Source organism: Acinetobacter sp. UNC436CL71CviS28 (assembly GCF_000620525.1).
Lineage (GTDB): Bacteria > Pseudomonadota > Gammaproteobacteria > Pseudomonadales > Moraxellaceae > Acinetobacter > Acinetobacter radioresistens.
On record NZ_JIBB01000007.1, the window covers coordinates 1 to 57,671 of the forward strand.

Annotated in this window: 51 protein-coding genes and 1 rRNA gene (1 of these 52 running past the window's edge); 32 read left to right on the plus strand and 20 right to left on the minus strand. The window is 43.8% G+C overall.

Annotated elements, in window-relative coordinates:
• Positions 1–49 precede the first annotated feature (49 nt).
• From rrf to N518_RS0104615, 6 genes are all read left to right on the plus strand, one after another.
• Positions 50–164 (plus strand): 5S ribosomal RNA (gene rrf / locus N518_RS0104590).
• A 356-nt stretch (positions 165–520) separates the two neighbouring features.
• A complete protein-coding gene (locus N518_RS0104595; RefSeq protein WP_005022885.1) occupies positions 521–1,885 on the plus strand; it encodes an MFS transporter in 1,365 nt (454 codons plus the stop codon).
• A 429-nt stretch (positions 1,886–2,314) separates the two neighbouring features.
• Positions 2,315–3,565, plus strand: a complete 1,251-nt coding sequence (locus tag N518_RS0104600) for an esterase-like activity of phytase family protein (RefSeq protein ID WP_005022887.1) — start codon at positions 2,315–2,317, stop codon at positions 3,563–3,565.
• Between the two features lie 94 nt (positions 3,566–3,659).
• Positions 3,660–4,856 carry an MFS transporter gene (locus N518_RS0104605; protein WP_017400637.1) on the plus strand — a complete coding sequence of 399 codons (1,197 nt, stop codon included), beginning with the start codon at positions 3,660–3,662 and terminating at the stop codon, positions 4,854–4,856.
• A 211-nt stretch (positions 4,857–5,067) separates the two neighbouring features.
• The gene (locus tag N518_RS0104610) at positions 5,068–7,461 is read left to right on the plus strand and encodes a YgiQ family radical SAM protein (RefSeq protein ID WP_017400638.1); all 2,394 of its coding nucleotides are present in this window, start codon (positions 5,068–5,070) and stop codon (positions 7,459–7,461) included.
• 264 nt (positions 7,462–7,725) lie between these two features.
• On the plus strand, positions 7,726–8,250 hold the full coding sequence (locus N518_RS0104615) for a DUF2726 domain-containing protein (RefSeq protein ID WP_005022895.1): 525 nt from the start codon (positions 7,726–7,728) through the stop codon (positions 8,248–8,250).
• A gap of 89 nt (positions 8,251–8,339) precedes the next feature.
• Here N518_RS0104615 and N518_RS0104620 read toward each other — a convergent pair whose 3' ends face one another.
• The 4 genes from N518_RS0104620 to mdtD all read right to left on the minus strand — a co-directional run bounded on the left by N518_RS0104620 (position 8,340) and on the right by mdtD (position 12,339).
• Positions 8,340–8,693, minus strand: a complete 354-nt coding sequence (locus N518_RS0104620; RefSeq protein WP_005022898.1) for a RidA family protein — start codon at positions 8,691–8,693, stop codon at positions 8,340–8,342.
• A gap of 366 nt (positions 8,694–9,059) precedes the next feature.
• A complete protein-coding gene (dinB, locus tag N518_RS0104625) occupies positions 9,060–10,115 on the minus strand; it encodes a DNA polymerase IV (RefSeq protein WP_005022900.1) in 1,056 nt (351 codons plus the stop codon).
• Positions 10,115–10,867, minus strand: coding sequence for a GH25 family lysozyme (locus tag N518_RS0104630; protein ID WP_005017227.1), 753 nt, complete (start codon positions 10,865–10,867; stop codon positions 10,115–10,117). The genes dinB and N518_RS0104630 overlap by 1 nt, the downstream gene beginning before the upstream one ends.
• A 65-nt stretch (positions 10,868–10,932) precedes the next feature.
• Positions 10,933–12,339: a multidrug transporter subunit MdtD gene (mdtD, locus tag N518_RS0104635; RefSeq protein WP_005022903.1), complete on the minus strand. Its 1,407-nt coding sequence runs from the start codon at positions 12,337–12,339 to the stop codon at positions 10,933–10,935.
• A 260-nt stretch (positions 12,340–12,599) separates the two neighbouring features.
• On the opposite strand from mdtD, the gene N518_RS0104640 reads away from it, so the two are divergent.
• Positions 12,600–13,568: a hypothetical protein gene (locus tag N518_RS0104640; protein WP_005022905.1), complete on the plus strand. Its 969-nt coding sequence runs from the start codon at positions 12,600–12,602 to the stop codon at positions 13,566–13,568.
• Between the two features lie 43 nt (positions 13,569–13,611).
• Here the strand turns inward: N518_RS0104640 and N518_RS0104645 are convergent, their stop codons facing one another.
• Complete coding sequence (locus N518_RS0104645; RefSeq protein ID WP_005017221.1) at positions 13,612–14,235, minus strand: TIGR00730 family Rossman fold protein; 624 nt, start codon at positions 14,233–14,235, stop codon at positions 13,612–13,614.
• Positions 14,236–14,564: 329 nt separating this feature from the next.
• On the opposite strand from N518_RS0104645, the gene N518_RS0104655 reads away from it, so the two are divergent.
• The 6 genes from N518_RS0104655 to N518_RS0104680 all read left to right on the plus strand — a co-directional run bounded on the left by N518_RS0104655 (position 14,565) and on the right by N518_RS0104680 (position 22,964).
• Entirely contained in the window at positions 14,565–16,166 is a 1,602-nt protein-coding gene (locus N518_RS0104655) for a TerC family protein (RefSeq protein WP_026444020.1), read from the plus strand.
• 64 nt (positions 16,167–16,230) lie between these two features.
• Complete coding sequence (locus N518_RS0104660; RefSeq protein ID WP_005022913.1) at positions 16,231–16,710, plus strand: YchJ family protein; 480 nt, start codon at positions 16,231–16,233, stop codon at positions 16,708–16,710.
• Between the two features lie 37 nt (positions 16,711–16,747).
• Positions 16,748–17,392 (plus strand): trimeric intracellular cation channel family protein, encoded by a 645-nt coding sequence (locus N518_RS0104665; RefSeq protein WP_005017209.1) that lies wholly within the window; start codon positions 16,748–16,750, stop codon positions 17,390–17,392.
• 37 nt (positions 17,393–17,429) lie between these two features.
• A complete protein-coding gene (locus N518_RS0104670; protein WP_005022916.1) occupies positions 17,430–18,749 on the plus strand; it encodes an MFS transporter in 1,320 nt (439 codons plus the stop codon).
• Positions 18,750–18,920: 171 nt separating this feature from the next.
• Entirely contained in the window at positions 18,921–21,140 is a 2,220-nt protein-coding gene (parC, locus tag N518_RS0104675) for a DNA topoisomerase IV subunit A (RefSeq protein ID WP_026444021.1), read from the plus strand.
• A 144-nt stretch (positions 21,141–21,284) separates the two neighbouring features.
• A complete protein-coding gene (locus tag N518_RS0104680; RefSeq protein WP_005017202.1) occupies positions 21,285–22,964 on the plus strand; it encodes a long-chain-fatty-acid--CoA ligase in 1,680 nt (559 codons plus the stop codon).
• 39 nt (positions 22,965–23,003) lie between these two features.
• Here the strand turns inward: N518_RS0104680 and N518_RS0104685 are convergent, their stop codons facing one another.
• Positions 23,004–23,384, minus strand: coding sequence for a membrane protein (locus N518_RS0104685; protein ID WP_005022921.1), 381 nt, complete (start codon positions 23,382–23,384; stop codon positions 23,004–23,006).
• Positions 23,385–23,492: 108 nt separating this feature from the next.
• Here N518_RS0104685 and N518_RS0104690 point away from each other — a divergent pair, with 108 nt between their 5' ends.
• Together N518_RS0104690 and ppa are read left to right on the plus strand one after the other, a co-directional pair.
• Positions 23,493–23,891 carry an MAPEG family protein gene (locus N518_RS0104690; RefSeq protein WP_005022923.1) on the plus strand — a complete coding sequence of 133 codons (399 nt, stop codon included), beginning with the start codon at positions 23,493–23,495 and terminating at the stop codon, positions 23,889–23,891.
• Positions 23,892–24,009: 118 nt separating this feature from the next.
• The gene (ppa, locus tag N518_RS0104695; RefSeq protein ID WP_026444022.1) at positions 24,010–24,546 is read left to right on the plus strand and encodes an inorganic diphosphatase; all 537 of its coding nucleotides are present in this window, start codon (positions 24,010–24,012) and stop codon (positions 24,544–24,546) included.
• Positions 24,547–24,643: 97 nt separating this feature from the next.
• Here the strand turns inward: ppa and N518_RS0104700 are convergent, their stop codons facing one another.
• Positions 24,644–25,912, minus strand: a complete 1,269-nt coding sequence (locus N518_RS0104700) for an OprD family outer membrane porin (RefSeq protein ID WP_026444023.1) — start codon at positions 25,910–25,912, stop codon at positions 24,644–24,646.
• Positions 25,913–26,477: 565 nt separating this feature from the next.
• On the opposite strand from N518_RS0104700, the gene N518_RS0104705 reads away from it, so the two are divergent.
• Positions 26,478–27,245 (plus strand): TorF family putative porin, encoded by a 768-nt coding sequence (locus tag N518_RS0104705; RefSeq protein ID WP_005405856.1) that lies wholly within the window; start codon positions 26,478–26,480, stop codon positions 27,243–27,245.
• A 54-nt stretch (positions 27,246–27,299) separates the two neighbouring features.
• Here N518_RS0104705 and N518_RS0104710 read toward each other — a convergent pair whose 3' ends face one another.
• Together N518_RS0104710 and N518_RS0104715 are read right to left on the minus strand one after the other, a co-directional pair.
• Positions 27,300–28,784 (minus strand): YifB family Mg chelatase-like AAA ATPase, encoded by a 1,485-nt coding sequence (locus N518_RS0104710; RefSeq protein WP_026444024.1) that lies wholly within the window; start codon positions 28,782–28,784, stop codon positions 27,300–27,302.
• Between the two features lie 63 nt (positions 28,785–28,847).
• Positions 28,848–29,075: an accessory factor UbiK family protein gene (locus N518_RS0104715; RefSeq protein WP_005017183.1), complete on the minus strand. Its 228-nt coding sequence runs from the start codon at positions 29,073–29,075 to the stop codon at positions 28,848–28,850.
• A 269-nt stretch (positions 29,076–29,344) separates the two neighbouring features.
• Between N518_RS0104715 and glnK the strand changes: the two genes are divergently transcribed.
• The 6 genes from glnK (at position 29,345) to N518_RS0104745 (ending at position 34,775) form a co-directional block, all read left to right on the plus strand.
• A complete protein-coding gene (gene glnK / locus N518_RS0104720; RefSeq protein ID WP_005017180.1) occupies positions 29,345–29,683 on the plus strand; it encodes a P-II family nitrogen regulator in 339 nt (112 codons plus the stop codon).
• 58 nt (positions 29,684–29,741) lie between these two features.
• Positions 29,742–31,124, plus strand: a complete 1,383-nt coding sequence (locus N518_RS0104725; protein WP_026444025.1) for an ammonium transporter — start codon at positions 29,742–29,744, stop codon at positions 31,122–31,124.
• Between the two features lie 121 nt (positions 31,125–31,245).
• Complete coding sequence (nrdR, locus tag N518_RS0104730; protein ID WP_005017176.1) at positions 31,246–31,698, plus strand: transcriptional regulator NrdR; 453 nt, start codon at positions 31,246–31,248, stop codon at positions 31,696–31,698.
• Positions 31,699–31,716: 18 nt separating this feature from the next.
• On the plus strand, positions 31,717–32,805 hold the full coding sequence (gene ribD, locus N518_RS0104735; protein ID WP_005022938.1) for a bifunctional diaminohydroxyphosphoribosylaminopyrimidine deaminase/5-amino-6-(5-phosphoribosylamino)uracil reductase RibD: 1,089 nt from the start codon (positions 31,717–31,719) through the stop codon (positions 32,803–32,805).
• Positions 32,802–34,094 (plus strand): DNA adenine methylase, encoded by a 1,293-nt coding sequence (locus tag N518_RS0104740; protein WP_005017173.1) that lies wholly within the window; start codon positions 32,802–32,804, stop codon positions 34,092–34,094. Before ribD ends, N518_RS0104740 begins: the two co-directional genes overlap by 4 nt.
• 21 nt (positions 34,095–34,115) lie before the next feature.
• A complete protein-coding gene (locus N518_RS0104745) occupies positions 34,116–34,775 on the plus strand; it encodes a riboflavin synthase (protein ID WP_026444026.1) in 660 nt (219 codons plus the stop codon).
• A gap of 117 nt (positions 34,776–34,892) precedes the next feature.
• Here the strand turns inward: N518_RS0104745 and N518_RS17200 are convergent, their stop codons facing one another.
• From N518_RS17200 to N518_RS0104765, 4 genes are all read right to left on the minus strand, one after another.
• A complete protein-coding gene (locus N518_RS17200) occupies positions 34,893–35,066 on the minus strand; it encodes a hypothetical protein (protein WP_017400643.1) in 174 nt (57 codons plus the stop codon).
• Positions 35,067–35,198: 132 nt separating this feature from the next.
• Positions 35,199–35,831 carry a hypothetical protein gene (locus N518_RS0104755; RefSeq protein ID WP_005022947.1) on the minus strand — a complete coding sequence of 211 codons (633 nt, stop codon included), beginning with the start codon at positions 35,829–35,831 and terminating at the stop codon, positions 35,199–35,201.
• Positions 35,832–35,876: 45 nt separating this feature from the next.
• Positions 35,877–36,284 carry a DNA polymerase III subunit chi gene (locus tag N518_RS0104760; protein ID WP_005022950.1) on the minus strand — a complete coding sequence of 136 codons (408 nt, stop codon included), beginning with the start codon at positions 36,282–36,284 and terminating at the stop codon, positions 35,877–35,879.
• Positions 36,277–37,725: a leucyl aminopeptidase gene (locus N518_RS0104765; protein WP_005022952.1), complete on the minus strand. Its 1,449-nt coding sequence runs from the start codon at positions 37,723–37,725 to the stop codon at positions 36,277–36,279. The genes N518_RS0104760 and N518_RS0104765 overlap by 8 nt, the downstream gene beginning before the upstream one ends.
• 154 nt (positions 37,726–37,879) lie before the next feature.
• On the opposite strand from N518_RS0104765, the gene lptF reads away from it, so the two are divergent.
• From lptF to N518_RS0104785, 4 genes are all read left to right on the plus strand, one after another.
• Entirely contained in the window at positions 37,880–38,980 is a 1,101-nt protein-coding gene (gene lptF, locus N518_RS0104770) for an LPS export ABC transporter permease LptF (RefSeq protein WP_005022954.1), read from the plus strand.
• Positions 38,980–40,050: an LPS export ABC transporter permease LptG gene (gene lptG, locus N518_RS0104775; protein WP_005022957.1), complete on the plus strand. Its 1,071-nt coding sequence runs from the start codon at positions 38,980–38,982 to the stop codon at positions 40,048–40,050. Before lptF ends, lptG begins: the two co-directional genes overlap by 1 nt.
• 118 nt (positions 40,051–40,168) lie before the next feature.
• Positions 40,169–41,719, plus strand: coding sequence for a 2,3-bisphosphoglycerate-independent phosphoglycerate mutase (gene gpmI, locus N518_RS0104780; RefSeq protein WP_005022960.1), 1,551 nt, complete (start codon positions 40,169–40,171; stop codon positions 41,717–41,719).
• Positions 41,720–41,738: 19 nt separating this feature from the next.
• Positions 41,739–42,926 carry a S41 family peptidase gene (locus N518_RS0104785; protein ID WP_005022963.1) on the plus strand — a complete coding sequence of 396 codons (1,188 nt, stop codon included), beginning with the start codon at positions 41,739–41,741 and terminating at the stop codon, positions 42,924–42,926.
• On the opposite strand, the gene N518_RS0104790 is transcribed toward N518_RS0104785, so the two are convergent.
• The 3 genes from N518_RS0104790 to N518_RS0104800 are packed head-to-tail and all read right to left on the minus strand — an operon-like array spanning position 42,927 to position 46,582.
• The gene (locus tag N518_RS0104790) at positions 42,927–44,342 is read right to left on the minus strand and encodes a sigma-54-dependent transcriptional regulator (RefSeq protein ID WP_005022966.1); all 1,416 of its coding nucleotides are present in this window, start codon (positions 44,340–44,342) and stop codon (positions 42,927–42,929) included.
• Between the two features lie 24 nt (positions 44,343–44,366).
• Positions 44,367–45,932, minus strand: coding sequence for a sensor histidine kinase (locus tag N518_RS0104795; RefSeq protein WP_005022968.1), 1,566 nt, complete (start codon positions 45,930–45,932; stop codon positions 44,367–44,369).
• Between the two features lie 14 nt (positions 45,933–45,946).
• On the minus strand, positions 45,947–46,582 hold the full coding sequence (locus tag N518_RS0104800; protein ID WP_005017150.1) for a response regulator: 636 nt from the start codon (positions 46,580–46,582) through the stop codon (positions 45,947–45,949).
• Between the two features lie 218 nt (positions 46,583–46,800).
• On the opposite strand from N518_RS0104800, the gene pbpG reads away from it, so the two are divergent.
• A complete protein-coding gene (pbpG, locus tag N518_RS0104805) occupies positions 46,801–47,832 on the plus strand; it encodes a D-alanyl-D-alanine endopeptidase PBP7/8 (protein WP_005017149.1) in 1,032 nt (343 codons plus the stop codon).
• A gap of 87 nt (positions 47,833–47,919) precedes the next feature.
• Here the strand turns inward: pbpG and thrC are convergent, their stop codons facing one another.
• From thrC to xerD, 4 genes are all read right to left on the minus strand, one after another.
• Positions 47,920–49,065 (minus strand): threonine synthase, encoded by a 1,146-nt coding sequence (thrC, locus tag N518_RS0104810; RefSeq protein ID WP_005017146.1) that lies wholly within the window; start codon positions 49,063–49,065, stop codon positions 47,920–47,922.
• Between the two features lie 57 nt (positions 49,066–49,122).
• A complete protein-coding gene (locus N518_RS0104815; protein ID WP_005022971.1) occupies positions 49,123–50,427 on the minus strand; it encodes a homoserine dehydrogenase in 1,305 nt (434 codons plus the stop codon).
• Positions 50,428–50,550: 123 nt separating this feature from the next.
• Positions 50,551–51,366: a DsbC family protein gene (locus tag N518_RS0104820; RefSeq protein ID WP_005022973.1), complete on the minus strand. Its 816-nt coding sequence runs from the start codon at positions 51,364–51,366 to the stop codon at positions 50,551–50,553.
• A gap of 102 nt (positions 51,367–51,468) precedes the next feature.
• A complete protein-coding gene (xerD, locus tag N518_RS0104825) occupies positions 51,469–52,389 on the minus strand; it encodes a site-specific tyrosine recombinase XerD (RefSeq protein ID WP_005022976.1) in 921 nt (306 codons plus the stop codon).
• Positions 52,390–52,553: 164 nt separating this feature from the next.
• Here xerD and N518_RS0104830 point away from each other — a divergent pair, with 164 nt between their 5' ends.
• From N518_RS0104830 to ftsW, 5 genes are all read left to right on the plus strand, one after another.
• Entirely contained in the window at positions 52,554–52,817 is a 264-nt protein-coding gene (locus tag N518_RS0104830; protein WP_005017133.1) for a FeoA family protein, read from the plus strand.
• On the plus strand, positions 52,814–54,667 hold the full coding sequence (gene feoB / locus N518_RS0104835; protein ID WP_005022978.1) for a ferrous iron transport protein B: 1,854 nt from the start codon (positions 52,814–52,816) through the stop codon (positions 54,665–54,667). Before N518_RS0104830 ends, feoB begins: the two co-directional genes overlap by 4 nt.
• 19 nt (positions 54,668–54,686) lie before the next feature.
• The gene (locus tag N518_RS0104840) at positions 54,687–54,944 is read left to right on the plus strand and encodes a DUF6587 family protein (RefSeq protein ID WP_026444027.1); all 258 of its coding nucleotides are present in this window, start codon (positions 54,687–54,689) and stop codon (positions 54,942–54,944) included.
• A 166-nt stretch (positions 54,945–55,110) separates the two neighbouring features.
• Positions 55,111–56,457, plus strand: a complete 1,347-nt coding sequence (murD, locus tag N518_RS0104845) for a UDP-N-acetylmuramoyl-L-alanine--D-glutamate ligase (protein ID WP_005017127.1) — start codon at positions 55,111–55,113, stop codon at positions 56,455–56,457.
• Positions 56,458–56,481: 24 nt separating this feature from the next.
• Positions 56,482–57,671, plus strand: the 5' portion of a protein-coding gene (ftsW, locus tag N518_RS0104850) for a putative lipid II flippase FtsW (RefSeq protein ID WP_005017125.1). Its footprint extends 7 nt past the window's final position; the window shows 1,190 of its 1,197 coding nt (coding positions 1–1,190); the start codon lies at positions 56,482–56,484; its stop codon lies beyond the right edge, outside the window.

Consider the following 57,671-nt stretch of genomic DNA (forward strand, 5'->3'; position numbering starts at 1 on the left):
ATACTGCACCGCAGTTAAATCAGACCCGAACAAGTCCATCAACAGTTGTGCTGGCGACCATAGCAAGAGTGAACCACCTGATCCCTTCCCGAACTCAGAAGTGAAACCTCTTAGCGCTGATGGTAGTGTGGGGTTACCCATGTGAGAGTAAGTCATCGCCAGCTCATTATTCCAAAAAAGCCCCCTCATCGAGGGGGCTTTTTTTATACTTAGAGGGTTTATATAAAATAATAGTTAATTTGAGATATCATTTTTCAGTTCAATATCTCTTTAGTCTTATAAATTTGGCTTATATCCTTAAGTAACTGTTAAAATTCATAAATTTAAATATAGACTGGGTAGTTTTTTAAATTTTTTGATTTAAATGTTGATTTTTTATTCAAGTCAAGCTGACATTTTATATCATATCTTCGTTTTAATGCCTTTAGGGTATGTATTTATACCTTTAGGGTTTTAGACAAAAAGTGAATCATAATTCATTTTAGTTGAAATTATAAACTCACAGTGGAGGTGAGAACTAATGTCAACTAACATAATAAATGTCAATACGGTTATTGATCATGCCAAATTTAAGCCCTTTCATATGACTATAGTATTGTGGTGCTTATTTATTGTCATTTTTGATGGTTATGATCTGGCAATTAATGGTGTTGCTCTACCTTTATTAATGCAAGAGTGGAATATGACTGCTGTACAGGCAGGCATGCTGGCCAGTACTGCTTTAGCGGGGATGATGTTTGGTGCAATGCTGTTTGGAATGCTAGCCGATAAGATTGGCCGAAAAAAAGTTATTTTGATCTGTGTCACTTTATTTAGCGGATTTACTTTTTTAGGTGGTTTTGCTTCAAACCCGACTGAATTTGGTATTTTACGTTTTATTGCCGGGCTGGGTATAGGCGGAGTACTACCCAACTTGGTTGCGCTTACATCAGAATATGCGCCTCAAAAATTAAGAAGTACTCTGGTTACTACCATGTTCAGTGGCTATGCCATGGGCGGCATTATGGCGGCATTATTGGGGGCTCAGTTTACGCCGACCTTTGGTTGGGAGATCATGTTCTATATTGCAGGTATTCCTTTACTGATTTTACCAATCATATGGAAGTTTTTGCCTGAATCTTTAACTTTTCTGGTTAAAAAACAACAGCAGGATAAAGCCCGTAAGATTGTTCAAAAGATTATGCCTCAGGAAAGTATGACCTTACAGACCCAGCTGGTCTTAAATGAAGTTAAAGTTCCAGATGCCTCAGTTGCAGCTTTATTTAGACAGGGACGTGGTATGAGTACACTACTGTTCTGGAGCTGTTTTTTCATGTGCCTGCTTATGGTATATGCATTAGGTAGCTGGTTACCGAAACTAATGATGGCTGCTGGTTACTCTCTGGGAAGCAGTTTAATATTTCTGATGTCTATGAACATTGGGGCAGTAATTGGTACGATTGGCGGGGGAATTCTGGCAGATAAATTCCATCTGAAACCGGTGATCATCGGAATGTTCTTGATGGGGGCACTGGCTTTGGTTGGATTAGGATTTAATTCACCACCAGCCGTAATTTATTTACTGGTAGCATTAGCGGGCGCTTCAGCAATTGGCAGCAGTATTCTTCTCTATAGTTATGTTGCTCAGTACTATCCGTTAGCAGTACGTTCGACTGGAATCGGCTGGGCTTCAGCAGTTGGGCGGATTGGTGCAATTGTTGGTCCGATTTTGATTGGTTTCCTATTGGGTATGGAATTACCACATAAAATGAATTTTCTTGCAGTTGCTATACCGGCAGTCATTGGAGCAATAGCAGTGGCTTTAATTAAAGTTGTACCGATGAGTGATGAGGTAACGGAGCCTGTTATTCCGGTTAAAAAACCGCGTCGCATTGTAGAGCTCTAAAACTGTGATTAAAAAGTCTCAACTGAGGCTTTTTATTTTTATTAAATATTTAGAATAAAATAGAGCGGCCCGATCATCCTGACCGGGCCGCTCTACCTATCTGTTTAGATAGTCTCATTCGGTACAACCGGAAAAGTTTCCTGTCTATTACTTTATAACTGTTGTTTTATACATTAGAGATATTCTGTCTCTATATATTTTTATATCAGTTTAAAGCTGATAAAGACTATAGCGGTAGAAAGCCTTATTCCCTCTAAGCCAGAGACGACAGAAATTTATTATTTTAAAGATACTCAAGTTTTTATGTGACTGGAGATAATTTTCTCTATTTCATTTTCTGTAATAAGATCGTCATTAACTTTTCATCTTATTGTCGTTAGATTTTCATAATTGATTGCTTTAATTGAATAAAAATTTTTATAAGTACATATGATGAATAAGAAACTTCTATCTCTGCTTTGTTTTACAGCTCTCAGTTTAAGCGCCTGTAATGATGATGATCATGATCAGTTCTCTTCACCAGAAACCCTTACAGTACCTACCCTGATTTCATTTGCCAAACTTCCAGTTTCAACTTATGCAGAAGGCCCCGACTCAGGCGCTGCCGTATCGGGGGCTAATGGAATTTATCCGCCCTTTAAAGGGCAGCCTGTACAGGGTTTCTCAGCTGCAGTTAAAAATAATGATGGCAGTTATATGGCCATGTCAGATAATGGTTTTGGGACTCAAAACAATTCAGCTGACTATTTGCTAAGAATTTATAAAATTAAGCCTGATTTTAAAACCAAGACCAAGGGAACAGGGCAGGTGTCTGTTCAGGATTTTATCCAGCTACGTGATCCGAATAAGTTGGTTCCTTTTGAAATTGTAAATAATAATACACCAGATCGTCTTTTAACTGGGGCGGATTTTGATCCGGAATCAATGCAGCGAGTAGCCGATGGGACTTACTGGATTGGTGATGAGTTCGGACCTTATTTACTGCATTTTTCTGCAGAAGGCGTACTGCTTGATGCCCCTATTCCTCTTCCGCATCCTTTAGTTAAAGGACAGGAGCTACGATCACCACAGAATCAGCTCAACAAGGCAGGAATTAACTATATCGAACCATTGATTCAGCAAAGTGGCGGATTTGAAGGCATGGCACTTTCTAAGGATGGCCAATATCTTTATCCATTACTGGAAAAACCATTAAAAGGTGATGCCAGCGGCCAATTGATTATTTCCCAGTTTGATCTAAAGACTAAATCCTATACCGGAAAATATTATCTGTTCACGCTGGATAGCAAGGCTTCAGCGATTGGAGACTTTCAGCTCTTTAATAATCAGGAAGGCATCATTATTGAGCGCGATGCTAGCCAGAATAATCTCGGTGGCTATAAGAAGCTGATCAGGATCAAGCTGGGTGAGTCCGGCAAGGTAATTGAGCGTGAAGAACTGCTGGACTTAATTAAGATTGCAAACCCGAACCAGCTTTATACTTCGGTACGTGATGGAGACATTGGTACAGGCACACAGTTTGCTTTTCCATTTGAGACTATAGAAGATGTCGTTATTGAAGATGGCCGTACCCTGACCGTATTAAATGATAACAATTTTCCGGGGTCGAGCGGTCGTAATGCTAAACTTGCTGATGATAATGAAATTATCCAGATCCAGTTGCCGAAAGCTTTATATTAGTCTGGAAAAAATATGTAAAGCTCGTCTATGTGAAAATCAAGTCACTTTAAACTGATTTAAACAGGCGTATACTCATCAGGCATAAGGAGCTTTTATGTCTGAATCTGTAGAGTCGCAGTCTTATATCGAGTATGGGACGCGACCTTTTTTTGCTATTCTACTTTCATTATTTCTGGCAGGCTTTGCCATATTTTCATCATTGTACTGTGTACAGCCAATGATGCCTTTCCTTGCCAAGTTCTTTGCTATCAGCCCGACCCATAGCAGTTTCCCGCTCTCATTCTCCACTATTGCACTGGCACTTGGCCTGTTGTTTGCCGGACTGATTTCAGACCGTTATGGTCGTAAGCAGGTTATGGCAATTTCCCTATTTTCGACCTCAATATTGTTGCTGGTCAGTTCTTTTCTGCCTTACTGGGAAGTTTTTTTAAGTACCCGAATGTTAATTGGCCTGGCTGTAAGTGGTGTTGCTTCAGTAGCCATGACTTATATCGGTGAAGAAATTGCACAAAAAGATGTCGGCTTTGCCATGGGGCTATATATTTCAGGGACAGCAATTGGTGGCATGAGTGGTCGTCTCATTGCAGGTGTACTGCTAGATTTTATTTCTTGGCAAACTGCCACAATGATCATTGGTGTGCTTAACCTTATCATTGCTATTGTATTTTATATTGCCTTGCCCGCTTCACGGCACTTCAAGCCTTATCCGATCAATTTTTCGAGGTTTAAGCAGTCATTCACCAAAAATTTGTCAGACTCAAGACTTAGGCTCCTGTTTGCAGAAGGCTTTTTATTGATGGGCTGTTTTGTAACGGTCTTTAATTATATTAGCTATCATTTACTGGAAAAACCGTTTGAACTCTCTCAGGCCTGGATTGGCCTGATTTCAATTGCCTATCTTTCAGGCATCTATAGTTCACCGCGGGCCGCAGGTTGGGGTCGTAGATATGGTCGGGGTAAAGTTTTACCAGCCATGTTTATCTGTATGATCTTGGGGTTATGGATTATGCTGATTCCCTCAATCTGGTGCATATTGCTGGGTCTGCTGATTTTTACCTTTTCTTTCTTTGCAGCACATTCTACAGCCAGTAGCTGGGTATCTGTACAGGCTTTACAGTATCGAGCAGTCGGCTCTTCACTTTACCTGTTCTGCTACTATTTGGGTTCAAGCGTATTAGGCAGTAGTGGCGGGCTGGTTTGGGAGAACTGGGGCTGGGGTGGTTTAACGGTGATAATTACCCTGTTTCTCGGTCTCGGTCTCATCATCTCATTACGTTTAAACCGTAGCTGACCCTCTTTTATTATTCTTGTCAAAACTGCGGGTATGAGTATTTTAATTTCAAAAAATCGTTTTTGTACAAAGATTAGCCGATCTAAATTGTATCTCCTTGTTTATACAATTCTTATAGTCAAGAAAGATGAACAGGTTTCATGTTAAAATGATCGGCTTTCATCTTTGATCTTTTTTTGATCTTCCATCTGCCAGCCGAGAATTGCTAGCCATGTCTACTGCTTATACCGCTCAGACTGCGCCAAAAGCGTTGTTTGATTACGACAAATATTGGGCGTCATGTTTTGAACCTGCGCCATTTTTGCCGATGTCACGCGAGGAAATGGATCAACTCGGCTGGGATAGCTGCGATTTTATTTTAGTCTGTGGCGATGCCTATATTGATCATCCTTCATTTGTGTCCGGAATTATCGGACGCGTATTAGAGGCACAAGGTTTTCGGGTTGGTATTATTGCGCAGCCAGACTGGACCAATGTCGATGCCTTCCGCGCGTTGGGTAAACCGAATGTTGCCTGGGGTGTAACAGCAGGTAATATGGATTCCATGATCAACCGCTATACGGCTGACCGTAAAATCCGTTCAGATGACGCCTATTCTCCAAACAATGTACCTAACAAACGTCCAGACCGTGCAGCAACTGTTTATTGCCAGCGCTGCCGTGAAGCTTTTCCAGATGTTCCGGTCCTGTTAGGCGGAATTGAGGGGTCACTACGCCGCATTGCACATTATGATTACTGGTCAGATAAAGTCCGTCGCTCTATCTTAATGGATTCGAAAGCTGACCTGCTCATGTACGGCAATGGTGAGCGTTCAATTATCGAAGTAGTGCATCGTCTAGCCAAAGGCGAAAAGATTCACGAGATTACTGATGTTCGTGGTACAGCATTTATTATTAATAAACATAATCGTGCCTCCAAGGCCCAGTTTATCGAAATTGCCTCGAATGACGTAGATACGGTGGGTCGTGTTGATCCTATCATTAACCCGTATGTAATGACTGAAGATATTGATGGCTGTGAAATTGAAAAAGATAAGGGGAATTCACTAACCCAATATCAGAATTTCCAGAAAGAAATTGTTCATAATCCGATCGTGCGTGAAGGGGACCAGCTTGAACCGGATACACAAATTGTGCAATTGCAGCCAGCATCCAAAGCCATTAAACACAAGTTACCTCCACGTGAGCTGGCAGTAATTCGCTTGCCTTCATTTGAACAAGTTGCAAATGATCAGGTGCTGTATGCCCATGCTAACCGGATTCTGCACTTGGAAACTAATCCTGGCAATGCGCGTGCACTAGTGCAGCGGCATGGTGAGCGTGACGTATGGCTAAATCCGCCGCCGATTCCATTGACTACTGAAGAAATGGATTATGTATTTGACCTGCCATATGCACGTCTGCCACATCCATCCTATGCCGATGCACGCTTCCCGGCTTTTGATATGATCAAGTTTTCGGTAAACATCATGCGTGGCTGTTTTGGAGGTTGTACGTTCTGCTCAATTACAGAGCATGAAGGACGGATTATTCAAAACCGTTCGGAAGAATCAATTCTGCGTGAGGTTGAAAAGATTCGGGATACCGCGCCGGGCTTCACAGGTATTATTTCAGATTTAGGTGGCCCTACTGCAAATATGTACCGTTTGCACTGTAAAGACCCTGAAATTGAGAAAAACTGCCGTAAACCTTCATGTGTCTATCCGGGCGTTTGTCAGAATCTGCATACTGACCATGCTCCATTGACTCAGCTTTACCGCAAAGCACGGGCGATTAAAGGAATTAAAAAAATTCTTATCGGTTCGGGACTGCGCTATGACCTTGCCGTACTCAATCCCGAATATGTGAAAGAGCTGGTACAGCACCATGTGGGCGGCTATCTGAAAATCGCACCAGAGCATACTGAGAGAGGTCCATTATCGAAGATGATGAAACCTGGTATTGGTACTTATGACCGCTTTAAACAGATGTTTGACCGCTTTAGTAAAGAGGCAGGTAAAGAACAGTACCTGATACCTTACTTTATCGCTGCGCATCCGGGTACAACTGACTATGACATGATGAACCTGGCGGTCTGGCTGAAAAAGAATGGTTTCCGTGCCGATCAGGTCCAGACTTTCTATCCGTCACCTATGGCGACGGCAACGACCATGTATCACACCAGTAAGAATCCACTGGCAAAAGTGGCACGTTATACTGAAGATGTTGATATTGTAAAAGGTGAAAAGCGTCGCCGCTTACACAAGGCTTTCTTGCGTTATCATGATCCAAATAACTGGCCAATGCTTCGTGAAGCTTTAAAAGAAATGGGGCGTCAGGATCTGATTGGTAATTCCAAACAGCATCTGATTCCAACCTATCAGCCGCAAGGGATTGAGGGCGAATATAAATCGGCGCGCAAAAAGAACTCGACAGTAGCTGGAGATTCACAAAAACGTGTTACCGGTGTGAGAGGACAAGGACAAAATCAGGGGCAGAACCAGCGGCCGAAAAAAGGGCAGATGCTGACCCAGCATACAGGTTTACCGCCACGTGAAACAGGTGAGAAGCGCCCTTTTGAATTGACCAAGAATAAGCGTAAAGGTAAATTCAAAACTCCCCATTAATTGATCAAGGCACTTCGGTGCCTTTATTTTTACACTCGATAATTCCGATACGGATAACATTCGGTAAAGAAAAAACTGTATAAATAGATTGCCTACTGTTTATATGTATTTAAGATAAAACAGATAGGCAGGAATATGACCAACTGACTTGCTCTTACTGCCAAAATCATTTAAGTTGGACCGGTGAGTTTTAAATTTTTAACTAGAATAAAGCGGTTATAAACCGAGCTGATTATAAAAATAGATTAAAGGATTAATATTATTATGTTTTACCTGATTATAGCAGGCCTTATTGCACTGTGTGTTGTAGCAGTCATGCTCTTTAACAGACTCAAGCCCCGTGACAAATATGATAGTGCGCTCAAACGCCGTGCAATTTTCAGTCCTGCCCAACAGTTGACTTTTAACCGCCTGCAACAGGTATTACCAGACTACTATATTCTGGCTCAAGTTTCTTTCGATACATTACTCACCACTAAATATAATCATACCCGTATAAAATATCAGCATATGATTGCTGACTTTGTGATTTTAGATCGAGAAAGCCAAATTTTTGCAATTATTGAAATTGATGATGCATTGAGTTTAAAAAAATTAAAATATCAGCATTATCAGTGTAGTTTACTTGAAACGGCAGGTTATAAAGTGGTGCGTTATAAAGGTGTACCTGAATATGAGCAGCTTCGTTCTGATTTTTTGGGAAAGCTGCCGCTAGCAGGAGTAGCTTCCTCCCGCTCTCCCCAGTTTGAAAATATTATGCACTACCGAGACTGTGTAAGACAGTATTAGTAAAATTAAGCTGTTATTTTTAATAAATTCTATAAAACTGTATTAAGACACCCGACAGACGTCAGGTGCCTGTTCTGCTGATCATGAGGTTAGGGTAAAACTGCCGTAACAGTCATTTCAACCAATACATCTGGAGCATAAAGTTTAGCTTCAACACAGGTTCGTGGTGGAGCGGCACCCTCTGGTACCCAAGCATCCCATACCTCATTCATGGCAGCATAATCCTGCTCAATATCTTTGAGAAATATAAGTACTGACATAATATGAGATTTGTCTGTACCTGCCTCAGCCAGTAGCTTGTCAATCAGCTCTAGTGTTTGGCGTGTTTGTCCCTGTATATCTAGACGGGTATCTTCAGCCAGCTGACCGGCCAAATGTACCAGTTGGCCACTAATAGTCACCTCACTAAAGCGTGGAGTGGTATGCAGACGTTGTACAGGCATGTTTTACTCGACATTTAATTCATGAATGATGAGTTACCATAACATGCAGCTATTTCTCAGTAAAATTGGAAATGAAAAGTAAACTAAAATCGAATTATTAAAAACAAAAAATGAATGAGAGGAATTATAAGAAAATATTGTGCAGTTTTATATGTTATACCCTGACTGTCGAGTTGCCCTGTAACATTCGGATTTGATCGTCACGCCAATCACAGGACAGCATGCTAAAAGTAAAGGTGATTTCTAGCATCTCAAAGTACATGGATAAATGTACTGCACTGTCTAGAGTACCTTAATCTATAGAAAAAGCGAGCACAAGTTGCTGGATTTTTCTCCGGTTGATGAAAGAGTAACCAGAAATGGACCTCACCATAAACTCAATTGGTTTTCCTGTTGTGCTTGTTGCAGCTGGTATACGCCTACACCAACCAGACGGAACAGTGAATTTTCACCAATATGCATTTCTTGTAGCAGCAGCTCTACGGCTTGGGCAAACTCTAGTACAGAGCGTAGTGGCAGGCGGAAGCTTTTACTGTGTTGCAGGGTCTGAAAGTTTTTAAGTCGCAGTTTTAAACTGATCCCGCAGGCAACCAGATTCTTATTGATGAGGGATTGCCAGACTTTTTCAACCAGTATTGGCCAGTAAGAATTACATTCCTGCAAACTTAAGTCTCGATCAAAGGTAATTTCCTTGGAAATCTGTTGGCGCTGTCGATTGGCCTCTACCGGACGATGGTCAATCCCTTGGCCATAGAGATAAAGCTGCCGGCCATATTTACCAAAATGTTGAATAAGAAGACTTTCTTCAACCTGCTGTAAGTCTCCCAAGGTATCTAGCTTTAACTGCTGCAGTTTTTGCTGCATGACTTTACCAACGCCCGGGATTTTCTTTAGGGGCAGGTCTTGAATAAAAGCCTGAACCTGATGAGGTTTAATTACACAAATGCCATTAGGCTTGTGCCAGTCGGAAGCAATTTTAGCCAGAAATTTGTTAGGAGCGACGCCAGCTGAAGCAGTCAGATGAAGTGTTTTAAAAATATCTTCACGAATCTGCATTGCTACAGCCGTAGCACTAGGCAGGTTTTTCAGATTTTCAGTGACATCCAGATAAGCTTCATCTAGTGAAACCGGTTCAATTACCGTAGTGTATTGCTGAAAAATGTGATGTATCTGGGCTGAAATAGCCCGATATTTAGCAAAGTCCGGCTCAATCACATACACATCAGGACATAATTTTCTTGCTTGAGTCATCGACATGGCTGAACGCAGACCAAAACTGCGGGCTGGATAAGAAGCGGCCGCCACTACAGCACGAGGGTGGTGGGAGGCAATGACCACAGGCAAATGTACTAGTTCCGGCCGCTCCCGCAGCTCAACTGACGCATAGAATGCATCCATATCGATATGAATAATCTTGCGCATCAGAGTTCAGGACTCAGACCGATATTTTTCAGATAACGCTGCCATTCTGCGGGACTGCCCCGGTAGGCATTCAAATCTACCGGTTTGGGAATTCCCTTAATTTTCCCCTGACGGCTGTACTGCCAAAAGCTCCAGGCACGTTTATCCTTCAGCTCGGGCATTCCATCATAATCACGAATCCAGAGTGGGGTATGTGGAAAACTGTCGGTTAGTACCAGATGATAAAAGTTTTTGGATACATAAAATATGGGCGGCTTGCCATAGTGAGTTTTCAGGCGGTCATGCATCAGCTGGATTTCTTTAAGTAACTGCTCCTTGGTATAGGTATTAATACAGTTACTATCGTATTCAAGATCAATTACCGGAGCAAGCGCGTCTGCTTTATGCGGTACAGTCTGTATAAAATTATCGGCCTGTACTGCGCCATTACGGCATAGGCGGTAAAAATGATAGGCGCCTACGCGTAAGCCTTGTTCGCGTGCAGCCAGCCAGTTGTGCTGGAATTTACGGTCCTGAAAATCTCCTCCTTCTGTCGCCTTTAAATAGACAAACTGATAGCGCTTGGGAGAAATTTGCTTCCAGTCAATATCACCCTGATGATGCGAAACATCAAAACCCTGAACAGGGAATTCTTCTCCCGCCTGTGGCCGGTTGCTAAATACACTCAGCAGTACTAAACCCAGTAGCAGCAGGCTTCCAACAACGGCCAGCATCCATGACCAGGCAATTTTTGGCGAAATAGTCTGAGGCATAACTTAGCAGGTAATAGGCAGAAGGCTTAAGCATAAACTGCTTCTACTAAAAGTTCGAGTCAAATTCAGGACTCCGGCTGTATCTGCTTTTCATCTGGAACACGCCAAAAGATCAGCACTGCCAAGATATTGATCAGACCCAGGCAGATCAAGGCAGAATGAAAGGCCTTGCTAACATCAACTGGACCATAGTAATTACTAAAAATATTAATCAGTGTACCAGCCAGCGCTACCCCGATACTCATGGAGACCATCTGAATCATGGAAAGAAAGCTATTACCTTTACTGGCATCCTGCTGGGGCAAATCTTTTAGGGTCAGAGTATTCATTGATACAAACTGCAGGGAGTTAAGCAGACCCATTACCAGAAAATGTAAAGTTCTTAACCAGATGGGTGTATCGGCAGTAGTCAAGGCAAAACTGGCAATAGTTAAACCGACCAGACAAGTATTGGCAATAAGAAAACGGCGATAACCAAATCTTGAAATCAGCGGCCTGATCAGTGGTTTAGAAATCAGGGAACCCAAAACCAGTGGAATCATCATCAGACCGGTCTGTAGCGGACTGATATCAAATGCAACCTGTAACATTAACGGCAATACAAAGGGAATTGAATTTCCACCGAGCCGTGCAAAAAAGTTACCTAATATTCCAATTGAAAATACAGGATTTTTTCGGAACAGGCTGCTACGGAACAGGGCATTCTGATGCCAGTGTGCATGCGTAGCATATGCCATCATAGCGATGGCTCCTACAGCAAATAATATCCAGCCTAAGGTATTGGAGTAGTTTTCATTAGAAATCACTTCAATAGACAGTGATATACCGACCATACTCAGCACAAGCAGAATAAAACCACTAAAGTCAAATGAACTGACATTGGCTTCGGTGACATTCGGCATGGCTTTAAAGGTCATGATACAGCCGAGCAGACCAATCGGAACATTAATCAGAAAAATCCAGTGCCATGAAAATGCTTCAACAAACCAGCCACCGAGAGTAGGGCCCATCAATGGCCCAAGCAGCCCTGCCAAGCTCATCAGGCTCATGGCTGAGAGGAATTGTGTACGCGGAATAATTTTCAGCATAGATAGCCGGCCGATGGGCAAAAGTAAAGCAGCACCAGCGCCCTGAATTACCCGGAAAAACAACAGCTGGTTCAAGTTTTCAGACAGACCACAGCCCAGTGAAGCTAGGGTAAAAATTACAATGGCTGAAAGATAAGTATTGCGCACACCAAAACGGTCAGCCAACCAGCCACTTAGTGGAATACAGGCTGCTGAGGCCAGTACATAGGCCACCACTACACTATGCATCTTGAGCGGGTCTTCATTCAGCTGCTCGGCCATTGACGCAATTGCCGTATTGACAATGGTGGTGTCCAGACCTTGCATGAAGAAGCCGATCGATACCAAAAAAACTAAAAGACGGTATTCAGCTTGTACAGGTTGATGCTCAGCGGTAACAGCCATAATATTATAAATAATGATATTTTTTGATAGTTTATCGAATCTAGAATAAAAGTCCTGTAGTGCTCTGTACTTTCTCAGTAATGATTAATTTGCAAATAAGCCTCACATTAAAATATTTTATTTATTCTTTAAAGGTAAATTTCTCAAAAAATTCTCGTCATCAGAATGTCATGAAGCTGCAATAAAAATGTCATAATCTTGTCACAGCCGACCGCTTGGGGCAGTCGTGATACTTATTCTTCAAGAGAATCCTGACCTCTATGACAATCGAAATTTTTATGATTGTAGGCTTCTGTCTAGCAGCTTATTCAATTGTCGGAAATGATGTGCCACAAACCTTAGGTACGTTTATTTCATCCAATGCCCATCGTCCCTGGTGGGTACTATGGCTATATACCAGCAGTATTCTAGCGGTAGTGCTGATGTATGGCTGGTGGACTTCGGGTATCGGCGATGCTTCCTATGGACGTCTGGAAACTATTCCTTTTCCTGAAGAAGGAATTACCTGGTTATATATAGTTCCTCCCATATTACTGATTCTGCTTACGCGCTACGGTATTCCGGTCAGTACTACTTTTCTGGTTCTTACTATTTTCTCACCAAGCAGTCTGGGTTCAATGCTGACCAAATCAATGATGGGTTATGCAGTGGCTTTTATTGTGGCAATTTTGGTTTATCGTTTTGTTATTAAAAGAATCTCTGTTTATTTTAGCCAGACCCGGCATCATCCTACTCCCAAATTCTGGATTGGTCTGCAATGGGTCTCGACTGCATTTTTATGGAGCCAATGGCTGATTCAGGATCTGGCCAATATTTTTGTCTATGTTCCCCGTGTGGTTCCTCTTGGTTTTATGATATTTGCCATTTCGGTCTTTATTATTTTGCTAGGCGTCATTTTTTACCAGCGCGGCGGGAAAATCCAGAATATTATTGATACCAAAACAGGTGTAGCAGATATTCGCTCAGCCACCATTATTGATTTTATCTATGCCTTTATTCTGCTGGTGTTCAAGGAATGGAGCAATATTCCGATGAGTACCACTTGGGTCTTTTTGGGTCTCCTGGCCGGGCGTGAGTTTGCCATGTCAATGCACCTGGTTGAAGTAAACCGGCACCGGACTTCACGCAATGTCAGTAAAGATGCTATGAAGTTGCTCTTCGGACTGGCTGTAAGCGTACTTTTGGCAACCACCTTACCTTGGCTCTATCAGCTGATTTCGGGGACATAATATTAAAAAAACGGGCCTAAGCCCGTTTTTTACAGTTAGTTGACTAAATTGCAAAGCGGCTTGGACTGTTCAGGTTCTTCATTGCATTAAAGATGGCTTTACTGTGTTCACACACTACAATTTTGGCGCGATGCTGAGCAGGCAGAAAACCTTCTTGTACTGCATGATCCAGCTGGTTGATCAGTGCATTATAAAAACCATTTACATTATATAAAATCATCGGCTTCTGGTGCTGATTCAGCTGCCCCCAAGTGGCAATTTCCAGAATCTCTTCAAAGGTACCCAAACCACCCGGCAGGGCAACAAAAGCACTGGCTCGTTCTGCCATGAGTGCTTTACGTTCATGCATGCTTGCAACAATATGCAGCTCTGTCAGCTGGTTATGGGCAATTTCATAATCCAGCATAAATTCTGGAATTACCCCTACGACTTCACCGCCAGCTTCCAATACGCTGTCAGCCACTTGACCCATCAGGCCGATACTGGCACCGCCATAAACGATGCCAAACCCATGTTGTGCCAGTCCTTGGGAAAGTTCAATTGCTTTTTCACGGTAAATTGGATTGTTGCCCGGACGCGAACCACAATATAAAGCTACCAAATGCTGAGTTGTTCTTGGTTCAGGATTAACTGGGGCATTTCTCATTTCTAGTACACTATTCATCATTATATTTTTACCTTAGCATGTTCTTTTTTCTCGCTCTAGCTCTAGCTTAAGTAAAAAATATGACATCTTCAGTAGAAGGCTATAATGGTTTTAGATAGGGTTTGTATCAAGTTGGTGAAGAGCACAAGATTGAAAAACAAAAAAGATGAATTTCTAAAAAATCTTGCCTATACTGAAAATCTGTTAAACAACATATTGATCAACATGGGCAGTGGTTGTAGTCGCTCCGAATATCCTGACTTTTATAAAGAAAAAATAGTGACCCGAATCCGGGACTTCAGTAACAGTTCTCCAAGAGAAAGTGTAAGTCGCCAGCAGGAGCATGTTCAATGATTTTTGAATGGATGTCTGATCCTTCTGCTTGGGTAGGCCTGGTTACTCTGGTCGTTCTGGAAATTGTACTGGGTATTGATAACTTGGTATTTATTGCCATTCTGGCTGAAAAACTGCCGCCACATCAGCGAAATACCGCACGTATTTTGGGTCTGATCCTGGCTCTGGGGATGCGGCTGGTCCTGCTTGCTTCTATTGCCTGGGTGGTCACCTTAACTGATCCTCTCTTCCATATTTTTGATCATCCGTTTTCCGGCCGTGACCTGATCCTGCTGTTCGGTGGGGTATTCTTGCTCTTTAAGGGGACAATGGAACTGCATGAGCGGATTGAAAGTAATCATGCACATAAAGAAGAAAATCCGGTACATGCGGCCTTCTGGATGGTTATTGTCCAGATTGTTGTGCTTGATGCGGTATTCTCGCTTGACAGCGTGATCACGGCAGTAGGCATGGTGAAAGAACTTTCGGTCATGATGATTGCAGTCATTATTGCTGTGGGAATCATGTTGTGGGCATCTAAACCACTCATGGAGTTTGTCAATCGCCACCCGACCGTAGTGATCCTGTGTCTAGGCTTTTTGATGATGATCGGCTTCTCGCTGGTGGTTGAAGGCTTTGGCTTCCATATTCCAAAAGGCTACCTGTATGCTGCAATTGGCTTCTCGGTGCTGGTAGAAATGGTCAACCAGACCATGCGTCGTAACCAGGAAAAGCTGGTAACCACCACCGATTTACGTTATCGCACTGCCTCAGCAGTGATGCGGATGCTCGGCGGTAAAAATACCAGCAATAGTAATGAGTCACCATCAAACGAGCCGGAAGATGTGCTGGCAACACGCGCTTTTGCCGATGAAGTTTTTGATGAAAAAAATGGTGTATACCACAGTGTAATGGTGCAGGGCGTACTTGGACTTGCCGAAAGACCGGTCAAATCCGTGATGACTCCACGTCCAGAGCTTGAATGGATTGATCTGGATGAAGATACTGAAGTCATTAAAGAGCGTCTCTTAAGCATGACGCATTCCCGCCTGATTGTGGCGCATGGAGAGCTTGATAATATTGCCGGTATTGCATTGACCCATAAAGTCCTGAATGAATACATTGAGACCGGGACTCTAAATTTCGAAAAACATCTGCGTGAACCGGTGATTGTGCATGAAAATGCTCAGGTTCTGATGGTAATGGAACAGTTACGTCAGGCACCCTTACAGATGGCAATTGTTTTAAATGAATATGGTTCTATTGAAGGTATCGCTACACCGATTGATGTACTTGAAGCCATCGCCGGTGAATTTCCGGATGAAGATGAGCTGGAAGCGGCTGCAGAGAGCCTCGAGGATGGTTCACTGATGCTGGAAGGCTCAACCGATATTCGACATGTTTCCTTATTGCTGGGCCGTAATTTGGTTGACGAAAGTGAGCAGTATTCAACGTTATCGGGTTATATGCTGTATCACTTGGGCCACTTACCTGTAAATGGTGAAAAGCTACAGGCAGATGGGCATATCTTTGAAGTGGTCACCATGGACGGTCATAAAATTGAGAAAATCCATATTATGACCAGTGACCAGCCGGCATCTGATGAAGAATATCGTTAGAAGCTGTATTAGAAAATTCGCTACAATAGCCCTTTCATAAGGGCTATTTTTTTGGATTCAGCTTATGTCAGGCGCATCATGTCCATGTGGTAAAGGCTTATATAAAGATTGCTGTGAACCTCTCCATAGTGGCAAAACCCGAGCGGTACATGCTGAACAGCTGATGCGTTCGCGCTACAGTGCTTTTGCTTTACAGCAAATTGGCTATATCGTAAAAACTACAGCATCTGGCCAACAGCCTTATCTCGAAGTACCTGCTATACAGCAGTGGAGTGAGACAAATCGCTGGTTAGGACTTGAAGTAATCAACTTTAAAGAAAAGCTGACCAAACATCATGCTGAAGTCGAATTTAGAGCTCATTATTATGATGGCGAGCAGCCACAACTTCATCATGAAATATCGTATTTTGTGCAGCAGGCTGGACAATGGTTTTTTCTGGACCCGACGGTTGATATGCCGGTTACCATGAAACAGCCATGTATTTGTGGTTCAGGTAAAAAATTTAAGCAATGCTGTGCCCCTTTTCTGGCAACTTTAACTTAAAATAGCGCTATTTTTAGCCTGGACGGAACACAGGGCAATGCTTCTCACTATAATTTATATTATTGCAATTACAGCCGAAGCCATGACTGGCGCTTTATCTGCCGGGCGACGCAGCATGGACTGGTTTGGTGTAGTGCTGATTGCCTGCGTGACTGCATTAGGAGGAGGTTCGGTCCGGGATGTGCTATTGGGTCATTATCCTCTCACTTGGGTGAAACATCCTGAATATTTGGTGCTGACCTGTGCAGCAGCTTTTTTTACTATTTTGATTGCTAAATGGATGCGTCATTTACGGAATATCTTTCTGGTTCTGGATGCCTTGGGCCTTATTGGTTTTACTATTATTGGCTGTCAGATTGCCCTGCAAATGGGACATGGTTTCGTGGTTTCGGCAGTTGCAGGAGTGCTTACCGGGGTCTCTGGTGGTATTTTGCGAGATATTCTATGTAACGACGTGCCTCTAGTATTCCGCCGTGAACTGTATGCCAGTATCTCTTTTGTGGCAGTGATCTGCTACTGGAGCTGTCTGAATCTGGGTTTATCGCTTGAATTGACAGTGATTGCAACTCTGGTATTTGGCTTTACCTTGCGGTTGATTGCTATTTATTTTGGTCTGGAAATGCCAAAATTTATTTATAAAGATGAAGATGATAGTTCAGCATCCTCTAAAGATTTGTCCTGACCATCAATCAAAACTTGAATTACCAGAGTACTGCAGCATGGATTTAGTCTCACGAGTACAGCGCCTGCCGATTGGCAGATTTCATTATACCCTGTTATGGGTAGTGGGTCTGGGCTGGATGTTTGATGCCATGGATACCGGAATTATTGCTTTTATCATGGCAACTCTGGTCAAGGACTGGGCACTGACACCGGTACAGAGTGGCTGGATTGTCAGTATCGGCTTTGTAGGAATGGCTATTGGTGCTGTTTTTTCAGGAGGGCTGGCTGACCGTTTCGGACGACGTACAGTATTTGCGACTACGCTGGGAGTTTATAGCGTAGCTACCGCACTTTGTGCTGTAGCACCGAATCTTACCTGGTTGCTGATTTTTCGTTTTATTGTGGGCTTGGGGCTGGGAGGGCAGTTACCGGTTGCAGTAACACTGGTCAGTGAATATGTACCGGCACATGTGCGTGGCCGTTTTATTGTACTGCTGGAAAGCTTTTGGGGTTTAGGTTGGCTGGTAGCAGCTCTGATATCCTATTTTATTATTCCCAGCTTTGGCTGGCATGTGGCTTTCTTAATTGGTGGACTGCCTGCTTTATATATTTTTATTATTCTTAAAAAAGTACCGGAGTCTGTCCCTTATCTGATTAACCGTGGCCGGATTAATGAGGCGCATATATTAGTACAGCAACTGGAACGCCAGTGTGGTGTAGAGGTAATAGAAACACTAGAGGTTCAACCGGTTGCTAGCCAGAAAAGTGTTTCGTTCAAACAGCTCTGGTCAGGGCAGTTTGCGCGTCGCAGTCTGATGTTATGGCTAATCTGGTTTGGGATCGTCTACTCTTATTATGGAATTTTTACCTGGTTACCTAGCCTGCTGGTTAAACAGGGTTATAGTATTGTCCAGTCCTTTGAATATGTCCTGATTATGATTTTGGCCCAGCTTCCAGGTTATATTGTGGCAGCCTGGCTGGTCGAGAAATTAGGCCGTAAAATCACTCTGGCGGGTTTTATTGGGTTTTGTGCAGTCTCGGCCTATTTCTTCGGTCAGGCTTCTAGTGTCAGTATGATCATGTTCTGGGGCTGTCTGATGTCTTTCTTCAACCTCGGCGCATGGGGCGTACTCTATACATATACCCCGGAACAGTATCCGGCCAATATCCGGGCTTTTGGTTCAGGCTGGGCTTCAGCCGTTGGCCGCATGGGCGGCATACTGGCGCCACTGGTAGTGACACAAATGATGGTAGCAGACCATGGCTTTAGCCATGTGTTCCTGATGTTTACATTGGTCCTGGTTACTGTAGCGCTGGTGATCATTATTCTGGGTGAAGAAACCAAGGGTAAAACACTGGAGTCAATTGGCCTGTAAAGTTGGGCTATCTCATGGTTTTCCGGTTGCCTAAAAATTCTAAAACGTTTAGTTTCACATTATAAGACATAAATTGTCGCACTGTATTCCGGCATACTCTTGTGTATCTGGCAGGTGCGGCATAGCATAAGAACCCAGATAAAAACGATTGATTTAGGATTATAGGTTGTTATGACAAGCCTTGCGCATCATGCGACAGAAAACCGCTCAGTAGCAGAATTTACCGAACAGGCTTACCTGAACTATGCCATGTATGTAATCATGGATCGTGCCTTGCCGCATATTAGTGATGGCCTTAAACCTGTTCAACGCCGTATCGTTTATGCTATGAGTGAACTTGGTCTGAAACACAGTGGCAAGCCAAAAAAATCCGCGCGTACAGTGGGTGATGTGCTGGGTAAATATCATCCGCATGGTGACTCGGCCTGTTATGAAGCTATGGTATTGATGGCACAGCCGTTCAGCTACCGTTATCCGTTTATTGAAGGCCAAGGTAACTGGGGTTCACCGGATGATCCAAAATCATTTGCAGCCATGCGTTATACCGAAGCGAAGCTGTCCCAGTATAGTGAAGTATTATTATCTGAACTTGGGCAGGGCACAGTAGAATGGCAGGATAACTTTGATGGCTCGCTTAAAGAACCGGTAACCTTGCCTGCCCGCGTACCTAATATTCTTATGAATGGTACTACAGGCATCGCGGTTGGTATGGCAACAGATATTCCGCCGCATAACCTGCGTGAAGTCATTAAGGGAACTATTGCATTAATCCGTAATCCGAATACCAGCGAGGCCAAACTGGCCGAGTATATTCCAGGACCTGACCTGCCGACTAAAGCTGAAATTATCACCTCAAAAGATGAACTGCTAAAAATCCAGTCTACCGGGCGTGGCAGTTATCGTATGCGTGCAGTGTATACGGTCGAAAAAAATGAAATTATTATTACCGAGCTGCCTTATCAGGTCTCAGGCTCCAAAATTATTACCCAGATTGCTGACCAGATGCAGGGCAAAAAGCTGCCATTAGTTAGTGATCTTCGGGATGAGTCTGATCATGTCAATCCGACCCGCCTGGTCATTGTCCTGCGCTCTAACCGGGTAGATGCCGATACCGTGATGAGCCATCTGTTTGCTACTACGGATTTGGAAAGTAGTTACCGCGTCAATCTGAACATGATTGGTGCCGATGGGCGTCCACAGGTTAAATCTATCCGGAAAATCCTGCTGGAATGGATTGAAATCCGTAAAGAGACAGTTACCCGCCGACTGCAGTATCATCTCAACAAGATTGAAAAACGTCTGCATATATTGGCCGGACTTTTAATTGCTTATCTGGATATTGATACTGTAATCCACATTATTCGTGAAGAAGATCATCCCAAGGCCGTACTGATTCAGACCTTTAAAATTGATGAAACCCAGGCTGAGGCAATTCTTGAATTAAAACTGCGGCACTTGGCCAAGCTTCAGGAAATGGAAATCCGTCAGGAACAGGATGAGCTTTCGGCACGTGCTGCTCTTATTCGTGAACAGCTGGCTAATCCTGAGTCTTTAAAGAATCTGATTATTGGTGAATTAAAAGAAGACGCCAAAAAATTTGGGGATGAGCGCCGTTCTCCTATTGTGGAGCGTGAAGGTGCGGTTCAGATGCGTGAACAGGACCTGATTCCGGCAGAACCAGTCACTGTAATTCTATCAGAAGCAGGCTGGATTCGCTCTGCTAAAGGTGCAGATGTCGATGCAGAAAAACTTAACTATCGTGCTGGAGATCAGTATTTAAGTCATGCTTCTGGTAAAAGTAACCAGCGTGTTTATATTCTGGATGAAACCGGCCGGAGTTATGCACTGGCTATCAACAGCCTGCCTTCTGCAAGAGGTCTGGGAGAACCGCTCAGTTCTAAACTTTCTCCAGCGAATGGTGTTTCCTTTATTCAGATACTGGTTGAAGAAGATGATCAGGAAATTATCGCGATTAGTTCTAAGGGTTATGGCTTTAAAACCCAGGCAAAACAGCTGGATACTAATGCCAAAGCCGGTAAGGCATTTCTCAGTATTCCTGAAGGTGGCAAAGCTTTACCGTTACTGGTAAATCCAGATTGCTCTCATCTGGCCTTATTAACTGATACAGGCCGCTTGCTGGTCTTACCCGTGTCAGAATTGCCAAGTCTCAACAAGGGTAAAGGAAACAAGTTGATACAACTTGAGCAGGACGAGCAGCTATTATCTATGACAACTTTGAATTTAAATGAAATAATTCAGGTAATTGCAGGTCAGAAAATTCTTAATATAAAACCGGGCGATTTAGATAAATACTTAGGAAAAAGAGCGTCTAAAGGGCAACTTCTGCCAAGAGGATATCAAAAAGTAAATAGACTCCTGATTCAAAGATAATACTAGCATCCATGTTCATAAATACGTTATATATGTGAATGTATTCGTGAAGATGGATGCGATGATCGAGCATAAACAAGTTAAAAAATAGGCTCGTCATTGAAAAATATTTGACTAAGGATATTGATTGGAGAAAATGGCATTATGGAAAAGATTTGGTTCGCTGAATACCAAAAGACAGGGATACCGGAAACTGTAGAATTACCCCCAGAAGATACCTCGCTGGTCGATATTTTCGAACGTAATTTCCAAAAGTTTGGTACACGTGACGCCTTTATCTTTATGGATAAAGCCATGTCCTTTAATGAACTTGAGGAAGCAAGCCGCAAGTTTGCTGCCTATTTGCAAAGCTTGGGGTTAGCAAAAGGCACACGTGTTGCGGTTATGATGCCAAATGTCCTGCAATATCCTGTTGTTGCACTCGGTGTATTCCGTGCCGGCCTCATATTAGTCAACGTCAACCCGCTTTATACAGCGCGTGAACTTGAACATCAGCTGAATGATTCAGGTTCTGAAGTATTGGTTATTGTAGAAAACTTTGCTTCTGTCTATCAGGCAATTATTGGTAAAACACCAGTCAAGCATGTGGTGGTTGCTTCGGTAGGCGACATGCTGGGTACCTTGAAAGGCACACTGGTAAACTTTGTCCTGCGCAAAGTACGCAAGCAGATTCCAGAATGGAATATTCCGGGGCATATCAAGTTTAATGCAGCACTGGCAAAAGCTAATCCAAGCAATTATAAGCGCCCCAATCTGACCTTAAGTGATACTGCAGTTCTTCAGTATACGGGCGGAACTACAGGGGTATCCAAAGGCGCCGAACTGACACATCGGAATCTGGTTGCCAACATGTTGCAATGTGACGGTATTTTTCAGAGCAAATTTGGTGCAACAGATGGGGACAAAAATGACCGTATTTTCTGTGCGCTACCGCTTTATCATATCTTTGCATTTATGGTTTGTGCCCTGTATGGCATGTATAAAGGCCAAGCAAACGTTCTGATTCCTAATCCGCGTGATCTACCAGGCGTTATTAAAGAGCTGCGTAAATATCAGCCATCATTCTTCCCGGCGGTTAATACACTGTTCAATGCACTGGTGCATAACGAAGAGTTCAAGCAGCTTGACCATAGCAAAATGAAAATGGCTATGGGGGGCGGTATGGCTGTACTGCCATCTACGGCTGAAGCCTGGAAACGGGTTACCGGAACTACTATCATTGAAGGTTATGGCCTGTCTGAAACCTCACCAGTGGCAACTGCTAATCCACCAGCCTCTACAGAATTTAGCGGCACGATTGGTATCCCACTGCCATTAACAGAAGTGGCTATTCTGGATGATGATGGTAACGAAGTTGCTTTGGGTGAGCAGGGAGAAATCTCGATCCGTGGTCCACAGGTAATGAAAGGCTACTGGAATCGTCCGGAAGAAACTGAAAAAGTCATGACTAAAGACGGCTTTTTCCGCACCGGTGATATCGGCATCATGAATGACCGGGGCTATGTAAAAATTGTAGACCGTAAAAAGGATATGATTCTGGTTTCTGGCTTTAATGTTTATCCATCTGAAATTGAAGAAGTGATTGCTAAACATCCTAAAGTACTGGAAGTGGCTGCTATTGGTGTGGCAGACGAGAAATCAGGTGAAGTGCCTAAACTGTTTGTAGTTAAAAAAGATCCTTCCTTAACAACTGAAGAAGTTCTGGCATTTGCTAAAGAAAATCTGACCGGTTATAAACGCCCGCGTTATGTGGAGTTTATGGAAGAATTACCAAAATCAAATGTTGGTAAAATCCTGCGTAAAGATTTACGAAAAACTGCTTAAAATAAAAGCGCCTTCGGGCGCTTTTTTATTGCCCCAAAATTATTTTTTCATTAACCACCGGTCAAAATAAGGCCGTCCAATACCCACTATACCGAGAAAAATAAACATCGTACCAAACTGACGACTTAAACCTGAAATATGAAGAGTTTTATAGGTCAGAAAGTTATCAATCAGACAGTAGATGAGTACAATGACCAGCCAGTGCCAGAGTGGTAAACGTTTAATACCAACTGCATAAAAGGCTATAGTCAGGATAATAAAAGTGCCCAACCAGGATGTCCAGTTCATATTGGCGCAGATAACACTCAGTAAAAATGCAGTAATAGGCAGTACGATCTTAAAAACGCGGTCAACTTGACGCTGATGCTGCTGCTGTTTCTCCAGCACTTCAAACATATCTTTTTCATCAGGTGCTAACATGCCGTGTTCACTCATCAGATTTATAAAAACACTATATTTAACAAAATTTGTCGCTAAAACACCATGCTATGATATATCTTTCACTGGGAATTGATGAGAACAATATTCATGCATGGCATAAGCGGGATCATTTATATCATTTTAGCAGCTTGTCTGTTGCCCTATGTATTTACAGGCATTGCCAAGATGGCTGGTGGATTTAAAGCCAGAGATAACCAGAATCCACGTGAATTTCTTGCCCAGACCAAAGGTGTTGCTGCCAGGGCCAATGCGGCACAGCAGAACAGTTTTGAGAGTTTACCGCTTTTTATTGCGGCAGTGTTAATGGCAGAGTACATGGTCGTACCACAGGGCATTATTATGACCTTAGGTTTGGCCTATCTGGTGTTACGGGTCATCTATGGTATTTGTTACCTGGCCAATCTGGCCATGTTACGCTCGATCATCTGGTGCCTTTCACTACTCTGTCCAATATTTCTGCTGATTATTACCATCAAGATTAGTTGATTAAAGCATTGCTCAGATAAATCTTCATTTTTAGTGAGCTGGCGTTATAATTTCATCGGTTTGATCCTGTCCGTAATAGTGACAGGATCTGAAGACTTCACTGTTAAAGAGTACGGCTATGAGCTACAGCAATATCCCAGCGGGTAAAGATGCACCAAATGACATCTATGTAATTATTGAAATTCCTGCAAATGCAGCACCGATCAAATATGAAATTGATAAAGACTCTGATGCACTATTTGTAGACCGTTTTATGGGTACCGCCATGTTCTATCCAGCGAACTATGGTTATGTGCCAAATACTTTATCGTTGGATGGTGACCCACTAGATGTCTTGGTTGTTACACCATATCCGGTTGAACCAGGTTCAGTTATTCGTTGCCGTCCAGTCGGTAAATTGAACATGGAAGATGACGGCGGTGTAGATGCCAAACTTGTTGCTGTACCACACGAAAAGTTAACGCCAATTTATAAAGACGTTCAAGAATATACCGATCTGCCACCTTTATTGATCAGCCAAATTGAACATTTCTTCCAGCACTATAAAGATCTTGAACCAGGTAAGTGGGTTAAGTTAAGTGGTTGGGAAGGTGCAGATGTAGCTAAACAAGAAGTGTTGAGCTCAATTTCTGCCTATGCTGAAGCAAATAAATAATTTGTCTTAGGCGCGGCGTTGTTATTCTGATAATTAAGGACGCAATAAAAAAACCTGCATAATGTGCAGGTTTTTTTCACTTAAACAGTTCTAAAAATTAAAATAATTTCACAGGAACATCTAAGAATATACGCCATTCATTAGTATCACCAATGTACATACCTTGGTATGCATCACTTGCTCGATAGTACGAGTTACGGATACGAAGGCTTGCATCTTTAGCAAAACCAGATTGAACAGTATATTTTACCTGATTGAAGAATTCACGTTCTTGAGCATCATCCGTAGTTGGAGTTTTGATATCCCAGCCGTAAACAAATGCAGTCGTCCAGTTTAAGCCCGGTATACCGTAGTCATTGAAGTTAAGATTGTATTGAACTTGAGCTGACTTTTCATGGTTTCCAATAAAGTCAGAAAGGTATGAGTTTGGCAAATAGATACTTTGGAAACCATCAGCATTATAAGCATAGTCATAACCAGTATTGCCTGTATTTTGCTGATAGGCGAGCATTACCGTATGCGCGTTCTGGTTATAAGTTCCAGAAATTGCCCAAATATTATTTGATCGGTCTGCCGGATTACTTGCTGTCGTATAACCAGTTACTGCATCTCTATCCCATTCAGTGTGATAACCACTGAAGTCATAAGTAATAGAACTGTCATTAGCTAAAGGCAACTTGTAATTAGCATTTATATAGTGACGCTCTAATTTATCCTTAGAGTCTAAACCGTAATATGAAGCATTTATCTGGTCATTAAACTTGTACTTGGCGCCCCAAACTACTGCACGATCAAGGTTATTTCCGTCTGTAGAAATCTGATCAGACATCTGGTCTTTAGTAAATTTACCGGCAATCAGTTCCAGATTTTCAATTTCACTGCTGTTTGCCAGTACACCTGTAAAGTATTCAGGGACCAAACGTGCAGTGTTACTTGCCAGTACTGGCAAATCCAGAACTTGAGTACCATAGCGGACTGTGGTGTTAGACATACGAGCTTTCACAGTTGCGCCACCACGAGCCCAGTGGTCATAAGGTTCCCCATTACTGTCACGAGGAATCATATTGTTAGCAGAGTTTTTATTATCCCCGATTTTAAATGATAAATCACCGACAGCTCCTACCCCGAAGCCAACGATACCTTTAGTAAAACCAGACTCTAAATTAAAAATGGCTGTTTGTGCCCATGAACTTGTGTCATGAACACCATTTTTTTTATCACGGTAAAGATAACCGTTGCGGAATAAAACTGATCCTTCAGCATCTTCGACAAATCCTTTCGCTTCACTTTGTTCGCTAGCGTAGACTGAGGTTAGGCCAATAGCATGAATTAGAACTGCTAAAGTAAGTTTTTGGACTTTTAGCATTGGAGCCTCATAAATAAGATAAATTACTATTTTGTTTAGAAAAAACACAAAATTAGGTTAGATTTTATATAAATTTTATAAAAAAATAACGTTTTTATTATCTTTATTACACTAAAGTTATGCAATATTTACATTTATAATTCTTTAAGTAATCTTTTAAAAAACTCATTATAAGATGTTTTATTTTAAAATTTACTTTCAATATCAGAATATTATTTTAAGAAAAGAATTAAATAAAAGTATTTTTATATAATAATAATCATTATTATTAACTTGAATTATGGTCTTGAATAAAAAGTGTATCGCTTTATCTGAATTAAAATTCACAACCAAAGTCACAGTATTCTGTTTACATTATTAAAAATAATAAGGCCCACTGAAGTAGATTTTGTTATTTAGACATTTATTCGATTTTTTAAGTAGGACCCAGTCGAATAGCAAACTTTAATTTATTATTATTTGATCATCTTAAAAACAATAAATTGGCATAACTATTGCTAAGTCTTAGGCGTGAATTTTAAAAACAAACCAAACAATATACGCCACTCTCTAAAGGGGATACAAGATGTCAAAAAATATTCTTAAAGCTGCTCTTTTTACAGTTATCAGTGGAGTTTCTGGCTTAAGTCTCGCAGAAGAAACCCGGCCTTTTCCTTTTCCGGGAGAGGTTACCGGAAATATCGGAGTATTTTCCAGCTATAACCTGCGTGGTCTGACGAATGTTCCTGAGAACTCGGGTGCAACTATACAAGGTGGGCTGGATTATAGCCATCCATCTGGGTTTTATGCGGGGTATTGGGGTTCCAGTCTGGACTATTCTTTGGCTGATTACGATCCACTGACCGAAAGCTATGAGGGTGGTGACTCTTTTGAGCATGATTTTTATCTGGGTTATAAAGGTTCAATCAATGAAGATACCGGCTTCACGATAGGCGGTACTTACTATTATTACTATAACTCAGATGTTGACTCTGACGGCTTTGAAACACTGCTTGGCTTAAATTATAAAGATTTTGGTATTACTGCCCAGACGCTGACCCAAAATACCACTTGGGGTAATCAGGGTGATACCTATCTGCTAGCCACTTACAGTCGGGCTTTACCACAAGCTTTTACTGCAAATTTTGCTCTGGGCGCTTATTACTATGGTGATGATGACGAATTTATTACGACGACAGAAGATTTCAATTTCAGACATTTTACTGTCGGTTTAAGTCACCCTTTAGGAGATACCGGAGCCAATATGAGTCTGGATTATATTATTGGTGGATATGACCGTATGGATGATAAACAAAAGAATAAAGTGGTACTTGGCTTAAAATACAGTTTTTAAGCATTCTCAGAAGTAAAAGCCAAGCTGATCTGAATCTGTCTTGGCTTTTTTAGTTCAGGACTGACTGCGGTAAGAAAGCGCTTCACTTAAATGACTTGTCTGGATTTCTTTGGAAAGTGCCAGATCAGCAATGGTTCTGGCTACACGTAAAACCCGGTGATAAGCACGGGCAGAGAGATTGAGTCGTTGCTGTGCCATTTCAATTATACGTAGTGAGCTTTGGTCCAGCTGTGCATGCAGTTCGAGCTGTTTAGGGGAAAGCAGCTGGTTAAGGCAACTCTGGCGTTGGAGCTGCTGTTCATAAGCTAAAATGACACGTTTCCTGACTGTGTCTGAATTCTCAGCAGGTGTAGTTTGCTGGAGTTCATGCGCCTGCAAGGGTGGCACATCAATATGCAGATCAATCCGGTCCAGCAATGGACCGGAAATACGGTTCTGATAGCGCTTAATTGCATCCGCTGAACACTGGCAACGGTTATCCTGATTAAATGCATAGCCACATGGACAAGGATTCATAGCTGCTACCAACTGGAAGTTGGCCGGAAAAGTCATTTGCCGGGAAGCCCGAGAAATAACAATTTCCTTAGACTCGAGTGGCTGACGTAAAACCTCCAGTACTTTGCGGTCAAATTCAGGAAGCTCATCTAGAAATAAAACACCTAAATGTGCCAGAGTGATCTCACCAGGCTTGGGTTGCGAGCCGCCGCCGACCAGCGCAATAGCAGATGCAGTATGGTGTGGAGCCCGAAAAGGCCGTTGTCCAAAGGGATGCTGAACATTGGCAATTGAATAGATACTGGCAACTTCAAGATTTTCCTGGGCATTGGGCGGAGGTAAAATGCTGGGTAACCTTGAAGCCAGCAGGGTCTTTCCAGTTCCAGGAGGGCCCTTAAAAAGTAGAGAGTGACCGCCTGCTGCTGCAATTTCCAAAGCACGCCGTGGGCGCAGTTGCCCCTTAATATCTGCCAAATCCAGTTTATAATCTTGAGCAGCTTCAGATAGTTTACCTTTAACCGGTAATAATGGCTGTTGCTGTAGTAAATGCTGGCAAACCTGTTTTAGGTGCTGTGCTCCGTAGACCTGAAAGTCAGGGAGCTGCGCTGCTTCCATTGCATTTGCTTCTGCCAGTATCAGCTGATGCTGTACTTTTTGACACGCCATGGCAATTGCCAGTGTGCCGCTTACCGGACGCAAGCAGCCATCTAGAGCCAGTTCACCAATAAATTCAATCTGTTCTGTACTTTGTTCAGGGAGCTGGCCCGAAGCAACCAAAATCCCCAAGGCAATCGGTAGATCCAGACGTGATCCATCTTTGGGCAAATCGGCAGGAGCCAAGTTAATAGTAAGGCGTTTGGTGGGAAACTGAAAGCCGCTATTAATGATCGCCGAGCGAACCCGATCTTTACTTTCACGTACCGCAGCTTCAGGAAGGCCTACAATAGTCAGGGAGGGAAGCCCCTGACTCACATGAACTTCAACTTCAATAGAAGGCGCATGTAGCCCCAGCACCCCCCGGGTGTAAATTTTGGCAAAAGACATTTTATTGTTCCGTTATGATCTTATTTTTGTTGATTATGGTCTTCAAGTGCACTGTTAAAGTGCTTATTTTTTGTTCTTTAAAGTCTCTTCCAGCATATTGACCTGTTGCGTAAGCTGTTCGAGACGCAAATTGGCATTTTGTAGGGCAACACGCTGCCGTTCCATTTCCTGTTTAGAAACCAGATCCATTTTTTCTACAGCTTCATTTAATAAAGCCCTTAGATTTTTCTCAATATCTTTTTTAGGTTGGTCTATCTGCTCAAGAATGGCCTGTAATAGGGTTTCAATCATAGGGAATCCAGAAAATTATAAATATGGGCATACTTTAACACTGCTGAGGGGTATACCCTAGCCTGTTGAGTACATATAAAATTTTATATATTGAACGAGTTAAAATTACATATAAAAATGTTTATTTTTTAAAGTTTACTCAAGCTGATCAAGTATAATCAAGCGTACGTCTCATGCCAAAAACTTCTATTTTCCCCAACCTTTAGAGATTCTTGGCATGAAAATTGAACATAAAACCTTACTGGTGAAACAAGCCGAAGGAAACTGAAATGAAGCTCGTAACTGCAATTGTAAAACCATTTAAATTGGATGACGTGCGTGAAGCCCTGTCTGACATCGGTGTTCAAGGTATTACTGTCACTGAAGTCAAAGGCTTTGGACGTCAAAAAGGCCACACTGAACTATACCGTGGTGCAGAATATGTTGTTGATTTCCTGCCAAAAGTAAAAATCGAAATTGCGATCAGTGATGATCTGGTGGATTCAGTGATTGAATCTATTACCCGTGTTGCCAGCACAGGAAAAATTGGCGACGGGAAAATTTTTGTGACCAATCTGGAACAGGTCATCCGTATTCGTACTGGCGAAACAGGACCAGATGCTGTCTAAGTTGGCATAAAGTTTGCTGAGTAACTGATAACTCAGAAATAAAGGTTGGGGGACACAAATGAAAAAAATGCTGCTTGCGCTCAGTCTGTCGGGCGCACTTTTAGGTGGATCAGCGGCTTGGGCCGAACCAACACCAGCTGATTCCGCCGTTACTGAAACTGTGGTTTCAACTTCATCTGACTCTACAATAATAACTCCGGCCGAACAGCCGGCTAATATAGCTCCTGCCGAAGAAGAGGCGCAGGCCGATTCAGGTGATACCGCTTGGGTGCTTATCTCTACTGCACTCGTTCTGCTAATGACAATTCCAGGCTTGGCTCTGTTCTATGGCGGTATGGTCCGCAAGAAAAATGTTTTAAGTACAATGGCACACAGCTTTGTGGCTACTGCCGTAGTAAGTATAGTCTGGATTGTGATTGGTTATAGTCTGGCATTCAGCGAAGGTAATGCCTTTGTTGGTGGACTGGACAAGCTCATGCTTATGGGAATCGGGCCGTCTGCTGTGCAAGGCACCATCCCGGAAATTCTGTTTATTGTATTCCAGATGACCTTTGCCATTATTACGGTAGCTATCATCAGCGGTTCGATTGCCGAGCGGATGAAATTTGGCGCATTTATTACTTTTGTTGCATTCTGGGTGGTGCTGGTCTATGCCCCAATTACCCATTGGGTATGGGGTGGTGGCTGGTTAGCCAATGATGGTGCGCTGGACTTTGCTGGTGGTACTGTAGTTCATATCAATGCTGGTGTAGCAGGTCTGGTGGCTGCCTATATGCTGGGTAAACGGATGGGATTGGGCCGTGAATCTATGGCGCCACATAATCTGACTCTCACTATTCTGGGCGCCAGCCTGTTGTGGGTAGGCTGGTTTGGTTTCAATGCCGGCTCTGCACTGGGTGCAAATGGAGCAGCAAGCTACGCTATGATCGTGACTCAGGTGGCAGCAGCCGCAGCTACAATCGCCTGGCTGGTGGCAGAAAAATTTGTACGTGGCAAGGCCTCAGTACTGGGTGCTGTTTCAGGAGCGGTAGCTGGTCTGGTGGTCATTACTCCGGCCGCAGGTTTTGTGACAGTAAGTGGCGCATTAATTATGGGGCTGATTGGTGGCGTATCATGTTTCTGGGGTACTACAGCTCTTAAACGGTTACTCAAAGCCGATGACTCGCTGGATGCCTTTGGCCTGCATGGAGTAGGCGGTATTGTCGGGGCAATTTTAACCGGTGTATTTGCCAGTGAACTGATTATGGGTGATGCAGTTCCTACCGACATGGTGAAACAGTTGTGGGTACAGGTAGAGGGTGTGCTGGCGACTATTGCTTATAGCGGCATCTTGACCTTCGTGATTCTAAAAATTATTGATCTGGTGATTGGCCTGCGTGTCTCTTCTGACGATGAACGTATGGGGCTGGATTTAAGCCAGCATGGTGAACGTATCGAATAAGCGGAAACATAATGACAGGCAGCCCTACGGGGCTGTTTTTTTATGGCAGAACTGGCGAAAGTGCAGCAACATGCAGAATTTTTGCTACACTAGGTTAAGTTGATCATTTCTATTCAAGTCTATGCATTGTCCATTTTGTAATGCCGCAGACAGTAAAGTCATTGATTCGCGTCTTGCTGCCGAGGGCTGCCAGATCCGCCGGCGAAGAGAGTGCATCAATTGCGGTGAGCGCTTTACGACGTTCGAAAGTTATGAAGTCGTCATGCCGCGTGTCATTAAATCCAATGGAAAAAATGAACCGTTTGATGAGGCCAAGCTTCGTCGTTCCCTGATGCATGCCCTGCAAAAACGCCCGGTGACTCAAGAGCAGATTGAAACGGTACTGAGCGATATTCAGCTTCAAATCCGTCGCTTGGGTGAACGTGATGTTAAATCGCAGACTATCGGTGAAATCGTCATGCAGTCTCTGTTTGCACTGGACCATGTAGCCTATGTAAGGTTTGCATCGGTATATCAGGACTTTCAGGATGTTGAGGCATTTCGGCGCCAAATTGAACAGATGCAGCAACGTTAACAGAAGCGGAGAAAGGTAGTGAATAGCGGACTTGACCAAGACTATTTTTATATGCGGCGTGCCATTGAGCTTGCGCGTCTCGGTCAGTATTCAACCAAGCCCAATCCGAATGTTGGCTGTGTAATTGTCAAGGATGGCCAAATTATTGGTGAAGGCTATCATCCACGCGCGGGACAGCCTCATGCCGAGGTATTTGCGTTGCGTCAGGCGGGTGAGCAGGCTCAAGACGCAACTGCATATGTCACGTTGGAACCCTGTGCACATTATGGCCGTACTCCTCCATGTGCAGAAGCATTGGTCAAACATCAATTAAAAAAAGTAGTAATTGCCTGCCCTGATCCGAACCCGCTGGTCGCAGGTAAGGGTATAGCCATTTTAAAACAAGCTGGTATCGATGTGGAGAGTGGTATCTGTGAAAATGAAGCGGTACAGCTTAATTGCGGCTTTTTGAAAGCCATGGCTGTAGGCATGCCTTATGTACGCCTCAAAGTAGCTTCCAGTCTCGATGGTCGTACAGCAATGGCTTCAGGTGAGTCAAAATGGATCACAGGTAAAGCTGCCCGGCAGGATGTGCAACATTGGCGTGCAATTTCAGGAGTAGTGATTACCGGTATACAGACAGTGCTGGCTGATGACTGCCAGCTGAATGTACGTTGTTTACCCGGAACTGATTTGCAGACCGTTGTGCAGCCCAAACGGCTGGTACTGGACCGTCAGGGGCAGTTACCGTTAACGGCCAGAATATTGGCTAGTCCGGAACAACTTATGGTAATGGGACCCTTCCGGCAGGAACTTGCCGACTTAGGCGTGATACAATTACCGTTACAGCCTTTAAAAGGGTTATTACAGACCTTATGTAACCAGTATCAGATTTTTGATGTGCTGGTTGAAGCGGGAGCAACGCTTTCTTCTGCCTTCTTGCAGGAAAAACTGGTTGATGAGATGATCAGCTATGTTGCACCCACTTTTTTGGGGCAATCTGCCCGTGCGATGTTTAATGCTGAATTTATCAGTATGGCTGAGCAACTTCGTTTTAAGCTGGAAGATGCTACAATTGTAGGTGATGATCTCCGCTTAAGGTTAATCCCTACTCAAGAGACAGTATGAATTCAGAGTCTTCGGTTTATCACAAGCGTCGTCATGCCGCCCGCACGACAGATGAATATCTTTTTCATCAGCTGGTTCCTTATCTGGGTAACAAGCGCCGACTACTCCACCTGATTTTAGAAGCACTTGAAATTACTGGTACCCTGAATCAGGGCAATAAACGTGCCCCGATTTTTGCTGATTTCTTCGCTGGTAGCGGAGTGGTTTCACGTCTGGCCCGTCAAAATGGCTATCGTGTGATTGCCAATGACTGGGAACCTTATAGTCATGCACTGAATCATGCAATCTTGTCCTGTGTAGAGGCGCCTGCTTTTAAAGAGCTGGGCGGCTATCAAAAAGCAATTGATTATTTAAACCGTTTGCCTGAAGTCAAAGGCTGGGTGACCCATAATCTGTGTCCGCGTAATGACGAAGTTTATGATCCGACTCGTGACAGACTGTTCTTTAAGCGTCGCAACGGTATGCGTATTGACGCTATTCGCCAGCAGATTGCAACCTGGCAGGCACAAGGTGCAATTGATGATGTTGAGATGAGTGCCCTGCTTGCGCCATTGCTTTATTCTGCCAGTTTTGTCAGTAATACCAGTGGTGTATTTAAAAGTTTTCATCAGGGCTGGGGAGGAAAGACCCAAACAGCCCTGGAACGAATTGAATCATTATTGTGGCTAACGCCTGGCCGTTTCTGCGAAGTAGGTGAGCCGAACAAGCCGGCTGCTGAAATGTGGTGTGTAGATGCCCAGCATCTGGCTAATCAGATGAGTAGCTTTGAGGTCGATGTCGCCTATCTGGACCCGCCTTATAACCAGCATGCCTATAGCAGTAACTATCATGTATTAAATGCATTAACTTTATGGGACCAGGTGGACTTGCCGAGCCCGGATACCAAAGGCTATAAAAGTGGGATTGACCGTGCTTGGCGCAAAGAACGTCCAAGTCCATACAATTCATCTAAACATGCTAAAAAAGCTTATGAAAAGCTGCTGTCAACGATTAATGCACGCTATATTCTGACCAGTTATTCAACTGATGGTAATATAGAAGCCAAGGATTTGCTGAAGGCCAATCTGGAGCGTGGCAAAGTGACACTGCTCACGCAGGATGTACCACGTTATCGGGTCAGCAAGCAGCGTCAGTCAGAGCGGGCACGTGTACTTGAGTTTATTGTCATTACCGATACCCATGCCAAATCCGGTCCGCCTTTACGTCAGCTGCTCAGCCAGCTTTATCATTTTGCTGAACTTGGTGGTGTAGATACCTCCGGCGTCAGTACGCAATTAGCCCTGTGGTAAATTATTTAAGAGAAGAGATCTATGTTTACAGGCATTATTGAAAGTCTTGGAAAAGTACAGAGCCTGCAGAGCGTAGGCGGAGATGTACGGTTACGGATTCAGACTGACCTTGATATGTCTGATGTAAATTTGGGAGACTCGATCGCGACCAATGGTATCTGTCTGACCGTGATTGAATGGGGCGAGAACTGGTATGCAGCGGATGTTTCACGAGAAAGTTTAAACCGTACTACATTAGGGCAATGGAAAGTCGGACAACCGGTCAATGTTGAAAAGGCTATGCTACCGACTACGCGTTTCGGTGGCCATATTGTCAGTGGCCATGTTGATGCGATTGGTGAAATCACCCTGGTCCGTGAAGATGCGCGTTCTGTTTACTATGAAGTGACTGCTCCAAAAGAAATTGCCAAGTATTTGGCCGAAAAAGGCTCGATCACTGTAGACGGTATCAGCCTGACCATTAATCATCTGCGTGGTAATATCTTAAGCCTGAATCTGATACCGCATACTGCCGAGCGCACCAATATCAGTACCTGGAAAACAGGCAGCAAAGTTAATCTGGAAGTAGATGTGTTGGCACGCTACATTGAACGTTTGTTGCTAGGTGATAAAGCTGCTGAACAGAAACCTGAGTCTTCTATCAGTATGGCATTTCTGGCAGAAAATGGTTTCTTGAAATAAGCCTAATAATTTGCTTCTAATATAAAGAACCGGCCATTGTGACCGGTTTTTTATATTAAAATTTGATCATAATAAGTGCAGGATATACTGCTGGGCTTTTTAAAATGGCAGTTTCTTTCAGTCTAAATCAGCCTGTTTCAGAGGCATGAGATAAAAATACAGATATAGAGGGAAATCTGCACGGCTAATCAATAAATTCTGTGTGGAGATAGTCCACTGTTCACCCATAGAAAGTTGTGAAGAGAAAGTTGTGAAGTATGAGCAGAGAGCGGGCTGGTTGAGTGTATCCATAAATCTTCCTGAGCATCTGATAACTGGTCCTACTGCTGTAATGAGCACGATTTCGGCAGTATATATCTATTGCATTACCTTGTTGCTATGCCAGTCTTATGAGAGCTCACCAGCCTTACCGGTTTTAAGCATCTAATCTTGGATAGATGTCTTAAACTTTGTATTTTTCAGGATGTATTCGATCTCTTCATGAGCTGCTGCCTGTAACCTGGCACGAAAGGCACTCACCGCCTGTTCGATCTGGGTATCTGCTTCAAGCTCTAAACGCAGGCGTACACTTTCAAGTTCAGTGAGAATTTGTTCATCTTGAACTTTCAGAAAATATTTCTGGGCGTAATCAATGGCTGGAAGCTCAGGATTTTTATGATAACGTGAACTGTACTCTAGTGTTTCCTGACTCAGCATCTGGTTCAAAATATACAGCTGCTCAGTCTGTTGATGAAACTGATGAGCTTCATCTTCATATAGCCCGGCATTATAAGCAGCCTGGTCAGCGCGTTTTTTCGCCAGAGATTTTTCTAGAGCCCGTTGTTTGCGAATACGGGCCTGTTCCAGCAGTTCTGCTTTGAGTTCAGTGTAAGCAGTTTCAATTCTCTGCTGTGATTCAAGCTGAGCTCTCTGCTCCCTTGCCTGCCAGTTCTGGATAGAAGTTTCTGGTCGCAGTAATTCACAGATTCGCTTGAGGTCATCTTCATATATTTGCCGGACAGGTTCCGGAGTATCCAGCCAGCGCTTTTTAAAGTCTTGACCAATATTAAGGGCCACCTGATTCTCCTCTAGATCATTTCATGTATATGGTACAAAGCTGATTTACAGTTTAAATGTACGGGGTTGAATACCCAGTTGCCGGTAAGTTTTATATTTTTCCCGACCAGTTTGCTTGGCAGTTTCATTGTTTTCAATAATTTCAATTATATGTCCAAATTTTTCAACTGAACCAAGCGCTTTGTCAGAAAAATTAAACACCAGCCATTCTAATTCAGCAGGCAGCTCGGCAGAAATACACACCGGTGCATTAACCTGGTCAATGCCATGACCAATAAAACTGGCTGTATCGAAATTCCATAATGCTTCATCCAGCTGCTGCTGCATACTTGGATCGGGGCAATATAGCCAGATTCTGGCAGGCTGCCGCAAGATCTTACGGCATAAACGGCAAGCACTTTCTACTTGCCGTTCCTGACTTTTTTCAAACAGATAAAAACTGACCTTAGCCATTAGCTGCTGCACGGTTTGCTAAAAATTGCATCAGCATTGGAACAGGGCGGCCAGTTGCGCCTTTTGCTGCTCCAGATAACCACGCAGTACCAGCAACATCAAGATGTGCCCAGCGGTAATCTGTGGTAAAGCGCTGCAAAAAGCAGGCTGCAGTCACTGAACCGGCCTGTGGCCCGCCAATATTGCCCATATCTGCAAATGGTGAGTCAAGCTGTTCCTGGTAATCGTCCAGAACCGGCATACGCCATACACGGTCATGGCTCTGCTCTCCGGCACGGGTAATTTCGGCTGCCAGTTCATCATCTGGTGTAAACAGGCCAGAAAGTACTTTACCCAGCGCTACAACACATGCTCCGGTTAAAGTAGCAATATCAATCACCAGTGCAGGATTAAAGCGTTTTACATAAGTGAGGGTATCGCAGAGTACAAGACGGCCTTCAGCATCAGTATTCAGGATTTCGACAGTCTGGCCACTCATGGTGGTAACGATATCACCCGGACGGGTAGCGTGTCCGGAAGGCATATTCTCAGCAGCAGCAACTGCTCCAATAACATGAATTGGCAGTTTTGCTTCACACAGAGCACGTATGGTTCCTAATACCGAAGCGGCACCACACATATCAAATTTCATTTCATCCATGCCTAAACCAGGTTTAAGTGAAATACCGCCCGTATCAAAGGTAACACCTTTACCCACCAGTACTACTGGTGCCTCTTCGGTTTTCACTTTATATTCCAATGTGATGACACGGCCCGGACGGTCTGAACCTTTACTTACAGCCAGAAAAGCATTCATGCCCAGATCAGCCATCTGCTGTTCATTAAGTACAGTAACTTTTAACAGATCAGGATATTGAGCCGCCAGTGCCTGTGCCTGTTCAGCCAGATATTCAGGAAAGCAGATATTGCCCGGACGATTACCTAAATCCCGAGCAAAATTTTGTCCCGACTGTACGGCATGTAAAAGCGTTAACTGTTGCTGGCTCAGACTGCTCTGAGGTGCAACCAGTTCAATATGTTCCAGCAGGAACTCATTTTTCTTTGATTTAAATTCATCAAACTGATAAGCCGCCTGAGTCAGTCCAAGAGCAAAAAGGTAGTGAAATTCATCAGGTAGTGCTGAAATATCAATAGTGATGTGCTTGAATTTTTTTTGTGTAGATTTAATAACAGTTTGTGCAATTTTTGCTAACTTGGCTGTTTTAAACTCACTTACCTTATCGAGCCCCAGCAGTACAGCATTCTGATGAGCTGAAGTCTGAGCGATTAATGGCAGGCATTCATTCAAACTACCCTTGAACTGTGTCGCGTCTATTAAAGCCTTTAGTTCATTGAACTGGTAGGCTGTGGCAGGCTGTTCAAGGTTTTCAGCATCAGTCAGAATGATCAGATGTTGACTGGAAGTCAGAGTAGAGGAAGAGGTATTAATTGTCAGTTTCATATGTCTTTCATGCCTATTCAATAGCTTGATTTATTAAACCATTGAAACATTTCCTTTGATAGCGTTTCAATAAGCAAGTCCGTGATAGGTTTTATATTTTTAACATTCGGGTAAACTAGCGCTAGTTCCGATTGGCCTTTTTGGAAGATTAACTTTGATTATCCGGCGTTATCTCGTCAAGCAAGTAGTTTCGACTTCACTGGTGGTCATTGCCTTATTGACCCTGATCATGATGGGCGGGCGTCTGATCAAGTATTTCGGCGTCGCAGCGCAAGGACGGCTTGATGCCAGTATTCTGCTGAGTATTATTGGCTACCGTTTACCGGAATTCTTGACCCTGATTCTTCCACTGGGATTTTTTATCGGTTTAATGCTGGTTTTTGGCCGTCTTTATGTTGACCATGAAATGGCAGTGCTGAACGGAAGTGGTATTAGCCGTAACCGGCTAGCACGTCTTCTAATTCCCCTGACACTGGTTTATATGCTGGTACAGAGCATATTGATGCTGTGGATGTCGCCATGGGGAATCCGCCAGTTTGAGCAGTTGACCACCAGTCAGGCTGTGCGTACCGGTTTTGATCTGGTCAGGCCTAAAGAATTTATTTCTTCAGGTCCTTATACGATTTATGCCGGTTCACTTTCGGAAGATCATAAAAACTTAAAAGAGATATTTTTTTATCAACGGGCAGAAAAGCCGGGTAAACCTGATGTCATGATTCTGGCCAAAGAAGCTACCCGGGTAGAAATGATGGATGACAGCGCCAATGTTGTTGATCTGGTGCAGGGCCGCCGTTACGAGATTTATCCGGGTCAACCTCGCTATTCACAGGCAGAGTTTGAAAGTTACCGGTTACGTTTGGAAAATGACAAGACTGCAAATTTTGAAAGTGATGATGTTGCTGCACTTACCACCAGTAAACTCTGGGAACAGCGGGCTGACCCGGTGGTGGCAAGTGAACTGGGGTGGCGGATATTTGTACCGTTTGCCATTATGGTCGCATTAATTCTGGCGATGGCGCTTTCTGAGGTCAGCCCACGCCAGGGACGCTACATGAAGTTATTTCCGGCTTTGCTTATTTTTGCCAGTCTGATTGTAGCGCTGATGGCCATTAAAACCCGGGCCAGTAAGGATGAAATCGGAATCTGGGCCTATCCGGCAGTTTTGCTGGTATATGCTGTTGCTGGCGCTCTCTTTTCCAGAAAGCAGAAACTGGCCCCTAAACTTAAGAAACAGATCAAGCGAGTAAGATCCTAATGCTGGCACGTAGAATTGTTGCAAAACATGTTACCAAAACCACAGCGCTCGCCATGCTGGGGGCAACCGTCGTGCTGTCTATTTTGCAGGTCCTGTTTACTTATCTGGGGGAGCTGGGAAATCTGAAAGAAGGCTATAATGCCTGGCAGGCACTATTGTATGTGTTATGGAGCGCACCACGTTATATTTATGAAATTCTACCGATTTCGGCATTGATCGGTGCAGTTTTAGGTTTAGGGACGCTAGCTTCAAACAGTGAATTAATTATCATGCGTGCCGCCGGTATCAGTCTCTGGCGGATTGTTAGCTGGGTAATGCGTTCAGCCTTATTACTGGTGATTTTATCTTTTGCCTTGAGTGAATGGGTTATTCCTGTAACTAATGAGCGTGCCGAAAGTGTAAAAAGTCACCGTTCAGTTGCACAGCTGGGTGAAGTCAAAGGCTACTGGAGCCGGGAAGGCCAGCGCTTTATTTATATTGATTATGCTAACTCGCAAGGAAATCTGCGTAATGTACAGGTAGTCGACTTCGATCAGGATTACCGCTTGCAGGCTTTACTAAATGCTGACTCTGGCCAGTTTGAACAAGATGGCCAATGGCGTTTACAGAATTCTGTACAGGTAGACATTCTGGAAGCTGGTAATGCAGTACAGCATATTGCTGAACAGCAGCCTCTCGCACTGGCGTTAAAACCTAAATATGTCCATATGGTAACACTAGACCCAGAAGATTTATCTCCAAGTCAACTAATAAGCTTCATGCGTTATATGGAAGAATACAGTCAAGTACCCAAAACCTATCAATTGGCCTTCTGGCAGAAACTGGCTTCACCATTTGCCCTGATTACCTTGGTACTGATTGCCTGCTCATTTATTTTCGGTCCTTTACGTCAGCAATCGATGGGCTTCCGGCTGGTTATTGCGCTGTTTATCGGTCTCGGCTTTTACTATCTGCAGGATTTTCTTGGCTATGCCAGTCTGGTCTATTCACCTTCTCCAGTCTGGTTTGTCTTTTTCCCGATTCTGCTGATGTTTATCGGTGGTAGTTATTTGTTATATCGGGCACGCTAGACCAATTGAAGGAACTGATAGACGGGATCGTCTAAACTCATCTCGACTACATAGAGTCTTAAGCCAAAATTGGTTAAGATAGCCTGATGAATTTGCAAACAGAAAAGAGTGTAAAAACATGACGGATGCGACAACAGGCAAAATTCCACACGTACTGGTCATCATGGATGGCATAGGTCATCGTGAAGCGGTTAAGGACAATGCCTTTCTTGCGGCAAAAACACCCAATCTGACCGCTATGAAGCAAAAGCATCCGCATGGTCTGATTTCTGGATCTGGAGAGGACGTGGGGCTTCCAGATGGACAAATGGGTAATTCAGAAGTGGGCCATATGAATTTGGGTGCTGGTCGAGTGCTATATCAGGACTTTACTCGTATTACCAAGGAAATCCGTACCGGAGCATTCTTTGAACATGAAGTGCTGGTTGATGCTGTAGAGAAAGCGAAGACAGCTAACGGTGCAGTACACATTATGGGGCTGCTATCCGAAGGCGGAGTGCATTCACATCAGGACCATATTATGGCCATGTGTGAACTGGCGCTTAAACGTGGTGCACAGGTCTATCTGCATGCTTTTCTAGATGGCCGCGACACGCCACCAAAAAGTGCCGAGTCATCTTTGCAGAAGCTGGATGCCTTATTTGCCCAATACCCGGGTCAGGGGCGTATTGCTAGCCTGATTGGCCGCTATTATGCTATGGACCGTGATAACCGCTGGGATCGTTTAGAGCAGGCCTATCGGCTGTTAACTGAAAGTGAAGCACTGCGCGTAGCAATGACTGCAACTGAAGGGCTAGAGCAGGCCTATGCAGCAAATGAGACAGATGAGTTTGTAAAAGCTACTCGTATTGGTGAGCCTGTAAAAATTCAGGATGGCGATGCAGTGGTCTTTATGAACTTCCGTGCAGACCGCGCACGCGAACTGACCCGTGCTTTCGTGGAAAAGAATTTTCAGGGGTTTGAACGGAAGGTTGTGCCAGCATTATCCAAATTTGTGATGCTGACCCGTTATCAGGCCACTATTGATGCACCGGTTGCCTATATGCCGGATGCTCTGGTTAACTCTCTGGGCGAGTACCTGTCCAATCTGGGCAAAACCCAGCTCCGTATTGCCGAAACTGAAAAATATGCTCATGTGACTTTCTTTTTTAGTGGCGGCCGTGAAGAAGAATATCCGGGTGAAAAGCGCATCCTGATACCTTCTCCAAATTTGGCAACTTATGACCTTAAGCCTGAAATGAGTGCCTATGAAGTCACGGATGAACTGGTCAAGGCTATTCATTCAGGTGAATATGATCTGCTGGTAGTAAACTATGCAAATGGTGACATGGTCGGCCATACCGGTATATTTGATGCCGCAGTAAAAGCGGTTGAAGCAGTAGATACTTGTCTTGGTCGGGTCTATGAAGCAGTAATGGCCAAGCATGGACACATGCTGGTAACAGCCGATCATGGTAATGTTGAACAAATGCAAGATTACCAAAGTGGTCAGGTCCATACCCAGCATACCACTGAACTGGTTCCTTTCATCTATGTCGGACCGACCTCTGCAGAGATTATCGAAGGGGGAGTACTTGCCGATGTTGCACCTACTTTGCTAAATCTTATGAAATTACCTGTACCGGCAGAAATGCAGGGACGTAATCTGATTCAGTTAAGTACCTCTTAAACAACGATAGGTGAATCATATGCTCCAGCACTGGAAATACAGGGCAATAATTGCCGGCCTATTAGGGTGTTGGAGTAGTACTATTCTGGCTGCCAATACGGCTAATGATGCATTTGTGCCTGAGTTAAATTCACCAGTGACGCAAGAAGATTTTGCTGAAATTCCGGTTGAGTCCATTCAGCAGTTTGTCGAGATTTATGGAATTGTAAAAGATAACTATGTTTCCGATAAGACTGATGATGAACTGTTCCAACAGGCAATTAGAGGATTGGTCAGTGGGCTGGACCGTTACTCACGCTATCTTTCAGCAGAGGATTACCGTGAACTGATTCAATATACTGAAGGAGATATTGCTTCAATTGATTTTAATTTAAATTATGATGCGCATGATCGCCAGTGGCGGATCCGTGATTTAAAAGATGGCTCGGACTCTTCCAAACTGGGATTACGCAACGGTGTATCCGTCTCGCGTATTGATAACCAGGAACTTAAGAGTCTGAACCATAGCCAGGTCAATAACCTGTTATATGGTACTGTCGGTTCAACGCTAGAAATGCAGCTGGGCAATAACGCCACACCGATCAGTTTGGTCCGTAACAAGAAGATTGAAGCCGATATTGAGCCGATATTGATTCATAACCAGCAGGTTTTGGTACTCAAGGTACATGTATTCCAGCAGGATACTGCTAACCAGATTAAATCACTTATTGAAGAGAACCAGTCACCACGTTTGAAAACAGTCCTGATTGATCTGCGCAATAACCCGGGTGGATTACTCTCGGCTGCGGTTGAGACTGCAGATCTATTCCTGAATCAGGGCGTTATTGTTTCCACCAAAAGTCGTTCAGAAGGCAGCCAGCAGTTTCAGGCTTTACCGGGCAATGAGTTCCAGAACCTGAAAATGGGTATTCTCATCAATAACCGTTCTGCTTCTGCGGCTGAGGTGTTTACAGGAGCTCTAAAAGCTCAGAAACGAGCTTGGGTTATTGGTGAAAAAAGCTATGGTAAAGGTGTAGTCCAGAAGTTATTTCCCTTACCTAATGGTGCAGCACTACAGATGACGGTGTCACATTATTACACTCCAGACGGCAACATGATTGAAGGCCGTGGTATTCAACCGGATCAGCTATTTCCGATGAGCCCAAGTATTAAAGAAGAAACTTATCTGGACAATGTGGCAGAATTACTATTAAAGAAATATCCCTGACTACTCATCATCGGTATCCAGCCCAAATTTTTTAAGTCGATAACGTAAAGAGCGAAAACTCATTCCAAGTTTTTTAGCAGCCAAAGTCCGGTTCCAGTGTGTCTGGTTCAGTGCAGTGAGCAGAACTTCTTTTTCAATATTTTCCAGATATTGCTCCAGGCCTTCGGCAGGAATTTTCCTGTGAGGGCTCAACGGAATGACTTGGTCCGTTAGCGGTTCATGATTAATTTGGCCTGCTACAAAATTTTGGACATTGCGCAAAGGTGCACTTTGTAGTTGGGGTAAATCAATATATTCATTATCACTTAATGTGATCGCACGTTCGATAATATTACGCAGTTCACGCACATTCCCCGGAAAATATTGCTGCATCAGAAATTGCTGGCCGCGCTCGGTCAGAATTTTATTGGGAATATCCCACTCCTTACATACTTCCTGAATAAAATGTTTAGCCAGCAGAAGAATGTCATCTTCACGTTCACGCAGGGGGGGCAGAACAATATCCATGACATGAATCCGAAAGAAGAGATCCTGCCGGAACTTACCTTGCTGTACTAGTATTTCCAGGTCCTGATGACTGGCACTAATTACACGAAAATCCACATCAATTTCCTGATCACTACCAATCGGACGGATTTTCTTTTCCTGTACGGCACGGAGTAATTTAACCTGCATGGCCAGAGGCAGTTCAGCAATTTCATCCAGAAACAAGCTACCGCCATGGGCAGAATAAATTAGTCCCTGTTTGTCCTGACTTGCGCCGGTAAAACTTCCCTTTTTGTGTCCAAACAGCTCACTTTCCATGAGATCGCCTGGAATAGCGCCACAGTTAATAGCAATAAATGGCCCGTCACTGCGGTTACTTAAGCGATGCACCAGATTAGCCACTACTTCCTTGCCTGTACCGGATTCACCAGTAATAAAAACCGGTGCCTGTGAGCGGGCAATTTTTTTCAAGGCAATTTTGAGCTGCTGGATTGGCAAAGAAGTGCCAATCAACATCCGATTTTCCAAAGCATCTTGAACCAGTTGCTGAGCCGATTGAGGCGTATTGAGTGCTTTTTGAACCAGTTGCTGTAGATGGGCCTGATTGACAGGTTTACTGACAAAATCAAAAGCTCCAGCCTTGAGTGCTGAAATAGCAATTTCCATATTGCCATAGGCGGTCAAAACGGCGATCGGTGTACAAGGATAAAGTTGTGAAACATAATGGACTAATTCCAGCCCATTGCCATCTGGCAAATTCAGATCAGTCAGGCAGGCATCATAAGCATGTTGCTGAAAAAGTTTCTTTGCCTGCTCCAGTCCATGTGCAATGTGGGTCCTGATATTGATTTTGGCCAAAGACATTTGCATTAAAGTACAAAGGTCTTCCTCATCATCGACCAATAATATAAGTGCCTGCTGATTTGTCATGATGTTCGAAAAACCTGGTTAATTCTAATAAATAATGGAGCATTCGATTCGAAAACATGCGCCTTGTTGTTGCTTAACATAAGTAAGTTTTGCATGATTAGCCTCACAAAAACTGTGAGATAAATATAATCCTAAACCAGTTCCATTGATTTCGGTACTAAAAAAGGGTTTAAACAATTGTGAAATATCGCGCTCTGCTACGCCTTGACCAAAATCAATGACATCAATCCAGCCGCGTTCTTCTGTGCCATGTACCCGTATAATAATAAAAGACTGCTCTGCTGAATTATGCCTTAATGCATTACGGATCAGATTAATAAGCACTTGACGTAGCTGGAGTTCATCAAAATAAATCCAGATATCCTGCTCAATCTGTAGCTGTACAGCCTGTTTTATATCGATCAGGTCTTCATTTAAAACTTGGGCAAGAAAACCTGATAATCTGATTTTAGCAGGCTCAGTCGGACTGTTACGTGCCATATTCAAGGTATCATGGATAATCTTGTCAATACGTTGTGACTGCCGGTCAATCATGCTAGTGAGCATCTGCAACTGTTCTGGCTGGCTGTCAGCTAATAATTCATTAGCCTGAACAATAGCTGCCAAAGGATTACGAATTTCATGGGCAATACTGGCCGAAAGCTGTCCCAGTGCCATCAGTTTTAATTGTTGTACCTGCTGCTTGATTTTCTGGGCATCCTGCAATATCAACAAGGTTAAAGCTTGATGAGGCACAAGAAGTTTCTGAACCTGTATATCGACACTGTAAGGTGAAAGCTGCGATTCAAACAAGAATCTTTCACCATCTTTTAAGTCACTAAACCGGATAAGCGTATACAGGTCTGGCTGGAGTTTACGTAGAAAATACTTTTCATCAGTAAAAATCGGTGGAATACCTAGTAATGAACAGGCTGCCGGATTATTTAAAATCACCTGCTGCTGCTCATCTAAAACTAAATAGCCTACCTCAATTTGCTCCAAAATAGCCCGGTTAATATTCTGTAGCTGGTTAAGCTCAATAGACTGATAAAAATTCAGATTTTCCAAAAGGCGAAACCGCTGTACAGCAATCTGTCCAATGCCATACATCACAAAAAATAAAAAAGCTAATAAAGCACTATTACTGATACTGTTGAGATGGGAGCTGTTAAAAAAGCTTCCTACTACCTGCTGGTAGATCACACTAATTACAGCAACCAGTGTGATAATTAAAGCAAGCTGCGGCCTGAGTAAAATTGTTGCGGCAAAGACCGTCACCACAAAAAGTAGACTTAAGTGCAGATTGGGTCCACCCAGTGCAAAATTTAGCAGGCTAAAACAGCATACATCTACTATAAACAGTAAAATAAGCTGCTTCGAAATTTCAAAAGGTAGAATTTTATAAAAAATCAGCTGGATACAGCTGATCAGGGCATAACCGACAATACTATAAAAGTACAGGTCAGGATGCTGGTAGTCTTGAGCAACAGTCTCAAGGGTTAGTGCAAAAATAATATTAAGACTAAGTGCTAAAACAAGACGATAAGCACTGTACCACTCTCCCAGACGGTAGATGGTCTGAAGCAGTGAGGCGGGGCGTAGAGGGGCCATCTTTACGCCTATACTTAAGGTTTAATCAAGCCATAGCGGATCGCCAGATGGGTGAGTTTCACGTCACTATCAATATCAAGTTTTTCAAATATACGATAACGGTAAGTATTGACTGTTTTAACACTGACAAAGAGCTTGTCTGCAATTTCCTGAGCACTGATACAGTTCACTACCATCATGGCGACCTGCATTTCCCGTTCAGACAAGGCATCAAAAGGAGACTGCTGTGTATCAGAAAGATAAGAACTGGCCAACTGTTCGGCAATATCAGCACTAAAATACTTGCCTCCTTGCATGACCTTATTAATAGCACGTACCATTTCTGTAATAGGTGCACCTTTAGTGATATAACCTTTGGCACCAGCTTTAAGTAACAAAGACGGGTAAGGTTCCTCAGCTAAACCGCTGACCGCCAGAACCTTGGTTTCAGGGGCAGTCTGTAAAAGACGACGGGTCGTTTCTACTCCGCCAATACCTGGCATGTTCACATCAAGTAAAACTACATTAGGATGAAGCTGCCGGACCAAAGCAATGGCTTCTTCTCCAGACTCTGCTTGCCCGATCACCTGTACATCTGCATGATCTTCTAACATACGACAAATGCCAGTACGTACCAATTCATGGTCATCGACGACTAAAATAGTGATCAACTTGGCTCTCCTTAAACTAAAAAATCATGATTTTTGTTACATAAAGCAAAATTAGCTTGCAATGAAACGACAAAATTAGCAATCCTATCTCTAAAATTGAACGAATAGATATGCACAATTACCTAAGCGATAAAAAGCTACGGGTTTTGTACAAATGTAAGGCATATTTGAGGTAATTAGCAAATCGCGTTTTGCCTCTCCAAGACGAGTATACCGCCGTGAAAAATTCTAAAAAGTCTTTAATGCATGTGCTAAGCATGTCTGTCCTGCTTGGCCTGAGTTCAACGAGCTTTGCAGAACTCATTGTGAACTCCTCTCCGGGAGGCAGTAACTCTGCATCACTTAACTGGTCATCAGAAGATGTCAGCCAGTTTATGAATGCTGATGAACCATCCCCACAAGGTTCTACCAGCGTTACTACCACTATTCGTCAGCAAAATAGTCCAGCAGCCACTCTGAAACCTAAAACGGTTCAGATTATTAACTCAACCTCGTATGTGAACCAACCTTCAGTGAATGCCCGTGCAGCACTGGTCATGGATGCACAAACAGGTGAGGTGTTGTTCAGTAAAAACACCAACACAGCATTACCGATTGCATCAATCACTAAATTGATGACTGCCGTAGTGACTTCTGATGCACGTCTAAATATGTCAGAAGAAATTACTTTGCAACCTATTGATTTTATTGGTCCTAAAAAAGCCAGTTCTACTCTGCGTGCCGGTGACAAAATGAACCGTGCAGAAGTTCTGCTTTTTGCTTTAATGAAGTCTGAAAACCCGGCAGCGGCGGCTCTCGCACGGACCTATCCAGGCGGAAAACCGGCATTTGTAGCAGCAATGAATGCCAAGGCACGCGAGCTTGGCATGCATAGTGCCAAGTTTTATGAATCTACGGGTCTGGATGCACGTAATGTCGCATCTGCCCGTGACTTGGGTATTCTGGTAAGTGCTGCTTCTCAGTACGGCCTGATCCGCCAGTTTTCAACAACACCCACCTATGATTTTAATCTAGGCTACCGTGTGCTTAAATCGAATAATACCAATGCACTGGTACGTAACGGGGGCTGGAATATTAACCTGTCTAAAACCGGATTTATTAATGAAGCAGGCCGCTGTGTAGTTATGCATGCAACTGTAAATCAGCGTCCGGCTATTGTGGTGCTATTAGGTGCGTCAGATACCCAGTCTCGTAATAATGATGCAACCCGTTTATTTAGCTGGCTTAATCAGCTTCCTAAGAATATTTAACCCAAACCTCACGAGCTGATGATAGAATTTAGCTCTTAAGCATATAAAAAGCCCTGTAGAAACAGGGCTTTTTATATTCAGACCAGATTATTTTTCCATATTGGAGAGAATAGAGGTCTTAACATCATTCATTGTGGCGTCAATCGTCAGCATGACCGCATCAGCACATTGCTTGATTGCTGTATCTGGATCTTTCAAACCGTTTCCTGTGACTGTGCAGACAATAACTGAACCTTCAGCAATTTTACCCGCCTTAATATCACGGATCGCACCGCCAATTGAAGCGGCTGAAGCAGGTTCTACAAATACACCTTCATACATCGATAACATACGCTGTGCGTCTAGAATTTCGCTATCTTGCAGTTCATCAAACCAGCCTTCAGAATCACGTACAACTGCTTTAGCATGGTTCCAGCTTTGTGGATTACCAATGCGGATGGCTGTAGCCACAGTCTCTGGCGCAGCTACGGGAGCACCACGCAGGAAAGGAGCAGCACCTGAAGCCTGATAACCCACCATAACAGGTAGGCCTTCAGGCTTAGGTCCAGTAAAGGTATCTGTTACGGCATCATAAATCACTTGCTCGAACTGGTCAGCAGGCTGATTGGCAACAGCTTCAGTATAGCCCATCCAGTGCGCAGTAATATTTCCGGCATTACCTACAGGCAGGCAGTGATAATCCGGTGCGCGGCCAAGAGCTTCTACAATTTCATAAGCAATCGTTTTCTGGCCCTGTAAGCGGAATGGATTAATTGAGTTAACAATAGTTACTGGTGCCTGATCGGCAACTTCTTTCACCAGACGCATACCATCATCAAAATTACCACGGATTTGCATAGTGATTGCACCATACATCATAGCCTGAGCCATTTTACCCATCGCAATTTTGCCTTCAGGAATCAAAACAAAAGCTTTGATACCGGCACGTGCTGCATAAGCAGCCGCAGCTGCCGAAGTATTGCCTGTAGATGCACAGATAATTGCTTTAGAGCCTTCCTCAACCGCTTTGGTTACTGCCATGGTCATGCCACGGTCTTTAAATGAACCAGTCGGATTAAGACCTTCATACTTCACATAAATTTCAACATCTTTACCAATAATACGTGGAATATTCTCAAGCTTGATCAGCGGCGTATTACCTTCGCCCAGAGAAATAGCACGAGTCGTTGCTGAAACGGGCAAACGGTCACGATAACGGTCTACAAGACCGGTATAACGGTTGGCATTAGACATGATGATGTTCCAAATATGAGGTAGAGCTGGTGAGAGGGTTAAACCCTCTCCACCTGATTAACTATCAAGCGATTCTAAACGAATTCGCACGATTTCGCCACGAACGGCAGATAAAGCCTGAATTTTTGCAAGAGCTTCATCCATTTTTGATTCTACAATCGGATCAGTCATGATGACGATTGGAATAATATCTTTAAGGCGCGGTTGCTGCATGATGGCATCGATACTAATACCGTCACGACTTAATATGGTGGTAATATCGGCCAGAACACCAGTCTGGTCTTCAGCATCAACACGGATATAATAGCCTGTAGTCATTTCTTCGCGGCTCAGGATTGGCAGGTCAGTCAATGCCTCAAAAGCCAGCTGCGGAATAGTACCTGCACCATCTTCGGTATAGGAAATGTCCCGCACGATATCAACTACATCAGCCACTACTGCAGAGGCTGTTGGTCCGGCGCCGGCACCGGCACCATAGTACAGGGTAGGGCCAACAGCATTGGCCTGAACCAGTACAGCGTTTTTCACACCATTTACATTTGCAATAAGCTGTTCCTGAGGAATCAGGGTTGGATGTACCCGTAACTCGATACCAGCACTGGTACGACGGGCAATACCCAGATGTTTGATACGGAAACCTAGTTCTTCAGCATATTTGACATCTTGAGCAGTAATCTTGCTGATACCTTCGGTATACACCTTATCAAACTGCAGTGGGATACCGAATGCAATTGAGGCCAGTAACGTCAGCTTGTGTGCAGCATCGATCCCTTCGACATCAAAGGTCGGGTCAGCTTCTGCATAGCCCAGATCCTGTGCTTCTTTCAGTACATCAGCAAAAGCACGGCCTTTTTCACGCATTTCGGTCAGGATAAAGTTACCTGTACCGTTGATGATGCCAGCCAGCCAGTCAATACGGTTAGCAGCTAAACCTTCACGAATTACCTTAATAATCGGAATGCCGCCCGCAACCGCAGCTTCATAAGCGATCTGTACTGCATGATCATCGGCTGCCTTGAACAGTTCATTACCATGTTCGGCCAGCAGCGCCTTATTGGCAGTAACCACCTGTTTGCCATGTTTAATGGCTTCCATGATGACTTCATAGGCCGGATGAATGCCGCCCATAAGCTCTACCACTACATCAACATCAGGCTGACGTACAATTTCAAGCAGATCAGCGCTTTGCTTGACTGTAGCCGGTAAATCCAGGTCAGGACGTGGACGGCGGGTACCGACGTGGGTGATTTGAATTTCTCGACCGGTGCGACGTTTAATCTCAGCAGCGTTTTGTTCTAATAGTTTAAGGGCTCCACCACCCACGGTCCCAAGACCGAGTATCGCCAGACGAACTGGTTTCACGTCACACTCCATACATCATTAAAAACTTGAATAGGCCTAGATCATAGCTAAAAAAACCGCCAGACTCTAGGGTGAAGATTGATTATCTTCACCTATAAAAAATATTTAGGTTTTATATAAAAATTAATTATTTAAGCGTTTTAACAGTTCGTCTGGTGCAAGGTAGCCTCCTAGGTATTCACCCTCACTATTATAAATCGCTGGTGTTCCATTAACTCCCATACGGTGGCCCAATTCATACTGTGCACGAACTGGAGTTTTACAGGTTGCAGCAGGAAGCTGTACTCCCTGAATAGCCTGCTCAAATGCAGCAGCGCGGTCTTTACTGCACCAGATACTTTCCATCGCAGGGAAAAGCTGATCTCCACGTGGCCAGGCAATATAACGTACTTCGATGCCCTTGGCGGTGATTTCATCCATATGCGCATGCAGTTTCTGGCAGTATGGACAGCTAACATCGGTAAATACGTAAATTATGTGCTGGGTTTTATTTTTAGCTGGGTAAACGATCAGATCTTCAGTTTTCAGTTCCTGTAGATAGCGTTTATTCTCAACTGATTGCAGGTTTTCACTCACACTATGCAACTCCTTGTCCCCTAGACGGATCACATCACCTTGAATCAGATATTTACCATCACTGGTGGCATAAACTGACGGCATTCCCTCGAGTGAAACCCAGTACAGGTTTGGCACTTCTGTTGCCTTGACATCAACCACTTTGGCATTAATGTTGGCCTTCTTGAAATGCTGTTGCAGTGTCTTGATCAGACGTTGCTGGGCATTACGCTCGGATAGGTTGGATGCTTCACCTGTTGCAGGAGCAGTTGCAGTTAAGGTATTGGTATTGCCTTGGTTATTCTTGTCATTAGAACAGGCGCCTAGCAGGAGAGTAATACTCATGGCACACGCCATAAAAATTTTCGAACGGGTAAATAACATAGACAACCCTTATTTTAAACATTGTGTTATTTGAAGATGTTTAGCATAACAAAAATATGGGGCGTGAGTTCAATCTTCATGTGCTGTTTTACCAGCTTATTCTCAAGCCCTAGGATGATGAGCTGCATGCAATTGCTGCATACGGATCTGAGCTACATGAGTATAAATCTGGGTAGTGGATAAATCACTATGGCCCAGCAACATCTGCACTACACGAAGATCAGCACCATGATTAAGTAAATGTGTGGCAAAAGCATGTCTTAATGTATGTGGGGAGAGCTCTGCCTGTATACCGGCCTGAAGAGCATAACGCTTGATGGCATACCAGAAATTTTGCCGGCTCATAATCCCGCCATGCTGAGTTAAAAACAGATAGTCTGTGGCACTTTTATAGAGTTGTGGCCGTGCTTCATTGAGATATTTCTCGACCCATTCAATGGCAACCTGTCCCAAAGGGACTAAACGTTCTTTGTTGCCTTTACCGGTAATACGTAAATAGCCCTGTTTCAGATTAATCAGCTCCAGCCTTAAATTTAACAGTTCAGTGACCCGCAGTCCGCAGGCATATAGAACTTCCAGCATAGCCCGGTCCCGCAGTCCTAGTGGAGTATTGATGTCAGGAGCATGCAGCAGGTGTTCAACATCGAGTTCAGACAGATCTTTAGGAAGCGCATGGCCAAGCTTAGGCGTTTTGTGTGTGGCAACCGGATTATCGCTTCGTAATTGCTGTTCACGCATAAATTTGAAAAATGAACGTAAGGCTGACAGTGTCCGTGCAATTGAACGGGGACTTTTGCCCTGTTTAGTGAGTTCAAACAGAACATCAGCAATATCTTCACTGTTCCAGAGCGGTAGCGGAGTAGAGGGACAATATTCACTACACTGGATCAGATCGGATAAATAAGCATTCCGGGTATGCGGACTAACAGTCTGTGCAATTAAAAAATCACGAAAACCCTGTAAAAAACTTAAATGTTCCGGAATCTGCACCGGAGAGGGGATACGTGGTTTTTTATTGAGCATTTAATCTGTTCCAATCCATCTCTTCATTACTGGTCAAACTGTAGTTTAAAACAGGGTGATTGTCGATTTGTGCAGAAAAATAGAATTGAAATCGATCCCTATTTGTTAATTATTCTCATTTGTTTGTTATACTGGCCGGGCAAAAAATATTAGGATTAGATGCGGTGCGTTTATCAGAGCTAAAAGTTAAGCAAACTGCCATCATTACCAAGGTCAACCGGACTTTGGATGGCACTTCAGAGCAGTCTGACCTTGTAGCAAGCCGATTGGAAACCTTGGGCTTTGTTCCGGGAACTCAGGTTCAGGTCATTACTAAAGGGCTATTCGGTGGTGATCCAATCCTGATCCAGATTGGTTTTACCCGTTTTGCCCTGCGTAGAGCCGAAGCAGAGAAAATTGAAATCAGTAAAGAAGGAACACCTGCATGAGTGAGCCCTTACGTGTTGCCCTTGTGGGAAATCCTAACTGCGGAAAAACTTCTTTATTTAATCATTTGACCGGTACCCGCCAGAAAGTAGCTAATTATGCCGGGGTAACGGTTGAACGGAAAACCGGGTTTTTCGAGCTGCCTTCGGGTCAGCAGGTGCGTGTACTGGATTTACCTGGAACCTACAGTTTAAATGCTACCAGTCCGGATGAGGCCATTACCCGCGATGTAGTGCAAGGCAAAATTATCGAAGAAGGCCAGCAGGATGTATTTCTGTGTGTGGTGGATGCAACCAATTTGAAACTGCATTTAGGGCTGGTCATGGAAATGATCGAGCTTGGCCGTCCGATTCTGCTGGTTCTGAACATGATGGATGAAGCACGTCGTCGCGGCATGCAGATCAACACACAAAAGCTCTCTGAACGCCTGGGTGTAAATGTGGTTGAAACTGTGGCTGTACGTAATGCCGGGGTTGAAAGCCTGATCAATTCACTGGATCAGCGCAAGTTTGATGTGCCACATACCGAACTCAGCGGCTTATCAGGCAGTACTCATCAAAAGATCACCCATATTTTAAAAGATGTGGTGAACTATATTGATGAGGAAGATAAACGTACCGACTTTTTTGACAAGATCTTCTTGCATCCAGTCTTGGGGCTGCTGAGTCTTGCCTTGATGATGTTTGTGATTTTTCAGGCGGTTTTTGCCTGGGCTGCGCCCTTTATGGACGGGATCGAAACTTTCTTTGGCTGGCTGGGTGAAACTATCAGTCCTTATATTTCGCAGCCACTTCTCAACAGTTTGGTGGTTGACGGTATTATTGCCGGCGCAGGCGGGGTTGTGGTGTTCTTGCCACAGATTCTGATTCTGTTTTTCTTTATTTTAGTACTGGAAGAGTCTGGATATTTACCTAGAGCAGCATTTTTGCTAGATAAACTGATGTTCAAGGCAGGACTGAGTGGTCGGGCATTTATTCCTTTACTGTCCAGTTTCGCCTGTGCAGTTCCCGGTATCATGGCAACCCGCAGTATTAGTGATCCACGTGACCGTTTAACCACTATTCTGGTGGCGCCACTGATGACCTGCTCGGCGCGACTGCCAGTTTATGCATTATTAATTGCTGCCTTTATTCCGGAGCAGACAGTCTGGGGCTTTATGAATTTGCAGGGCCTGGTCCTGTTTGCTTTATATATGGCTGGTATTGTTAGTGCACTCTTGGTGGCGACCATCATGAAGTTCTTCTATAAAGATAAATCTCAGCATACCTTGCTAATGGAATTACCAAGTTACCGCTTTCCGGATATTAAAAATATCTGGATTGGCTTGCTGGACCGTGGCAAGATTTTCTTGAAACGCGTGGGCGGCATTATCTTTGCACTGTCGGTTCTGCTCTGGTTTCTCTGTACATTTCCGCAGCCACCAGCAGGCGCGACTATGCCAGATATTGACTATAGTTTTGCCGGGATGCTTGGCCACTTGATGCAGCCAATCTTTGCCCCACTTGGCTTTAACTGGCAGATTTGTATTGCCCTGATTCCGGCCATGGCTGCGCGTGAAGTAGTGGTTGCAGCTCTTGGAACCGTTTATGCCCTGTCTGCAACTGATGAAGATGCGGTATCACAGGGACTTTCACAGCTGATCAGTGCAGATGGTAGTGGCTGGTCACTGGCCACCGGTCTGTCTCTTCTGGTATGGTTTATTTATGCCCCGCACTGCCTGGCAACACTGGCAACAGTACGCCGTGAAACCGGTTCATGGAAAACAGTGGCCTTTATGACCACATATCTGTTTGGTCTGGCATATTTTATGTCATTCCTGACCTATCAAATTGCTTCACATTATTTTGCTTAAGTGAAGAGAGGAGGTTGAGATGGTTGAAATGATTATAGTCGCGCTGGTAGTGATCTGGAGCGCAGTGGTTGTCTTCAAAAAGGTCTTCCCAAAAACTGCCAATTCGGTCTTCCTCAGCCTTTCTCGTTTCTGTGAGCAGAAACAGTGGCATACACTGGCAAAATGGTTAAAACCAAAGTCGACCAGTAGTGGCTGTGGAGGAAGCTGTGGTTGTGAGGCCAAACCAGATATGAAACAGATAAAAAATGATGAGGTAAAGCCTGTAAAATGGCACTAATCTTTAAATAACAATAACTGAAACTATAAAAAGCCGTCCAAGATGACGGCTTTTTTACGCGCTGACACAAAAAAAATGAGGTTAAAAGCAAAACAGAAAAAGCTTTCAAAATCTCAAAGTGCTACCATTTCGTCAGTTTCTAAATACACATAGATGCGGGGCAAAAATGTTAATACAGCGTGGCGGATTAAAAGTCGTGGCCGGTTTGGGCATCTCGGGCGTATCTGCCGTGAATTTTCTTCATGAGCGTGGTTATCAGGTGGCTGTGACAGACTCACGGACCCATCCACCAGGACATGACCAGATTCCTGCAGGTATCCAGACCAGTTTCGGACAACTAGATACCGAGTTACTGCTACAGGCTGAAGAAATCATTTTAAGCCCCGGTCTCGCGCCACAGCTTCCTGAAATTCAGCAAGCTATAGCAAAAGGAATTCCAGTAGTAGGTGACATCCAGTTGTTGCGCCGCGCCACCGAGGTGCCAATTGTAGCCATTACCGGATCGAATGCTAAAAGTACCGTGACCACACTGATTGGTTTAATGGCAAAAGAGGCTGGGAAAAAAGTTGCAGTGGGCGGGAATTTGGGTCGTCCAGCGCTTGATTTACTTAAAGATCAGCCAGAACTGATTATTCTGGAACTATCAAGTTTTCAGTTAGAAACCACTTCACTGTTAAATGCCGAGGTGGCAGTCGTGCTTAACATGAGTGAAGATCATCTGGACCGGCATGGTGATATGCTGGGTTATCATGCAGCCAAACACCGGATTTTTCAGGGCGTTAAAAAAGTCGTCTTTAACCGTGATGATGCCTTGAGCCGCCCTTTAGTTCCTGATGCTGTGCCAGTACAAAGTTTTGGGCTGAATGCACCAGATATGAACCAGTATGGTGTACTGCGTGATACAGACGGTACACTCTGGCTAGCTCGTGGCCGCGAGCGCCTGCTGAAAAGCACAGAAATGTATATTCAGGGTACACATAATATTGCAAATGCACTAGCCTGTCTGGCTTTAGGTGAAGCTATCGGTTTACCTTTAAATTCTATGCTAGAAACATTAAAAAGCTTTAAAGGCTTGGCTCATCGCTGTGAATATGTCGATACGGTGAATAACGTACGCTATTACAATGATTCTAAGGGAACCAATATCGGTGCAACTCTAGCAGCAATTGAGGGCTTAGGCGCAGCCATAGCACCCCGTAAAGGTAAGGTTGTGGTCATCTTAGGCGGACAGGGCAAAGGGCAGGACTTTAAGGCTCTTCGCGCAGCAGTTCAGCAATATGTCAAAACAGTGGTACTGATTGGTGAAGATGCACTGAAGATTGAACAGTCAATTGAAGGCAGTACTGAAATTCTGAAAGCTGCAACTTTACAAGAGGCGGTACAGCTATGCCATGCCAAGGCAGATGCAGAGGATGTGGTCCTGCTGTCTCCTGCATGTGCCAGCTTTGATATGTTTAAAGGTTATGATGATCGAGGTCATCAGTTTGTTGCTTGTGTAAAAGCATTGGTCTAAAAGAAGAAAGATAAGGAAAGGTCTATGGCTGGGTTTGCTCAGACAACCATTAACAAGGTCCAGCAGTGGTATGAGCGTTGTGCACCACGAATACCGGCTGAAATTACAGCGCGTAATGTTCTGATTTTCTGTGTTGTGGCATTGCTATGTCTCGGGTCGGTGATGGTTGCATCCGCCTCGATGCCCTATGCCGAGTATCTGCATGAAAATCCGTTTCATTATATTATACGTCACGCTCTTTCAATTGTAGTTGCAGCGATTGCAGCATTTCTGACTTATAAAATTGCCCTGAATGTCTGGTTTAAAAATACATTCCCATTATGGCTCATTACTATTGTATTACTAGCCGCCGTGCTGGTCATCGGGACTGAGGTAAATGGTTCTACCCGCTGGATCAGGCTGGGCGGTTTTACTTTGCAACCCACCGAAATTGCAAAGGTAATGATGGCAATTTTTACCGCAGACTATGTGGTGCGCCGTGCTGAAGAAGTGCGAAATCACTGGAAAGGTCTGGTGCGTTTAGGTGCAATCATGGCTATTACTGTAGGCCTGATTGTGGCAGAGCCAGACCTCGGCGCTACGGTGGTTATTGTCATGATGATGCTGGGTATTTTCTTCTTGGCCGGTGCACCGCCACGAACCTTCCTGATCTTTTTAGGCGCCGTAGTTGCAGCAATCGTATTCCTGATCCTGTTTGAGCCTTATCGATTCCAGCGACTGATTTCTTTCGCCGACCCTTGGGCAGATCCGCTCGGTGCCGGTTATCAGTTGTCTAATGCATTAATGGCATTTGGCCGGGGGGAGTGGTTTGGAACCGGACTTGGGCATAGTGTACAAAAACTGTCTTATCTACCAGAAGCGCATACTGACTTCATGCTGGCCGTCTTGGGTGAAGAACTGGGCTTTTTTGGTATTTTTGTAGTCATTGGCCTTTCTTTTACCATGCTTGCCTGCTGTATCAAAATTGGCCATCGTGCATTGCAACATCAATACCTGCGTGCAGGCTATCTGGCTTATGGTATCAGTATTATTTTTCTGCTGCAGATTCTGGTTAATGCTGGCATGAACATGGGCCTTATGCCAACCAAAGGACTAACGCTGCCTTTCATTAGTTATGGAGGAACCTCACTCATGATGTGTGCTGTAATGATCAGCCTGATTTTAAAAATTGATGCCTCTACTCAGGTCCTCAATCCAAACCGTGAAGAATCCAG

Coding starts and splice junctions, on each gene's coding strand:
- N518_RS0104595 (WP_005022885.1), top strand. CDS start 521: ATGTCAACTAACATAATAAATGTCAATACGGTTATTGATCATGCCAAA.
- N518_RS0104600 (WP_005022887.1), top strand. CDS start 2,315: ATGATGAATAAGAAACTTCTATCTCTGCTTTGTTTTACAGCTCTCAGT.
- N518_RS0104605 (WP_017400637.1), top strand. CDS start 3,660: ATGTCTGAATCTGTAGAGTCGCAGTCTTATATCGAGTATGGGACGCGA.
- N518_RS0104610 (WP_017400638.1), top strand. CDS start 5,068: ATGTCTACTGCTTATACCGCTCAGACTGCGCCAAAAGCGTTGTTTGAT.
- N518_RS0104615 (WP_005022895.1), top strand. CDS start 7,726: ATGTTTTACCTGATTATAGCAGGCCTTATTGCACTGTGTGTTGTAGCA.
- N518_RS0104620 (WP_005022898.1), bottom strand. CDS start 8,693: ATGCCTGTACAACGTCTGCATACCACTCCACGCTTTAGTGAGGTGACT.
- dinB (WP_005022900.1), bottom strand. CDS start 10,115: ATGCGCAAGATTATTCATATCGATATGGATGCATTCTATGCGTCAGTT.
- N518_RS0104630 (WP_005017227.1), bottom strand. CDS start 10,867: ATGCCTCAGACTATTTCGCCAAAAATTGCCTGGTCATGGATGCTGGCC.
- mdtD (WP_005022903.1), bottom strand. CDS start 12,339: ATGGCTGTTACCGCTGAGCATCAACCTGTACAAGCTGAATACCGTCTT.
- N518_RS0104640 (WP_005022905.1), top strand. CDS start 12,600: ATGACAATCGAAATTTTTATGATTGTAGGCTTCTGTCTAGCAGCTTAT.
- N518_RS0104645 (WP_005017221.1), bottom strand. CDS start 14,235: ATGATGAATAGTGTACTAGAAATGAGAAATGCCCCAGTTAATCCTGAA.
- N518_RS0104655 (WP_026444020.1), top strand. CDS start 14,565: ATGATTTTTGAATGGATGTCTGATCCTTCTGCTTGGGTAGGCCTGGTT.
- N518_RS0104660 (WP_005022913.1), top strand. CDS start 16,231: ATGTCAGGCGCATCATGTCCATGTGGTAAAGGCTTATATAAAGATTGC.
- N518_RS0104665 (WP_005017209.1), top strand. CDS start 16,748: ATGCTTCTCACTATAATTTATATTATTGCAATTACAGCCGAAGCCATG.
- N518_RS0104670 (WP_005022916.1), top strand. CDS start 17,430: ATGGATTTAGTCTCACGAGTACAGCGCCTGCCGATTGGCAGATTTCAT.
- parC (WP_026444021.1), top strand. CDS start 18,921: ATGACAAGCCTTGCGCATCATGCGACAGAAAACCGCTCAGTAGCAGAA.
- N518_RS0104680 (WP_005017202.1), top strand. CDS start 21,285: ATGGAAAAGATTTGGTTCGCTGAATACCAAAAGACAGGGATACCGGAA.
- N518_RS0104685 (WP_005022921.1), bottom strand. CDS start 23,384: ATGTTAGCACCTGATGAAAAAGATATGTTTGAAGTGCTGGAGAAACAG.
- N518_RS0104690 (WP_005022923.1), top strand. CDS start 23,493: ATGCATGGCATAAGCGGGATCATTTATATCATTTTAGCAGCTTGTCTG.
- ppa (WP_026444022.1), top strand. CDS start 24,010: ATGAGCTACAGCAATATCCCAGCGGGTAAAGATGCACCAAATGACATC.
- N518_RS0104700 (WP_026444023.1), bottom strand. CDS start 25,912: ATGCTAAAAGTCCAAAAACTTACTTTAGCAGTTCTAATTCATGCTATT.
- N518_RS0104705 (WP_005405856.1), top strand. CDS start 26,478: ATGTCAAAAAATATTCTTAAAGCTGCTCTTTTTACAGTTATCAGTGGA.
- N518_RS0104710 (WP_026444024.1), bottom strand. CDS start 28,784: ATGTCTTTTGCCAAAATTTACACCCGGGGGGTGCTGGGGCTACATGCG.
- N518_RS0104715 (WP_005017183.1), bottom strand. CDS start 29,075: ATGATTGAAACCCTATTACAGGCCATTCTTGAGCAGATAGACCAACCT.
- glnK (WP_005017180.1), top strand. CDS start 29,345: ATGAAGCTCGTAACTGCAATTGTAAAACCATTTAAATTGGATGACGTG.
- N518_RS0104725 (WP_026444025.1), top strand. CDS start 29,742: ATGAAAAAAATGCTGCTTGCGCTCAGTCTGTCGGGCGCACTTTTAGGT.
- nrdR (WP_005017176.1), top strand. CDS start 31,246: ATGCATTGTCCATTTTGTAATGCCGCAGACAGTAAAGTCATTGATTCG.
- N518_RS0104740 (WP_005017173.1), top strand. CDS start 32,802: ATGAATTCAGAGTCTTCGGTTTATCACAAGCGTCGTCATGCCGCCCGC.
- N518_RS0104745 (WP_026444026.1), top strand. CDS start 34,116: ATGTTTACAGGCATTATTGAAAGTCTTGGAAAAGTACAGAGCCTGCAG.
- N518_RS17200 (WP_017400643.1), bottom strand. CDS start 35,066: ATGGATACACTCAACCAGCCCGCTCTCTGCTCATACTTCACAACTTTC.
- N518_RS0104760 (WP_005022950.1), bottom strand. CDS start 36,284: ATGGCTAAGGTCAGTTTTTATCTGTTTGAAAAAAGTCAGGAACGGCAA.
- N518_RS0104765 (WP_005022952.1), bottom strand. CDS start 37,725: ATGAAACTGACAATTAATACCTCTTCCTCTACTCTGACTTCCAGTCAA.
- lptG (WP_005022957.1), top strand. CDS start 38,980: ATGCTGGCACGTAGAATTGTTGCAAAACATGTTACCAAAACCACAGCG.
- gpmI (WP_005022960.1), top strand. CDS start 40,169: ATGACGGATGCGACAACAGGCAAAATTCCACACGTACTGGTCATCATG.
- N518_RS0104785 (WP_005022963.1), top strand. CDS start 41,739: ATGCTCCAGCACTGGAAATACAGGGCAATAATTGCCGGCCTATTAGGG.
- N518_RS0104790 (WP_005022966.1), bottom strand. CDS start 44,342: ATGACAAATCAGCAGGCACTTATATTATTGGTCGATGATGAGGAAGAC.
- N518_RS0104795 (WP_005022968.1), bottom strand. CDS start 45,932: ATGGCCCCTCTACGCCCCGCCTCACTGCTTCAGACCATCTACCGTCTG.
- thrC (WP_005017146.1), bottom strand. CDS start 49,065: ATGTCTAATGCCAACCGTTATACCGGTCTTGTAGACCGTTATCGTGAC.
- N518_RS0104820 (WP_005022973.1), bottom strand. CDS start 51,366: ATGTTATTTACCCGTTCGAAAATTTTTATGGCGTGTGCCATGAGTATT.
- xerD (WP_005022976.1), bottom strand. CDS start 52,389: ATGCTCAATAAAAAACCACGTATCCCCTCTCCGGTGCAGATTCCGGAA.
- feoB (WP_005022978.1), top strand. CDS start 52,814: ATGAGTGAGCCCTTACGTGTTGCCCTTGTGGGAAATCCTAACTGCGGA.
- N518_RS0104840 (WP_026444027.1), top strand. CDS start 54,687: ATGGTTGAAATGATTATAGTCGCGCTGGTAGTGATCTGGAGCGCAGTG.
- murD (WP_005017127.1), top strand. CDS start 55,111: ATGTTAATACAGCGTGGCGGATTAAAAGTCGTGGCCGGTTTGGGCATC.